Source organism: Streptomyces sp. Ru72, from assembly GCF_002920635.1.
Taxonomy (GTDB): Bacteria; Actinomycetota; Actinomycetes; order Streptomycetales; family Streptomycetaceae; genus Streptomyces.
The window spans coordinates 1-56,144 of the sequence record NZ_PQSR01000043.1; the positions used below are offsets into that span (position 1 = coordinate 1).

The following is a 56,144-nucleotide window of genomic DNA, read 5'->3' on the forward strand; positions in this document are numbered from 1 at the left end:
ACTCGGTACGCCGCCGGCAGGATGCGCACCGGCCCCGCACGCGTGAACGCACGGGGCCGGCGGGAAGACGCGGACTCAGACGGTACGAGCGTCCGCGGCCCGCGCCCCCGAGGGTTCGTCGTCCGCGGACTCGACCCGGGCAAGGTCGCGATCGCGTGTCTCCTTGGCGACACCGACGGCGATCAGGGTCAGGACGGCAGCGGCGATCACGTACAGGGCGATCGGCGTCGAACTGCCGTAGTCGGACAGCAGCGCGGTCGCGATGAGCGGGGCCGGGGCGCCGGCCGCCACCGAGGCGAACTGGGCGCCGATGGACGCGCCCGAGTAGCGCATGCGGGTCGCGAACATCTCGGAGAAGAAGGCCGCCTGGGGCGCGTACATCGCCCCGTGCAGCACGAGACCGACGGTCACGGCAATGATCAGATTCCCGAACCCGCCGGTGTCGATGAGCGAGAAGAACGGGAACATCCACAGGCCGACCCCGGCCGCGCCCAGCAGATACACGGGCCGGCGGCCGATCCGGTCCGACAGCGCGCCCCAGGCCGGGATGACCGCGAAGTGCACGGCGGAGCCGATGAGGACCGCGTTGAGGGCCGTCTGCTTGGAGACGCCGGCCGACGTGGTGGCGTAGACGAGGATGAAGGCGGTGATCACGTAGTAGCTGATGTTCTCCGCCATGCGGGCGCCCATCGCGACCAGTATGTCCCGCCAGTGGTGACGCAGCACGGACACCAGCGGCAACTTCTCCGCACCGCCGTCAGAGGCCGCCTTGCGGGCCTCGGCCTGAGCCAACGCCTGCTGGAACACGGGCGATTCATCGACGGAGAGACGAATCCACAAACCGACGATCACCAGTACACCGGACAGGAGGAACGGAATGCGCCAGCCCCAGGAGCCGAACGCGTCGTCCGAGAGCACGGCGGTCAGCAGCGACAGCACACCTGTGGCGAGCAACTGCCCGGCCGGCGCGCCGGTCTGCGGCCAGGAGGCCCAGAAGCCCCGCCGCCGCGCGTCGCCGTGTTCCGACACGAGCAGAACGGCGCCGCCCCACTCGCCGCCGAGCGCGAAGCCCTGCACCAGACGCAGCGTGGTGAGCAGGACGGGCGCCGCGGTGCCGACGGTGGCGTGCGTGGGCAGCAGCCCGATGGCGAAGGTCGCCCCGCCCATCAGCAGCAGGCTCAGCACCAGCAGCTTCTTGCGCCCGAGCCGGTCGCCGTAGTGCCCGAACACCAGGGCCCCGAGCGGCCGGGCGGCGAACCCGACCGCGTAGGTCAGGAACGACAGAAGCGTGCCGACCAGCGGGTCGGAGCCGGGGAAGAAGAGCTTGTTGAAGACGAGCGCGGCGGCGGACCCGTAGAGGAAGAAGTCGTACCACTCGATGGTGGTGCCGATGAGGCTGGCGGCGACGATGCGACGGAGGTTCGCGGGGGGTGGGGGAGCGGTGGTTCCGGAGGCCATGTGCGCCACTTCCTCGTGTGCGGTGGGGACGGGTACGTGTCGGCATACCGTAGAAACACGCAGGTCAGGCGCACATGTGGTGGGCCAACATAGTTCGGGGCGCGGCTATGCGTCGGACCACCATGCCCGCTCGTGGACGGGCGGCCGAGAGGGTTGGAGAGGGGAGGAAATTAGTGCCGTCCGGGAAGCGTAGTTGGGGGGTGATTTGGTGGTGGCGTGCTGACTCCCGTGCTGGTTTGGTGCTGACTGAAATCCCACGTCATCACCCGTCTTCGTCGCTCCCGTGCTGACTTGGTGCTGACTACGCTCCGTAGAACTCGGGCATCGGGGGGCGGATCGGGCCCAGGGCTGCGCTGCGTGAGGGCAAGCCCAGACAGACATGAGTCTCGGCCGCCGTGACGGCGGTGATCGGCACAGCGTGACACCCGTGCAAGCATTTCTGCTGTGGCCGAATCGTCCGAGAAGCATCGAGGGCATCCTGGACACAGGCATAGCCCAGGAACATTCACTACTCAAGCCCGCACTGCACGAGCGGGCCTACAGCGTGCTGCCAGGCAGTACACCAGCGGACCGCAGCGGACACGGCACGCAGATGGCCGGGCTCGCCCTGTTCGGGGACTTCACTGCGGCCCTTGAGTCGAAAGGCCCAGTAGTCCTCAGCCACGGTCTGGAGTCCGTGAAGATCCTTGACGACAGCTACGCGCCGGCAAAGTCACCGCGGACCTGCGCAGAGACGACCACTCACGCTGTAGCGACCGCCGAAATCGGCAATGATGGTGTGCCGTCCGCCCGGGTCTTCTCGACGGCCGTCACCCGACAGTCCGGGGAAGGCGAGAACGGGGTCGATGGCACAGCAACCCTGTGGTCGGCCACCCTGGATGCTCTGGCGGCGGGCACGGACGTGACCGCGCGAGACCACCGCATCGATGTGATCGGCGCACCGGATCCGGAGGCGTCGCGGCTGATCATCGTCAGCGCGGGCAACGTCCGCGGTGCCTGTTCCCCATCAGATGCGTACCGAGGAAGGCACGCTGGATCCCCTGCTGCTCTCCGACCTGTCGCCAGTGCCGGCGGTCCTCGCGGTGCCAGGGCCTGACCTCGACGCGGGCCCAGTCGAAGATGCGCCGGCCGTGCGCCCGCGTCGCAAGAACGGCGCTTCCACTTCTGCGCTGCGCTACCTCTCGGATGCGCCACTGCGCCGGCGGGTGACGGCGGCAACCAACAAGGTGGAGTCGTTCAACCGGTTCTCCCAGTGGATCGGCTTCGGCAACCGCGGCGCCATCACGCCGTCGGCCTCGACCAGGCCGCCTGACGGTGACGTGCCTTCAGCGACGCAGGATGCTGACGCCTCCCTGCCCAGGATCGGGGTGTCCTCGCATCCTGAGCCTCCGGCGCCCGCCGGCGCCGGAGGGTTGGTCATCCAGCAGCGATGACGTTCAGGTAGCCCATCATTCCGGTGTCCTCGTGTCCGGTGATGTGGCAGTGGAAGAACCATTTCCCGGTGAAGTCGGTGAAGCGGATCCGGATCACCACTTTTCCGGGCTTTCCGTTGACTGCGTGGGGGACGCTCACGACGTCCATGTAGTCGGCACGGGGCTGGGCGACGCCGTTCACGCTGAGGACCTGGAACGGCGCGACGTGGAGATGGAACGGATGATTCTGGTGAGCCTTGTTCGTGAGCGTCCATTCTTCGACCGTTCCGAGGGTGGCCGGTTCCGCGAAAGTCGGCTTCGTGTGGTCGAACAGCTTGCCGTTGATCCAGAAGTGGTTGCCGGCGTCGTCGTTCAGGACGATGCTTCGGGATCGGGCGATGGGTTCTTTGGACAGATCGGGGTGGGATCCGGGAAGCGGCCCGGCGATCTGGGGCGAGGTGGCCATGCCGGCCCGTCCTGCGGTGGCAGCCGGCCCCGCATTCCCGCTGTCCTTCTGGACGTTGACCTTCATGAGGGGGGTGTCGGGGTATTCGTCGCCGGCACCGTTGAAGGGGTCGGGCCCGGTCTTGTGGGCGAGGGTTCTGAGCCAGGTCGATCCGGTGGCTCCAGCGGTCACCAGAACGTCGAAGCGTCTGCCGGGCGGCATCAGAAGGTGTTTGGCCCGGGCCGGCGCCGCGGCGGGAATCCCGTCCTGGTTGACCACGGTGAAGGTGCCGCCGTCGAGCTGGAGGTCGTAGGCGATGGCGTAGTCTTCGTTGGCGATGCGCCACAACTGGGTTTCCCCGGCCTTCATGGTCAGCGTGGGCTGGTATTGGCCGTTGACCAGCCGGACCGTCGGCTCTGCGGGCTCGAGGACCCCGTCGGGGTAGACGATCGAGCTGGATGAGCTGATCTGGGTGTCCTTGAGCGCCAAGGTGTGAGCGGTGATCCCGCGGTAGGCCGGTGGCAGAGTTTCGCGGCTGTCCCCGACGATGATGGTTCCCGACAGCCCCGCCCCGATCTGGCTCTCAGTTCCATTGCAGCGAACGTTCGCGGGTGCGGGGCTCTTCGCGGGTGCGGGGCTCATCGTCATCCCCGGCATCGGACGGCCGTTCCCGTCGCACATCTCGTGGTCGTGGTACCAGTACGTTCCGGGTTCCTGGTTGGCGGGAATGTCGAGGTGGTAGGTCTGAATCTGCCCCGGCTTAACGGACAGGTCGATGTTGTCCGCGCTTCCCTCCGGGGACAGGTGCATCCCGTGGTAGTGCAGGTTGGTTGACGTGCCGAGATGATTGGCCAGTTTCAAGGTGACGCGCTGGCCTGGAACCACATGGAGGGTCGGCCCGACGAGACTTCCGTTGTAGGTCTCCGCGAGGACCTTCTTGCCCGAGATCATCACCTCTTGCTGAACCGCCGTCAGCTGGACGTTGAGATCCTTCGGGGTCGCCCGGTTTAGGTCGGGCGGTTCCACCAGCGCAGCGCCGGGAATCATGCCGGCCGCCTGCTCTTTGGTCGTCCGCAGCAACTCTCCCTTGGGCGGCGCGGGCGGCAGTCCGGTAAACGCCGGATCTGGCGCTCCGGTAGCCGCCGAGTGCGAGTGTGAGTGCGGCTCTGCGCTCTGGCAGCCTGCGAGGCAGACGGACAAGAGAGCGGCCCCGACAGCGACTGCTCTGAGGCGGGTGACGCGCGATCGAGGCGCGGTCGAACGTGCGGACAAAGGCTTTCCTCACTCGGCGGCGGAGCAGATGCGCTCCTCCTGAACGGGAAGAACATTGAGACCCCGAATCGGGCGCCTGGCCTTCGTGGCGTTGGCCCTTCCTGACCGTGGCCTTCCCAGGGGTTCTTTTGGGGAGTCCCCGGGGCTTGGAAGAAGGGCTGTAGGGCCCCTCATGGCGTGGTCGTCCTGGAGTCGGATTCAAGACTCGGACAGGAGACGGTGGAAAGGGATCCGACACCTGGCCGGAACCACCCCGCCGATCGGCGGGGATGAAGCGGAAGATCGGCGGATGTCCCGCCGCCCCGTCACGCATCGAAGCTGGAGTTGCACGAAGCGAAAGGAGCGACGGTCATGCAGGTCGGATTGCTGGGGTTGCGGGTGTTCTTCGGGCTGGTTCTGGCCTCGCATGGGGCGCAGAAGCTGTTCGGGTGGTTCGGGGGCGACGGGGTTGAGGGGACCGCCGCGGCGTTCGAAACGATGGGGTTTCAGCCGGGGAGGCCCTTTGCGGTGATCGCGGGGCTGACTGAAATGGGTGGCGGGCTGCTGCTGGCCGCTGGTCTGGCGTTCCCGCTGGCCACGGCCATGGTCATCGGGGTGATGATCAATGCGGTCAACGCCTCGTGGGGGTCCGGGTTCTACGAGGGGACCGAGACGCCGATGCTCTTCGCGGCCGTCGCCGTGGCGCTCGCCTTCACCGGGCCGGGGCGCTACGCACTGGACGCTGGACGTCCCTGGCAGCGCACCGGCACACGGTGGGCGCTCGGGTCGGTCGGGCTCGGTGTGGTGACAGCCTTGCCGACCCTGCTGATCAAGGGCTAGATCTTGGCCCCGGCCAGGTGGACCAGGGCGACAAGCACGATCACCGACGGCAGGTCGTCGACAGCGATCTTCGACCGAATCTCCACTGCTTCTGGCTCAGACCACCGCCACGGACTGTTTCATAGGTCCTCGCTCGTGAAACACCCGGCCGCCCGGCGGTCCACCTGCGGCGACCATGTTTCATGAGTCGTTGCAAGCGACTGGACGTCTGAAACACCCTCATAAAACAGTCTGTGCTTGGGAGCGACGACTTCAAGCGCGTGGAATCGCACGACTGCCCGATGTCCACCTGCGCCGCCCCATCGGGCTCCCCGTGCCGGACCGGCAAGAACAAGGTGGCCATCAAGTACCACACCGCCCGCTTCCGCCTCGTGCCCCAACTCGCCAAGGCCCTCAGCGTCCCGACCCCCGCCGTACGCAAGCCGGGCTCGGCGTGGACCGAACTGCCCCGGCCCGTGAGCGCCGGCGCCGAACCGGTCGGACACGTCCGCCTCGGCTAAGCCCGAGCCTCGACCACCCGTCAGTCCCTCGATGCACAACTCGACTCCCTCGCCGAAGCCGGGGTCACCCGGGTCTTCGCGGAGAAGATCTCCACCCGCGCCACCAAGCGCCCCGAGTTGGAGGCCGCTGTGAAGCTCGCCGGGGAGATCCGCTCCTCCGGCATCGCCGTCACCCTCGTCGTGCACGAGCACGAGCACAAGCGCCTCGGCCGCGGCATCGAACTCGCCATGCTCGCCGAGGAACTGAAAGCGAGCGACGTCGGCCTGGAGTTCCTCACCGGAGAGCTGAAGGGCTCGCACGACCCGTCCGGCATCGTGTTCACCGTGCTCGCGGCCATGTCCGGCATGGAGCGCGAGTACATCCGCGACCGCACCCTGGAAGGCCACGAGTCCGCCCGCAAGCGCGGCAAGACCATCGGCGGCGCCGGGGTCACCGACGACGACATGTTGTCCATGGCCCTCCACATACGCGACCAGGAGATGAGCCTGCGCGACATCGCCAAGCGCCTCGTCATCACCACCGGCGCCAAGAAAGGGGCACCACCCCTCGCCCGCCACCGTTATGCGGATGCTGCGCGAACACGACGAGCAGACGACCTAAGCTCTTAAGATCATCCCGTTGCCCCTTTGACGCGTATCTTGGTCACATCCCATGAAGGGACCCGGCGTGCTCGGCGCCACCCCGGAGCAGCCCATCGGGCCGTTCGGTCCCTGGCCCAACGCCGGCAACGAGGACGAGAACGACGAGGACCAGGGTGAGCCCGACCAGGACGGACCTCAGCTGGGCGCGTGATGCTGGGGGCATGGGCCGCATCCGCTTCTGCGCCTCCTGCGGAGTCCGATTGCCGAGGAACGCTTCGCCGCGTCGCCGGTACTGCGACGACGTGTGCCGGGCCCAGGGATACCGGGCACGCAAGACCTTCGACCGGATCATGGGGCTTGCGCTGATGCTCGCCGAGGCCGAATGGAACGACGACACGGGCGTTATCCGATTGCTGACCTGCCCGGAGTGCGGGCGGATCACCTTCGCTGGCGGCGGGCGGCGCCGGGACGCCATGTACTGCTCCGGTCGCTGCACACAACCCGCCGGTCATCGAGCCGACGACGTACCGGAAGCGCCGCTCAATCACCGGCAACAGCGGCTCGATACGCTCCCACAGCCCATCGTCAACCTCCCACGGCTTGCGCCCACCACGAGTATCGGTCGCAACCACCCCCTCCAGGTCGCATCAACACGAACTGACGCACCGTCATTCCTGAGCCCAAGGGACGTCATTCTGATTCCAGTCCTTAGACTGGGACAGGGCCACCGCGCACCTCCCGGGTTGAACTAGCCGTTCACCAAGGAGAGTTGCAGGTGGCCTGCCTGCTGGGCAGGGAGCGAATCCCCAACAGCACACGCCCGCGGGCGTACGCCCTAGCCGTGATCGGCTACACCACCAAGCGGGACGCCACCCGGGCCTGCCCGTAGACAAGGAGTGTCAAGAAATCGGGTGACCGCAGCCAGGCGGTGCCGGTCGCGATTCCGTGTCATACGAACATGGCCACCATACTGATGATCATGATTGCTGTGCCCGATTCCCGGTAAACCCGAGCCAGGGGGGCGGACGGCGTGGCCTTGGGAGCCGTCGGAACCAAGGGACGATCCGACAGCTGCCGGAACATGATCTCGGCCGCTCGGGCGGTCACCCAGACAACGACGGTCAGGATGGCCGGTCCAGCTGCCATGCCGGCGGGCATGTGCGTGGGGGAAACACCGGCGTGGCCCGCCATCAGCGCCATGAGCAGTGCCATCGCGGCCAGGTCGATCACCTCGGTGCGGACCCGCCGATCGAGGCACGCCCGAATGGCGCTCCACAGACCGGCGGCTACGACGGCCCAGACCCCTGAAGATGCCCGGTGACCTGTCATGAGCGCCATCCCGGCCAGTGCGAGCAGTTGCGGTCCCCAGCGATGCACCGGCCCGGGCAAGTGACCGATGAGGCAGAGAAGAGCCCCTGCCAGGCCAACCGTCAGCAATGTCTCACTCATGGTCGTCGTGGCCGTGGAAGCCGTGCGAGGCGGGTGGCGTTCGAGGGAACGCCGAGCGTCGGGATGTGCGGTCGAAGTAGCCGACCGGTTTCCGACCAGCGCGGGCGGGGCTGGTGACGGCCGGGTCGAAGAGGTTTCCGGATCCGGTGGGCACCGGCACGGGCGCCGGGGGCATCCAGGCACCAGTACTCGGTCACCCTGAGCTGGGACATCACGGACGACGACCTGCCCGTCCACTGTGAAAAGCGGCCGGCCGGGCAGGTCGTCTGAAACTCGCCTTCAATGCACATCGTTCCGCTCAGTGGCACGGAGGTCGAACGTCATCGGGCCCGATAGTGCCAGCCTCATGGTTCGTGGCGCAGTGCGCGGTGCCGTGGCCGGCGGGCGGGGGGACGTCCAGTGAGGGGTTCCGGTCGAAGAACCCTGCCGGCTTCAGAGAGAATCCGACGTAGTCGCACGGCATGATCGGCCAGTCCTCGGGCCGTGGCAGGTGCGAGGTGCCGAAGGTGTGCCACAGCACGACGTCGGTGTTCAGCAGATCGCGTTCCTGCTTGACCCATTCGCCGATGCCGTCGCCGGGATGCTGGTTGGGGTAGTCACCGGCCGCGTGCAGTTCGGTGGGTGAGTAGCGGGTGACCCACAGATGCGTGCGGGCGAACTCCGCTCGCCGGGCGAGATCGCTGTCCGGGGCCGCCAGCAAGGTCGGGCCGACGAAGGGTACGAGCTTGTAGGCGACCGGTTCGCCGTGGCGGTTGAGCACGCCGGGGTTGATGACCTTCCAGGTGCGTGAGGTGAGCGGGTCGCACATCCGGCGGCTGTCGCGTTCGTTGGCGATGGGGGTCTTGCGCGCCACGATGGCGTTGCCGTACGGATTGTCCGGTCCGATCGGCATGCCCACCGCGTCGACTTCCACGACGGTGTTGTCGGGGCCGTCGACTTCCAGGTCCAGCCGCATGTTGAACAGGTGCTGGTGGTTGGGGGCGTCCAGTTGAGGGGCCACCAGGGCTCCGAACTGCGGGGTGGCGCCCGGTGCGACCGCCCGGGTCTGGACGATGCCGGTGAGTTTCGCCTCGAACTGGATGGTGCCGTCGAGATAGAAGTACCAGAAGAAGCCGTATTCGTAGTTGCCGATGGTGTGGATCGCCGACACGACGAAGCGGCGTGAGCGGCGGACCTCGGCCTGGTCGGCATAGCGGAAGTTCCAGTGCTTCCAGAGGATTCCGTAGTCCTCCTCGTGCAGGCAGATCGCGTTCGTCACGGTGTGCGGAACGCCCGATTCGTCGGCCAGCACGGCGTCCATGTAGCGGATCTCGCCGAGGCAGTCGCAGCCCAGTGACAGGGATCCGACGGTCTTTCCGAGGTTGTACTCGCCGGCGTCGAAGACGTTGCGGAAGTAGAAGTCGTCGCTGGTGTCGCCGTAGGGCACGACCATCTCGCTGATGCTCGCCCGGTGCAGGACCGAGCGCCGACGGTCCCCGTCGAGGTAGGAGACATCGCTGATGACGAGTCCTTCGACGGTGTCGATATGCGCGTGCAGCCGCCACCGCTGCCACTCGATGACGTGTCCGTCCAGCGTGAACGACGGGCCGTCGGGCTGGGTGATCTCCAGCGGGCGCAGATCGGTTCGGAGCGGGCCGACGCTGTCGACGTCGTAGTTTCCGCTCTCCGGGGGGACGGGAATCGGGTCGCCCTCGATGATCGCGGCCACGGACTGCTCGTTGCAGTCGATGACGAACACGAGGTTGCCGACCGGCCGGGCGTAGCCGTTGTCCTCCGGGAACGTCCGCACATATGCGCTGGCCCGGATGATGCGCCGGCGCGCGTCGATGCCGTCGATGGGGAGCGTTCCCGTAGACCAGGGATCGATCTGCAACAGGTCCAGGTCGTGGACTCCGTGCCGCTCGAGAGCGGCCACGGCCCGGGGATCCTTCTTCACGAGGTCGTCCAGGGCCATGATCTCCTCGATCATGATGGCCGGCTGGATGCCGGGAAGATGGGTCCAGGACGTGAGGGTCCCGGTGGTGAGGTCGACACGCGCCTCGTAGGTGGCGGTGTCGGCGCGGTCGTAGACGACGAGGAACGCCGACCGGGGGAGCGGGGCGTGCGGATCGTGGTCGCGCACCGACTGCTTTTCGGGATAGTCGAGGCGCACGAGGGGGAAGCGCGGGGCCGTCAGCTGCGGCTTGCCGGCCCGAACGGCTGCGACGGCCGCCTCGATCTCCGGGGCGGACAACGGGTCGTACGGGTGGGCCGGGGTGGACTGCTGCGTCATGCTGGTCGTCTTCCAATCGACGGTTCTTCGGACTGCCGGGCCGAGCGTCAAGGCCTTGGCCGTTCGGCTATCCCTTCTCGCTGGTGAGCGGAGCGGGATCGGCGACCGGGAACTCGATGCCCGGGCGCCCTTGGCGGCGGAGGGCGAAAAAGGCCCAGATGACGCCGAGAACGAGCCAGATGCCCAGCGCCGGCGCGACGGTGTCGAGCGGACTGGTCGCCTTGTAGATCGCGCCGAACACGGCTCCGGTGGCGACGAGGATCCCGGCGGCGGCGGCGATCACCAGCTTCACGCGGTTGACCTCGTGCCACAGCCCCTTGGCGCCGGCGGCGCTGACGACCAGATACATCAGCGCCAGGCCTGTGCCCCCGAAGCCTGCCATCCAGCCGAACATCGGTGACCATTCGGGCTGCAGAACACCCGGTTGCCCGGTGGCGAGGGAGAAGATTCCGTGGTTGACCCGGACCAGGACGATGGAGATGACCGACACCACGCCGAGCAGGGCGGCCCCGCCCACGGGGGTGAGGAAGCGGGGATGCACCGTGGCGAGCGGAGCGGGCAGCCGGCCGGCGCGCGCCATGGCGAGCATGCCGCGGGTGGCTGCGACCCCGACTCCGATCGCGACGGCCAGGATGTCGAGGATGATCAGGACGGCGACGACGTCGCCGAACGTGGACGAGCCGAAGGCGCTGCCCGAGGCGAGTGTCTGCAGCGGGAAGACGCTGTTCTTCCACGCCGTTCCGTCGAGCCCGAAGCCGATGTCCTGGGCGTAGGCGGTGATGACGAAGTACACCCCCACGATGGTGAGTGACATGAGCACCGCCTTGGGGACATGCCGTTTCGGGTCGTCGGTCTCCTCGGCGAGGTTGGCGGCCGACTCGAAGCCGATGAACATGTTGATGCCGTAGAGCACGCCGTAGAGGAGGTCCAGGCCGCTGATGGAGAGCGGGTTGAACGGCTTGGCCGACAGGCTGTGCCCGCCGAGGCCTCCCCGGAAGATGATGTAGAGCGAGAAGCCCAGCACGACCGCGGAGGAGATCAGCACCAGCGCCAGCTGTGCATTGACCGAGACCTGGACGCCGATGACGACGATGACCAGCACCACGGCGAGGTAGACCAGCGCGAGCGGCCACCAGGGCACGTCGATCGAGAAGGCGGTCTGCAGGAACGACTGGGTGAGACCGCCCAGCACCAAGAAGGTCGCGGCACCGAGGATCAGCATGGCGCCGTAGTACACCCAGCCGGCCACGATGCCCACACGTGGTCCGGCGCCGTCGCAGACGTACTCGTACAGCGAGCCGCACAGGTGGATCCGCTTGGCGTACTGCGCGATGATCCAGCCGGCGCCGAATATCCCCACGCCCGCGACGATGATCGCCAGCGGCGTGGCGACGCCCGCACCGCGGCCGGTGGCCGACAGTCCGACGATCAGCGGCAGCAGCGCCGCGACCGAGAAGACCGGCCCCATGAAACCCACCGATTGAGCCAGGACGCCGGTCATGGAGAGTTTGGCGCGTCCGAGCGACTGACTGTCTGGAGAAGCCATCTGTCCGCTCCCTATGAAGGGGCCTTGGAACGCTGTACGATTTTCGTACACGCTGTTCGCTATTGGGCAGATGGTGGTGTCATGGAGTCCGCATGTCAACCATTTGGCTTGTTAACTCTGGATGCAGGGCCATGGGGCGGACGCCTGCCGGGTACGTCGAATCCGGGCATGCCGATGAGCCGCTCGGGGCGGCTGAGGTCATCGGTGATGGGTCTAGTGACCGTTGGACATGTCGAATCCGGGTGTGCCGGTGAGCCGTTGAGCAGCTTGGGCGGCCGCGCTCGTCACCAGGTCGGCGACGGCGGGGTCGGGCGCGTTGGCCCCGATCCGGACGATGCCGAGGCTGGCGGTCGGCCAGTCCGAGACGCGTATTGGGGCCGCCACGCCGATGGCGCCCTCCTGAATGGCGCCGACGCTGATGGCGTAGCCCTGTCGGCGGGCGCGCAGGACGTCTTCCGTGTCGGAAGAGCTCGGTGGCCGGCCGGCCAGGATCGCTACACCGTCCGCGCCCACGGTGAGCGGGTGCCGCGCACCCTCCCGCATCGCCAGGTGCATGGTGCTGTCGGGGGGCTCTGCGGTGAGCAGGACCAGGGCCTGGTCGCCGTCGGCGACGGTGAGGATCGCGGTGCTGTTGGTGCGTTGGCTCAGCTGTTGCAGGATCGGCAGCGCGACGCTCTGGAGCCTGGGCCGTAGCCGACTGGCCAGTTCGGCGAGGCCGAATCCCAGGACGTAGCGGGTGTCGAGGCGAGTGACGAGGTTGTGGGCCTCAAGGGTGCGCAGCAGGCGATAGACGATCGCGCGCGCGGCCCCGATGTGTCCGGCGAGCTCGGCGGCGGTGAGGCCGTCACTGTGCCTGGCCAGCAGTGCCAGCACCGTCAGCCCGCGGTCAAGCGTCTGCGATGTCTCGCCGCCCGAACTCACTCGTGCCGCCTTCCCCTTGGGCTGATCCAGATGTGCCGGCTCATGCTGTCACGTTTTTCGCATGCTCATGGCCGGGTCGAATTCGACACGATCCCGGCGATCCTGCACGGGCCCGGCGTCGCTGCCCAGTATCACGAGCATTGACTGCTCGCACCAACCCACGTACCGTCCGACTATCGTCCAGTAGAACGGTAATCGTACATGTCGAAGCGTGCAGAGGCGGAAGAGCTGGCCAGTACGGTGCCCTCGGTTCCGTATGTGGCGGGAACATGGGATACGTCCGGGAGGGCCGCGGCCTTCGAAGTGGTCGACCCGGTCACCGAACGGGTTCTGGCGTCGGTCACCGAGGCCGACGCCGAGACCGTCGACCTCGCGGTGTCCGCCGGGCACTCCGCACTGGACGACGGTGAGTGGGGCCGACTGGACGGCGCTGCGCGCGGTGTGCTGCTGGGCCGGCTGGCGGACCTGCTCGATTCGCGCACGGAGGACTTCGCGAACCTGGAGTCGCTCGAAGTCGGCAAGCCCGGTATCGAGCCTCGCGTGATCGACCTGCCGCAGGCCGTGCAGACCTTCCGGCACTACGCCGGGTGGGCGGACAAGATCGAGGGGCGCACGATCCCGACTCCGGGATACATGGGCCGCCAGACCTTGAGCTACACGGTCCGCCAGCCGATCGGCGTCGTCGCGGCCATCACGCCGTGGAACTCACCCACGATGATCGGGTCCTGGAAGGTCGCGCCCGCCCTGGCCGCCGGCTGCGCCGTCGTTCTGAAGCCGCCGGAGGACGCGCCCCTGACGTCGTTGCTGCTCGCGCAGCTCATCGACGAGGCCGGGTTCCCGCCGGGCGCGTTCAGTGTTCTTCCCGGCAGGGGCGCGACAACGGGCAACCTGCTGATCGAACACCCCGGAGTGAACAAGATCTCTTTCACCGGCAGCCCGGAAACCGGGCACATCGTCGCGCTCGCGGCGGCCAAGGGCTTTCGCCCCACGACGCTGGAGCTCGGCGGCAAGAGCCCGCAGATCGTCTTCGCCGACGCCGACCTCGACGCGGCCGCCGACGGCGTGGCCGTCGGGATCTTCGCCAATCAGGGCCAGGTCTGCGCGGCCGGCAGCCGCATCCTGGTCGCACGCTCGGTGTACGGCGAGTTCGTCGAGAGGCTCGTCGCCCGAGCGGAGGCCGCCGTGCTGGGCGATCCGTTCGATCAGGGCACCACGATGGGCGCGCTGATCAACGCCAGGCAACGCGAGCGGGTCGCCCGCTACATTCAGATCGGCCGGGACGAGGGCGCCCGACTCGTCGCCGGCGGCGGGCGACCGGACCGCAGCGGCTACTTCATCGAGCCGACCCTGTTCGCGGACGCGTCCAACGACATGACCATCGCCCGGGAAGAGATCTTCGGACCCGTCGGCACCATCATGTCCTTCGACACGGACGACGAAGCCGTAGCCCTCGCCAACGACAGCAACTTCGCTCTCGCCGCGACGCTGTGGACCTCCGATCTCAGTCGCGCGCACGCGGTGGCACGGCGCGTCCAGGCCGGCGCCGTCGCGATCAACGGCTGGTCACCCCTGGACCCCCGGCTTCCGTGGGGCGGATCGAAACTCAGCGGCCACGGTCGCGAACTCGGCCGCGCGGGGATCGAGGCCAACACCGAAGAGAAGACCGTGACGGTCGTCCTGTGAAACCCATCGCCCGGGCTGCCTCGCAGCCGCACCGCGACATCCTGAAAGGCATGCAGTCATGACCGCTCGCATACTCGTCGCCTACTACAGCGCGACCGGCTCGGTCCATCGCCTCGCCGAGGCCGTCCGGGACGGCGCCACCGCAGCGGGTGCCGAAGTCCGCCTGCGCCGCGTCGCCGAGCTCGCCCCGGAGGAGGCCATCGAGTCCAACCCCGCCTGGGCCCAGCATCGACGCGACACGCACGATGCCGTCGAAGTGGCCACGCTGGAGGACCTGGAGTGGGCGGACGGATACGCCTTCGGCACCCCCACCCGCTACGGCGCCCCGGCCGCCCAGCTCAAGCAGTTCCTCGACACGGCCGGCGGCCTGTGGCAGGACGGCAAGCTCGCCGACAAACCCGTCACGGCGTTCGTGTCCTCGGCCGAGCGCAACGGCGGCCAGGAGTCGACCATCCTGTCGCTGAACAACGTCTTCTACCACTGGGGCAGCATCATCGTCCCGCTGGGATACACCGACGACGTCGTGTTCGCGGCCGGCGGCAACCCGTACGGCACCTCATGGCCCGCGGGCTTCCCGTCCACGATGCCCGACGACGTGACCCTGGAATGCGCCCGGTTCCAAGGCACGCGCCTCGCCCGGTTCGCGGTCGCCCTCGCAGCAGCTCGCCATGTCGCCGCTTAACAGCCCGTCCGATGCCGCCCTACAGGTGGAGATCTGGTCGGATCTGCACTGCCCTTGGGCGCTGGTCGCGCTCCACCGCCTGCGGACGGCCCGTCAGGAACACGGCCTCGACGTCGTTTTCGTACCCCGGGCCTGGCCACTTGAATGGGTGAACAGCCGCGGCACTCCGCGCGAGATCGTCACCACTGAGACCGCCGCGCTCGCGAGCCACGAACCCGACCTGTTCACCGCCTATCGCGGCGAATCCTGGCCGTCGACCTTTCTCCCCGCGTTCGAACTCGTCGCCGCCGCCCGCCGTCTCCACGGCGTCGTGGCCGCGGAGGAGGTCGACTACGCGCTGCGCCTGGCGTTCTTCCGGAACAGCGTGGACGTCAGCATCGCCGCCGGGCTTTATTGGGCACTGGAGCTGGCAGCGGGCGCCACAGCACTGGATCCCGAAGCGGTCATGGAGCTGTGGAGGGAATCCAACGTGCGGTCGGACGTCGCCGCCGACTACCGCGAGAGCGGGCGGGTCGCGATCCAGGGAAGCCCTCAGATCATGTGGCCGGACGGGTCGAGCGATCACAACCCGGGGATGACCGATCACCAGTGGCACGGTGGGCTCGTCAGGATCATGAGCACCGACCGTCGTGCGCCCGAGCGGCGCCTGCTGGAGGTCTTCCGCGCCGTCGGGGACACCGACTCGCCGCGGGATGCGACCGAGGCCACGAGAACGCCGGACGCCGGCGTCTGACATTCGCTCCTTCGTTCCTTCGTTCCCTCGCTCGTCCGCCGGTCCGCACGTCCACTTGTCCTGCCCCGTCCACCCCTTTCCGGCTCCGGATCGACCGCGTACCAAGCCCGCTGCGCCTGAGCCGGCGGACTCGGCCGAATCACGAGAGGCACTGCCGTCCTATGACTGATCCGATCACCGACATGACCACGCATCGGGGCGGGGACAAGACCGGCGCACACGTACTGGTCGAGACCGCCGCCGCCGAGGGTGTCGAGGTCTGCTTCGCCAACCCCGGTACCACGGAGATGCCGTTGGTGACGGCGCTCGACGCGGTATCCGCCGTACGTCCTGTGCTCGGTCTGTTCGAGGGCGTGTGCACCGGCGCGGCCGACGGGTACGCGCGTATCACCGGAAAGCCGGCCATGACCCTGCTGCACCTGGGCCCCGGTTTCGCCAACGGCGCGGCCAACCTGCACAACGCCCGCCGGGCCCACTCCGCGATCCTCAACGTCGTCGGCGATCACGCCAGTTGGCACCTTGCCTACGACGCGCCCCTCACCAGTGACATCGTCTCCCTGGCCCGCCCGGTGTCCGGGTGGGTCGGCACGGTCGTCTCGGCGGATGACATGGATCACGCCACCGCCGAGGCCCTCGCAGCGGCCCGGACCCCTCCCGGTTGCGGCGCCACGCTGATCGTTCCGGTGGACTTCCAGCAGCAGGTCGTCACCGAAACGCCGGCCGACACCTCGCCGCGAACGGCGCCAGCGCCGGCACATGTCGAGGCCGACGTGGTGGAGAGGCTGGCCAAGCGCCTGCGCGGCGGTTCACGAGCCGTGCTCCTGCTCGGTGCGGGAGCTCTCACGGAACACGGACAGCGCGCCGCGGAGCGCATCTCCGCCGTGACCGGGGCCACGCTCTACAGCGAGACGTTCCCCGCGACCGCCGAACGCGGCGGCGGCCTGCCAGACCTGGACCGACTGCCGTACTTCCCCGAAGCGGCGATCAAGGCTCTGGCCGGTGCGGGGACGGTCATCCTGGCCGGCGCCCTGGAACCCGTCTCCTACTTCGGCTACGAGGGGATTCCCAGCCTGCTGGCCCCGCCCGGATCGGTGGAGGTGCTCGCGGCGCCGGGCGACAACGCCGTACAGGCGCTGGAGGACTTGGCGGACGCGCTCGGAGCGCCCGTGGTCACCCCGGGCCGGGCTGCCACGCCGGACGGCGCTCATCTGCCAACGGGCTCGCTGACCCCCGGGACGATCGGTCGGATCGTCTCCGCTCTGCTGCCCGAGCAGGCCATCGTCTCCGTCGAGGGCGGCACCTGCGGCTACCCCTTCTTCACGGCTTCGGTGAACGCTCTGCGCCACACCACACTGACCAACACCGGAGGGGCGATCGGCCAAGGACTGCCCGCCGCACTCGGCGCGGCGATCGCCGCACCCGAGCGTCAGGTCATCGCACTGCAGTCCGACGGCAGTGCCCAGTACACCATCCAGGCGCTGTGGACCATGGCCCGAGAGCAGGCGTCCGTCGTCACCCTGATCGCTTCGAACCGCAAGTACAACATCCTGCAGACCGAGCTGACCCGCCATGGCGCGAGCGTCGCCGGTCCCGCATCCACCGCTCTGACCAGCCTGGATGACCCGGCACTGGACTGGATGGGGCTTGCCCGGGGCTACGGCGTCCCGGCCGCACGGGCCGAGACGGGCGACGAACTGGCCCGCGCGCTGCGGCGGGCACTGGCCGACGGCGGCCCCCAGCTCATCGAGATGGTCCTGTGAGAGGAATCCCCGTGCACGACACCGCTCCGCCCCCAGCACCCGGAACCGATCCTGCCGAAGCCCATCTGGCCGAAGCCCGAGGGAAGGTACAGCGGTACCTGTCCGCTCCGCGCACGATGCTCGTCGGCGGAGCATGGGTGCCGGCCGTCTCCGGCCGGACCTTCGACACCCTCGACCCGGCGACCGGCACGGTACTCACCCAGGTCTCCGACGGTGATGCCGCCGACATCGACCGAGCCGTCGCCGCCGCGCGGCGTGCCTTCCAGGACTCTCGCTGGAGGCGCATGAGCCCGATGGACCGGGGCCTGCTGCTGCACCGGATCGCCGACCTCATCGAGGCCAACGCCGACGAACTGGCCCTGCTCGAATCCCGTGACAACGGCAAGCCCGTCTCCGTGGCCCGTGCCGTCGACGTCGGTACCAGCGTCAAGCTGTTCCGCTACTTCGCGGGCTGGCCGAGCAAGATCGAAGGCAGCACGATCCCGGTGTCCCCCCGGGGCGGAATGCGGGTGCTGAACTACACCACCCACCAGCCGGTCGGTGTGGTCGGCCTGATCGTTCCGTGGAACTTCCCCATGTCGATGGCCTGCTGGAAGCTGGCCCCCGCACTGGCCATGGGCTGCACCGTCGTTCTGAAGCCGGCCGCGGAGACTCCGCTGTCCACGCTCCGACTGGCCGAGATCCTGACCGAGTCGGGCCTGCCCGACGGTGTGGTCAACGTGGTCACCGGCGGCGCCGCCGCGGGCGCCGCCCTGGCCGCACACGACGACGTAGACAAGATCGCTTTCACCGGCTCGACGGAGACCGGCCGGGCCGTCATCCGGGCCGCGGCCGGAAACCTGAAGAAGGTCTCCCTCGAACTCGGCGGCAAGTCACCCAACATCGTGCTGCCCGACGCGGACCCGCAGAGCGTCGCCGAGGCCGCCGCCCAGGCCATCTTCTTCAACCAGGGCCAGGTGTGCACCGCCGGATCCCGGCTGTACGTCCACGACGCGATCTACGACGACGTGGTGGACGCCGTCGCCGAGCAGGCCCGCAAGATCGTGATCGGGCCGGGCAGCGATCCGGCCACCGAGATGGGCCCCCTGGTCTCCGCCCGGCACCACGACACGGTCTCCTCCTACATCGAATCCGGTCGGCAGCAAGGCGCCCGCCTTGCCACGGGAGGCCGGCGACCCGAACTGGCGTCGCCCTATGACGGAGGCTATTTCCTCGAACCGACGGTCTTCGCCGAGGCCGGCCAGGGCATGCGGATCGTGCAGGAGGAGATCTTCGGGCCGGTGCTGGCCGCGTTGCGCTGGAGCGATGTGGACGACCTCGTCACCAAGGCCAACGACACCCCCTTCGGGCTGTCGGCCGGAATCTGGACCTCCGACCTCGGACACGCCCACCGCATCGCCGACGACCTGCAGGCGGGCACCGTCTGGATCAACTGCTTCAACGTGACCGATCCGGCCTCCCCCTTCGGCGGCTTCAAGCAGTCCGGCTGGGGCCGCGAAATGGGCCGCAAGGTGCTCGATCTCTACACCGAGGTCAAGAGCGTCTGGGTCAATCTCGACTGACACCCCATCACTTCGGAGCGATCGATGGATCTTGAACTGACCGGCAGAGTCGCCATTGTCACCGGGGGGAGCCTCGGCATCGGCAAAGCCGTCACCCGCGAGCTGGCCAGGGAAGGCGCCGACGTGGTGATCACCGCGCGCCGGCTGCCCGCCCTGGAGGCGACCGCCAAGGAGATAGCAGCCGAGACCGGCCGCCGGGTGGTCCCGATCAGTTCGGACACCACCGACACCCGGTCCGTACGCGACATGGTGCGCGCGGCCGCCGACGAACTCGGCCGCGTCGACATCCTCGTCAACGGCGCGGCGGCCCCGTCCGGTCTGGTGCGCAACGGCGTCGAGGACGCGGACCCCGAGCTGCTGCTGGCCGACATCGACACGAAGGTCGTCGGCTACTTCCGCTGTGCCCAGGCCGTCACCCCGTACATGAAGGAGAACGGCTTCGGCCGGATCGTCAACATCGGCGGGCTGACGGGACGTTCCAGCCACGCGCTGTCCGGCATGCGCAACCTTGCCGTCGTCCACATGACCAAGGCCCTGTCCGACCAGCTCGGACCGTACGGCATCACCGTGAACACCGTGCATCCCGGCGTGGTGGAGACCGAACACATTCACGAGCTGTACGAGAAAGAGGCCGCCAAGCGCGGCATCACGGCGGCCGAGGTCGAGGCCGACTTCGCCGCCCGCACCCCCATCCGCCGCGTGCTCGAGGCCCAGGAGGTGGCCCAGAGCATCTGCTTCCTCGCCTCGCCGCGAGCGGCGGCGATCACCGGTGAGTCGCTGGGCATCGACGGCGGTCTCACCCGCGGCATCTTCCTCTGACCGGACAGGAGTCAGCTCATGCAAGGAACCATTCTCGTCGCCACCGCAGGCCAGGGCGTGCTGCGCAGCTCCGACGACGGCGCGACCTGGTACCGGCTCGGCCTGGGGCAGGCCCTCGAATTCGACGCCGTCGTGCGCTGCCTCGCCGTGCACCCCGAGCAGCCGAACGTGGTCTACGCCGGAGCCGATGTGGGCCTCGTCCGCAGCGACGACGCCGGTGTCACCTGGCACCGTGTCGACTCGCCCATGAACGACCAGACCATCTGGTCACTGGCGATCGACCCGAACGACGCGGACTTCGTGATCGCCGGCACCGGGGCGCCCTCGCGAGCCGCGGTCTTCCGTACGGCCGACGGAGGCGCGAACTGGGACCGGTTGCCCCCGCAGATCCCCGAGTTCTGCGCGGGAGTCAGCAAGCCACGCGTTCTCACCGCGACCGTCGACCGCTACGACCCCAAGAACCTGTGGTTCGGCATCGAGGAGGGCGGGCTCTGGCGCAGCCGCGACCGGGGCGACACCTGGGACCGCGTCGACGGCACACCCGCGAGCCTGCCCGACGGGGTCACCAACTCCGACATCCACTGTGTCCTGGTCTTGGAAGGCCCGCCGAAGACGATCGTGTGCGTCGTCGTCAACGCCCTGTTCGTGAGCCAGGACGACGGCAGGACCTGGACCCGCACGGACACCCGCAAGGAATGGGGCATCTACTACACCCGCCTGGTCAAGCAGATACCGGGAACCAACGAACTGCTGCTGGGCATCGGCGACGCCACGCCGGGGACCCTGACGAGGATCTTCCGCTCCACCGACCTCGCGCAGACCTGGCAGGAAGCCTCGCTCGACGTGCCGGCCAACTCCACCGTCTGGGCGTTCGGCGTGCACCCCGCCGACGCGCGGGTCGCGTTCGCCGGTACCAAGTACGGCCATCTGTTCCGCTCCACCGACGCCGGACGTACGTGGGTCAAGGAGTGGCGCGAGTTCAGCGAGATCACCGACGTGGCCTGGACCCCGGCCATCGCCGCAACCCCGGAGGGACACTGATGAACCGCAGCACCGACGACTCCACGCAGACCGGTATCGACCCCGACGAACGCGCGCTGGAAGAACACCAGCAGCCGACACCGATCCGTGACGAGAGCGTGCGCGACCTCAAGCCGAGGGTGGTGCGCACGCACCTGTCGCTGTTCGTCCGCGACCCCGAGGCATCCGCCCCCTGGTACGAGGACGTGCTCGGCATGGAGGTCACCGCACGGGGCCCGCAGTGGGTGTTCCTGTCCTTCGGCAAGAAGCACCACGACATCGCCCTCATCCGTGCCGAGGAAGGCGCGGCGATGAGCGGCATCGGCCTGCAGCACTACGGCCTGGAGGTCGACGGCAGCCTGGACGAATGGCGCCGGCTGTACGGAATGCTGCTGGCCAAGGGCGTGCCCGTGGTGAAGACCACGGACCACAAGGTGGGCTTCGGGCTGTACTTCACCGACCCGGACGGCAACCGCTTCGAGTTCTTCCACGAGACCGTCACCGACGACGAGGAGGGCAAGCGCATCCTCGGCCTCTACGGCGCCCCCAGCGACCCGATCGAGGTCGAACCCCTCCACAGCTGAACACCCCCGCCCCACCTCCTACCTCATGGAGAACGCCGTGCCCCAGCCGAACTTCGCCGGTTACCACATCCGTAAGTGGTTCACTCAGGTCGAGGAGACCCTCGCCAACGAGACCGGAGTCCACGCCGACGGCGAACCGGTGCGCAAGATCGTCATCGCCGCCGCCGTCCACAACCCCTATGCCGGCCGGTTCAGCGAGAACCTGGACGACATCGTCGGCGACTCCCCCAAGCTGGGCGAGGAGTTCGGCCGCCGTATCACCGAGGCCGCGGGCGGCCTGGCCGTCGAGAGTTACGGGAAGGCGTGCCTGGTCGGCGTCAACGGCGAGTACGAACACGGCAACGCCTTTCTGACCGCGGTCTTCGCCGACCCGGTTCGCGAGTCCGTCGGCGGCGGGAAGTCGTGGGTGCCCTCGACCGGCAAGCGCGGCGCGCCCGGGACCGTGATCGACGTGCCGCTGGCCCACAAGGACGCCCTCTACGTCCGCTCCCACTACGACACCGTCACGGTCGGCTTCACCGACACACCCGGTCCGGACGAGGTCGTCGTCATCTTCGCCGTCGCCACCCGCGGGCGGCTGCACGCACGACTCGGGGGCATCAAGGCCGACGAGATCCAGGGCCAGGACGGGCTGCACTGAGATGGACAGCGGCACCCACGGCAGGGGCGAGGCGACGGGCAACGGCCCGTCGGCCGCCGGCGCCGGCGCAACCGGCAAGGACCGCTTCATCACGCTGAACGGCCTGCGTGCCCACTACGTCGAGTGGGGCGAGCCCGGCCGGCCCGTCATCGTCATGCTGCACGGCCTGCGCAGCTACGCCCGCACCTTCGCCCCGCTGGCCGCCCACCTCGCCGGCAGCCACCGCATCCTCGCCGTGGACGCCCGCGGCCGGGGGGACAGCGACTGGGACCCGCAGGGCGAGTACTACACCTCCGCGTACGTCAGCGATCTGGAGCAGTTCGCCGACCGACTGGGCCTGGAGCGCTTCATCCTGCTGGGCCACTCGATGGGCGGTACCACTTCCTACGTCTACGCGGCCCGCCACCCCGATCGGGTCACCGCGCTGATCGTCGAGGACATCGGCCCCGGTTCGTCGATCTCCGGGGAGGGAGCCGAGCGCATCAAGCGCGAAATGGACGCCATCCCTGCGGAGTTCCCCCACTTCGAAGCCGCTCGTACCTACTGGCGCACGCTCCGTCCCGGCATCTCCGAGGCGGCTCTGGAATCCCGGCTCAACAACACGCTGCGACCGGGCACCTGCGGTCGATGGCTGTGGAAGTTCGACATGCCGGGCATCGCGAAGGCCCGCCTGAATTCCGATCCTGCCCGCCAGGTGGACCTGTGGCCCCACGTGGACGGGCTGCGCTGCCCGACCCTGGTCATCCGCGGCGGTGCGTCCGACTTCCTGCCCGCGGCCACCGCCGAGGCCATGACCGCGCGCAACCCCCGGGTGCGGGCGGTGGAGATTCCCGGCGCGGGCCACTACGTCCACGACGACGCCCCGGATCTGTTCCACCACCAGATCGCACAGTTCCTGACCGATCCGGAGGTCAACCCATGAGCGAACCTGCCGAGATCCGTACCGAGGTGGCCGTCGTCGGTGCCGGACCCTGCGGCGCCACAGTCGCCAACTACCTTGGCCTGTACGGAGTACAGGCCCTGCTCATCGACCGCAGCACCGAGATCATCGACTACCCCCGCGCCGTCGGCATGGACGACGAATGCCTACGCAGCTTCCAGGGCATCGGGCTCGCGGAGGAGATGCTCGCCGACGCGGTCCGCAACGTCCCGCTCAAGATGTTCGGAGCGGACGGCCGGTGCTTCGCCGACATCCGGCCCACCACCAACGAATATGGCTGGCCCCGCCGGAACATCTTCATGCAGCAGCTGGCCGAGGCCACGCTGCGCGCGGGCCTGGAACGCTACCCGCAGATCAGGCCGATGCTGGGCCACGAACTCGTCCGGCTGGAGCAGGACGGCACCGAGGTGCGCCTCGATGTGAGAGGTCCCGCCGGTGAGAAGGTGCTGGTGCGTGCCCAGTACGTGGTCGCCGCGGACGGCGGCCGCAGCACGATCCGCACCCACCTGGGGATCCCCCTGGTCGGGGACACCCATCCACGCAAGTGGGTGGTGATCGAGTGCGACAACGATCCGCTCGACGCCCCCTACACCGGCCTGCACTGTGATCCGAAACGGCCGTACGTCTGCGTGGACCTGCCCTACGACTACCGGCGCTGGGAGTTCATGCTCTTCCCCGGCGAGGACGCCGAGGCGATGCTCCAGCCCGAGAAGGTACATGAGCTGCTCGCCGGCCATGTGCCCGACCCGACGGCGCTCAACATCGTCCGGGCCCGCGTCTACACCCACCACTCGCGCGTCGCCGCCCGCTTCCTCGAAGGCCGGATCTGCCTGGTGGGCGACGCGGCCCATCTGATGCCCCCGTGGGCCGGTCAGGGCATGAACACCGGAATCCGGGACGCCACCAACGTCGCCTGGAAGCTCGCCGCCGTGGTGACGGGCCGGGCGCACCCGCGGATCCTGTCCACGTACGACACCGAGCGACGCGAGCACGCCAAGGCGATGGTCGGACTGTCGGACACCCTTGGCCGCGTGCTCTCGTCGACCAGCACCTGGGCGGCACGCACCCGCGACGTTCTGCTCCGCGGTCTCACGGTGGCGCCACAGGTGCGCGACTGGCTTCTGGAGATGCGATTCAAACCGATGCCCCGCTACACGGAGGGCGTCGTGCTGCACAGCCGGCGGCCCGTGGCCAAGGACTCGGCTGTCGGCCGGATGATCGTCCAGCCGAACGTGGAGACGGCGGACGGGCGGTCGGTACCGCTCGACGACATGCTCGGTGAGTGGTTCACCCTCGTCGGGTACGGAACCGACCCCCTGGTGCACCTGGACCCCGAGTCCCGTGCCTTCTGGGACAGGATCGGCACTCGCTACGTCACCATCGTCGAGTCCCGTTCAGGGCGTTCGCGCGCCGAGCGCCTCCGCTCAGGCACTGATTCGGTCGTCGTGGAGGACCTCGACGGCGCCTTGCGGAAATGGTTCGCCGCTCAGTCCGGCACCGTGGCCGTGATCCGTCCCGACCGCTATGTGGCGGCCATGGCCGACACCGCGGAACTCGCGGGCATGAGCGGCGACTTCGAGCGGCTGCTGTCCCCCCGGCGGCAGCCGGACGCGCACGACGAGAAGCCGCCCCGGCCGGCGGCCGTCCTGGCCGACGGGGGTGCGTCGTGATCATCGAGGAACGCAACTATCTGGTCAGACCCGGGGCGGCTGCGAAGTACGCCCAGCTGTGGGACGAGTACGGCCGCGAACCCCAGGTGCGTATCCTCGGGAACCTGCTCGGCTTCTACGTCACCGAGGTGGGGGAGCTGAACACGCTGGTCTACCTGTGGGGCTACGAAGGGCTGGACGACCGACTCAAGAAGCGTGCCGAGCTCGCCAACGATCCCGACTTCGCGGCATTCCGCGCCCAGGTGAGAGACCTGCTGGTGCGTCAGTCCAACAGGATCCTCACGCCCGCCCTGCCGTCCTGAACACCTGCGCCGCAAAGCGGAAGCGGCGACCGAACAGCACTCGTGCCCAGGAGAACCATGTCCACCGACGCCCAGACCCCGAACAACGCGCAGCAATACATCGACGCGATGGCCCGAGAACGCGGGTACGTTCTCGACTACCACAAGGTCATGGCCCAGCACGACTTCGAGGTGCTGCAGGCGACCAACGCCCTGGTGCGGGCCGCCTATCTCGCTCCTCGCGCCCTGGACCCTCGAACCAAGGAACTGCTCTTCATCCTGAGCCTGACCGTGATGAGAGCAGGCAAAGGACACATCCAGAGCCACATCCGGGTAGCCCTGGACCTCGGTGTCACCTCGCAGGAAATCCTCGAAGCAATCGAGATCGCCCTCCCGGAGGCCGGAATCGTCGCCTTCCAGGCCGGCTTGGACGCATGGCGCGAGGTCGTCGACGCCCGCGGCGTCGAACCCACCGTGCAGGTGCACCAGGGCGGCTCAGGAACGGGCTGACAGAGCCCCGGCCGGGCGTTCCTCGACGTTCCTCTGCCCGAGGCCACAGGCTTGAGTCGGTAGCGACGGCGAGCAGGGAGAGGTGGATGAGCCAGGCCGAGAAGGGGTCCATGGCGGGCCCGAAGTCGGCGGCGCCGCGTCGCGGCGACCGGTAGTTGCGGCGGCCGTTCTCCGTCGCCGTCCCTGCGTCTGCGCCTGCGCCTGCCGAGAATGTCATCCATGCAGCTCAGGGGCTTGTTCGGTGCTGCAGCAGGATGAGTACTCGTAGTGCTTCGTCTCGCCTACCTGGCTATCACCAACGCGTTCGCCGCGCTGCGGCTGCTGCCGATGAGCGACCGCGATAAGGACGCGGAGATCCTCGCCCTGCGCCACCAGATCGTGGTCCTCGAGCGGCAGCTCGGGGAGGACCGGGTGAAGTTCGCCTCGGAGGACCGAGCCTTCCTCGCCGCTCTGCTGGTGCCGCTGCCGCGCCAGGTTCTGCGTCAGTTCCGGTTGCTGGTCCAGCCCGACACCGTGCTGCGATGGCACCGCGACCTGATCAAGCAGCGGCACGCCGGCACCTGAACGCGAACCGCCAGCGGCTGAGCCATACGGCGTGTCGGCGCGCGGCGCTTCGCACCGACCAGCGGGCATCGCCTGCCGGACTGATGCGGAGTGGCCGTTGCGATGGCAGATCCGGCAACAGCGCCCGGAACGGACGCGAGTAGGACGAGAGCGCGGGGATGTTCACCGACCTCTGTCCCGATGCGGCGGTGCCGAAGAACGCGGGGTGTGGTGAGCCCGCTGACCCGCGGCGTCCCGGCGATCAGGTCGGCGACCACAGTCGTTCGTGTACGGCCGAGACCGACCCCCGCCGATCGGAGGGGGGCAGTTGGCCGACCGGGGGGACACCTTCCGAAGCCCGGCGGATGGTCGACCGCCCCCCCCGCCTCGGCAAGGTTGTCCCGGTGACCGAGATCGAAAGCACCAACAAGACGCCTCCCCGGCCTTTACCCTCACCCGAGTCCGCCACGGCGACGGAACGCCCCGCGCCGATGGCGCGGCTGGTCGGGGTGGACCTCGCGCGTGCCCTGGCCGTGTTCGGGATGTTCGCCGTGCACGTCGGCCCCACACCCACGCCCGGAGGCGGCGTCGGCGACTGGTTCCTGGAACTGGCGAGCGGCCGGGCGTCGGCCCTGTTCGCCACCCTCGCCGGGTTTTCGTTGATGCTGATCGCAGGCCGCTTCGAACCGAAGACCGGACCGGCCGGCCGGCAGGCGAGGGCGCGGATCGTGATCCGGGCCGTGATCCTGCTGGTGCTGGGCAGCGCGTTGGCGATGACCAACTTCGGCGGCGCCGGGATCCTCAACTTCTACGCGGTGTACTTCCTGCTGGCCCTGCCCCTGCTGAGGCTGCGGGCCAAGACGCTCGCGATCATCGCGGTCACGCTCGCGGTCGTCACACCGCAGGTGGCGTACGTGACCCGGGCGCTGCTCACCGAGTCGGTCGTGCACAGCATCGACTCCTGGGACCCGATCGCGCGACTGTGCGGCGTGGGCGTGCTCGATCTCCTGCTCCTCGGCCTCTACCCGGCGATCACCTGGATGACGTTCGTGGTCACCGGCATGACGTTGGGCCGGCTGGATCTGAGCTCCGGCGCGGTCCGGCGGCGGCTGGCCGTCGTCGGTCCCGCGATGATCGCGTTCGGATACGGCGTCTCGTGGCTGGCGCTCCGGCTGACCGGCGGCGCTCAGAAGATCATGGCCGGGATGCCCGCCATGCAGGACCCAGGTGCCATGAAGGATCCCGGCATGGCATCGGGCTCCTTCGACTCGCCGGTCGGTGGCGGTCTGGGCGGCCCTGACGCATGGGGGCTGCTGGCGGCCGAGCCGCACAGCGGTTCCACATTCGACCTCATCGGCAGCCTGGGGATCGCGATCACCGTGCTCCTGTGCCTGACGGTGGCCCTGGACCGACTGCCGGGGCTGCGCCGACTGGCGAAGCCGGTCATCGCCGTGGGCACCATGTCCCTGACCCTCTACGTGGGCCACATCCTGGTGATCCTCGCCCTGCCCGGCGAAGCGGCCACCCCGCCGCAGTCCGCCTCCGCCGCGCTGCTGCTCTGCTTCGTCGTCGGGGCCACCGTGTTCGCGGCGGTCCTGGCCCGCTTCTTCCGCCGCGGACCGCTGGAATATCTCCTCAACGCCGCCACCAAGCCCGCCAAGTACATCCGATGAGGTCAGCGATCACACCGAGAAGATCGCCACCGGAAGACCTCCTTCCCCGGCGCCCCGCAGCTCGGCAAGCTGATCGCCACGCACCAACTCCGCTACATGCTGCTCACCCACCTGCGGCCCACCACCCCTGCAACCACCTGGGTGAAGTCCCACTGCGAGCGCGTCCGCTCCGGGGCCTACGGCTGGCGCACCAGGGGCAACTTCGGCCTCTACGACTGCCGCGCGCAGGACTGAGCAGAGCGCCGAGGGCCACGACGGCCCCCGCCGATCGGCGGGGGTGGAGCAGCCGACTGCGGGATGGGTCAGGCAGAGGAAATGCACAAAGATCCTGTTCGCTGCTCCACGTGACATCGGCAGAACCCGGAATGGATTGCTTCTTGACCACCACTCGATCCCGATCCCGATGCCCCGTGTCCACGCGGCGCCCCGCTCGGCGTCGGGCGGACATGGCGAGGAGATGCTGAGCCGGAGCCGGAGCCGGAGCCGGAGCCGGAGCCGGAGCCCGGCGTGAGTGCCCGCGCTGTCTTGCCTGGTCTCGTCCGTTGTACCGTCTGCCTGTGCTGACGCCGGTCGACGCCCCTGTGGAGGCCCCGGCGGGGCGGCCGCCGGTCTGTTCCGAGTTCTGAAGCGGATTCAAATGATCTTTGTCCTGATTGTGATCACCACGGTGGTTGCCGGGTGGTCGCTGGTGGCCGGCCGGCTGGAGCAGCGGCATGTGCGGGCTCCTCTGGTGCTGGTGTTCGCGGGAGTCGTCACGGGTGTGTTCACGCACAGCCATATCGCCGCCACGTTGAACTCCGAGGTCGCTCAGCATGTGGCCGAGGTCATCCTGGCCGTCCTGCTGTTCGTCGACGCCACCGAGCTGCCGGGCGGGCGACTGTTCGGCAACGACCCGGGCTCCGCGGCGCGGGCACTGCTGGTGGCCCTGCCGCTGAGCCTGATCACGATGGTGCTGCTGGGAATGTGGCTGCTGCCCGGGCTGCCGGTCGCGCTGCTGCTGCTCGTCGCGTGCATCGTCGTCCCGACCGACTTCGCCCCGGCCGAGACGCTGGTCCGCGACCGGCGTATCCCGGCGAGGGTGCGCAGCGTGCTCAACGTGGAGGGCGGTTACAACGACGGCATCGTGTCGCCCCTCTTCCTGTTCGCACTGATCCTCGTCGGCACCCATTCCGTCACCCGCACGCCCATGCAGGCTCTCGGCACGGCGGTGCCGTTCGCGCTGAAGGCCCTCGTGGTCGGCTTCGTGGTGGGGGCGCTGGTGGCGTGGCTGATCAACATGGCCGACCGCGCGGAGTGGATGACAGAGCAGTCCCGGCGGGTCGTCGTGCTGGTCACCCCGCTGCTCGCCTACACCGTGACCACGGCGATGGACGGCAATGGCTTCGTGGCCTCGTTCGTGTGCGGGATCGCCTTCCGCTACGTCAGGCAGGCGCCGGTCCGCCGGCGGGGTGCCTCGGCTCCCCACGCCTCGGACTTCCAGCTCATCGAGGACACCAACTCGATGGCGACGATGTGCATGTGGTTCTTCTTCGGCAACGCCGTGGTGCTCGCCCTGGGCGAGGGCGTCCACTGGCCCACCGTCGTGCTCTGCGTCGCCGCGCTCACCGTCGTGCGCGTCCTTCCGATCATGCTGGCCTTCCTCGGCTCGAAGTTCAGCTGGCGGGAACGGCTCATGGTCGGCGCGCTCGGACCGCGCGGTACCACCTCCATCGTGTTCGGCCTGCTCGCGTTCAACGCTCTGCCGGACGGGCGGTACGCCGACACCGCCCTGTACGCCATGACCCTGACGGTGCTCGGCAGCGTTCTGCTGCACGGCGGCGGCTCGGTGGTCATCGCCCGGTCCCTGACCGGCCCGTCCCCGTCGGCTGCCGGCGGCCCCGGTTCCCCGGAGGCCGACGAGCCGGACGCACGGGTCGTCGACACGCGCGGTTGATGTGCCTGCCGGCCGCGGCGGGTACCACTCCAGGCCGATGTCCTCCAGCCACTCGGCGGGGGCGGACCCGACAGTCGTCGGATGGGCGCAGAGCGGCCGGGCGGACAGGCTGGAGGCATGACACAGCATGTTCGCAACAAGGAGCCCGAGACCGTCCCCGGGGCGTCGGCCGACCTCGATGTGCGGGACCGTGACGTCACGCTCCGCAGAGGCGGGGTGCTGGAACTTCTCGGCCTGACGCTGGTGGCGGCCGCCGGTGTCCTGTTCGTCCTGCGTCCTGAGTTCTACGAGGCAGGGGTGCACGTTTTCGCCACGCGGGCGGCCTCACTGGTCCACTGAGTCGGCGATCGGAGATCTCCTTCGCCGTGAGGCCTCCGCGGCCATCCGCACCATGGCGGGCTCCCCTGCATGCCGTTGGTGCCGGCGGCCTCTGCCTGGCCGTCGTACACGCCCTGAACTCCGCGATGCCGTCGTGCACACACTCGCGCACTCGCGACGAGGGCCGCCGAAGCGGCCCGTTGAGCCGACGCCCCCAAGGCCCCCGTGCGGGCCGGTGCCCGCAGCCGCTGACGCGGTGCGCGGCCGAGGACCTAGGAGAGGAATCCTGTGAACACCGCATCCGCCCCCAAGGCGACGGGTGCCGAGTCCCTGCGCGCCCGCGAGACCCTCAAGGCGCTGTACGGGTACATCCGTCCGCACCGGTGGGCCGTCGCGCTCGGTCTGTTGTGTGCACTGGCCGGGGCCGCCGGGGGTCTGCTGCAGCCCCTGGCCACGAAGACGCTGGTCGACCGGCTCTCGTCCGGTGGAACGATCGGAAACATCCTGCTGGCACTGACCGTGCTGGTACTGCTGAGCACGGCGGCCGAGGCGTTCGGAGCCTATGTGCTGGAACGCACGGCGGAGTCGGTGGTGCTCGCCGCCCGCCGCAGCCTCATCGGACGGATGCTGCGGCTGCGCCTCGCGGAGGTGGACCGGATGCAGCCGGGCGATCTGATGTCCCGGGTGACCTCCGACACCACGCTGCTGCGGGCGGTCAGCACCCAGGCGGTGGTCTCCGCGGCGACGGGGGCGTTGACGCTGGTCGCGGCGGTCGTGGTGATGGCGTTCCTCGATGCCGTCCTGCTGGGCGTCACGCTCGGCGTGGTCGCGGTCGTCGGTGTGGGTGCCGCGCTGGTGATGCCGAAGATCGGGCAGGCCACCGAGCGCTCCCAGGCGGCGGTCGGGGAGATGTCCACGGGCCTGGAGCGGGCCTTCGGCGCGTTCCGTACGGTGAAGGCGTCCGGCGCCGAGGAGCGGGAGACCGCTCGCGTCGAGGCGGCGGCGCGCAGAGCGTGGCGCCATGGCGTGCGCAGCGCGAAGTGGGAAGCCGTGATGGGGACGGCGGACAACCTCGCCGTGGAGCTGGCGTTCCTCGCGGTACTCGCCGTCGGCGGGGCTCGCGTGGCGTCCGGGCAGATGCCCGTATCCACGCTCATCGCCTTCCTGCTGTACCTCTTCTACCTGATGGAGCCGGTGTACAAGCTGGTCGACGCCGCGTCCCACTACCAGGAGGGCGCGGCCGCGATCGCCCGGATCGCGCAGGTGGACGGCCTGGCGACGGAGAAGCAAGACCGGCACCGGCCAGTGCGGCCCGCGGAGACCGAGGCGGTGCCGCCGCGTCCGGCGTCGGTTCGCTTCGAGGAGGTGTCCTTCCGGTACGGGCCCGGGCTGCCGGACATCCACCAGCGGGTGGACTTCGAGGTGCCGGGTGGCGGGATGACGGCCTTCGTCGGTCCCTCGGGCGCGGGCAAGTCGACGGTCTTCGCGCTCGTCGAGCGGTTCTACGAGGCGACCGGCGGCCGCGTCCTGGTCGACGGCAAGGACGTGACGAAGTGGCCGCTGTCCGAGCTGCGGTCCGTCATCGGGTACGTCGAGCAGGACGCGCCGGTACTGGCCGGCACGCTGCGGGAGAACCTGGTCTTCGCCGCCCCCGGCGCGACCGACGACGACATACGCGCGGTCCTCGCCCGAACCAGGCTCGACGCCCTCGCCGAGCGGCTCCCGCACGGCCTGGACACCCCGGTCGGGCACCGCGGCACGAAACTGTCCGGCGGCGAGCGCCAGCGCATCGCGATCGCCCGCGTGCTGCTGCGCAGGCCCCGGCTGCTGCTCCTGGACGAGGCGACCTCGCAGCTCGACGCCATCAACGAGCTGGCACTGCGGGACGCCATCGCCGACACCGCACGCGAGACCACCGTGCTGGTGGTGGCCCATCGCCTGTCGACCGTCACGGACGCCGACCGCATCGTCGTCATGGACGCGGGCACGGTCCGCGCGGTCGGCACCCACGAGGAGCTGGTGGACCGAGACGAGCTGTACGCGCAGCTTGCGGCGACGCAGCTGCTGGCTCCGGTGGGGCGCTCGGCGGGGTGAAACGGGTCTGCGCGCTGGCTGGTCCCGTCGGTCGTCGGCTGCCTCTACCGGACGTCGGGGGCAGGGCGGTCGGTGGCCAGGAGGAGCTGGTGGAACGGGACGAGCTGTACGCGCAGCTCGCGGCGACGCAGCCGCGGGCCCGGGCGGGAGCTCGGCGGGGTGAGACGGGTCTGCGCGCTGGCCGGTCCCGTCGCCTGTCGGCTGCCCCCACCGGACGGCGGGGGCAGCCGGGCCAGGTGGCGGGGTGGCGCCGGACATCCGCCGGATACCGGCGCACCACACGACTCGTGAGGCTGAGGCCAGGCAGTTCGCTCACCCCCGTCGGTCACCTCACCCTGGAGTCCCCATGCCCGTGCTCATGGCCATGGGTCAGCAGGTCCCGCTGAGCAGGCCGGACGGCCGCCCGATCAACCTGATGCGCGTGGGTATCGGCTGGCAGCCCGCTCCGCGCCCCGGACTGCTCGGCGCGCTCGGGCTCCACCATCGTGACCGCCTCGGCACCTTCGCAGTGCTCTACAGCCAGGGCCAGTTCCTCGACGTTCTCTTCGCCGACAACCCCCGCAACCCGGACCAGCCCGTCGAGTACATCACTGGTCTGACGGCGGAGGACGTCCCAGGCGAAGGGGACAGCGAGTCGTTCTTCGCCCGCCTGTCCCTGCTGCCTCCCCACGCGGACCGCATCGTCTTCGCCGTCAGCTCCTTCGACGGCAGCACCTTCGCGACGGTGCATCGGGCGCACTGCCGGCTCGTCGACGAGAGCCTGGGGCACGAACTGGCCCGGTACGCCTTTCCCGCCACGGGCTCCCACACGGCGCTGATCATGGCGGAGGTGACCCGCTCAGCGGGCGCCTGGACCATGACGGCCCTGGGTGAACCGGCGACCTGCACCACCTTCGCCGACCTCCTCCAGGCCATCGGACGCCATGGCTGAGCACGCGCGCGGCGCGTCATGATCAACCTGAGGACCGAGCGGCGAACCCCCAGGCTTGAGCACCGAGGAGACTGCCCGGGCACCCATCGGTCGGCCGGGACCACAGCCGAAGCCCGCAAGGGCGATCCCTTGCGGGCAGTCGGGCAGTCGGGCAGTCGGGCAGTCGGGCGGTCGGCAGCCGGGCGGACCGTCCGGGCCGGGACGGGGCGGGAAGCCCAGCCACCCCGGCCGGACCTCACCGGATGTACTTGGCGGGCTTGGTGGCGGTGTTGAGCAGGTACTCCAGGGGGCCGCGGCGGAAGAAGCGGGACCAGATCGTGGCGAACACGATCGCCCCGAGGACGTACATGAGCAGCGGCAGCCAGGACTGCTGGGTGCCGGTCCCGGCGGGCGTGGACAGCGCGGACTGGGCGAGGAAGTGGCCGACGTAGGCCGTCAGGGACATGGTGCCCACGGCGATGACCGGTTTCGCCAGGCGGCGCAGTCGCGGCAGCCGGTCCATCAGCACCGTCGCGCCCACGATCACGAGGATCGCGACGCCCACGCTGCCGATGATGTCGAACGTGGTGCCGCTGTGCGGCCCGGCGGCCAACAGATCCGAGTACGACAGCTGGGGCTCCATGGCCCCGCTGCCCATGGACGCCGCCCCGGAGCCACTGGACGGCGACATGTCCTCCGCCGTACTCCGCAACGCGTTCTTGCCCGCCAGCAGCAAGGACAAGCCGTAAGCCCCCACGACGAGGCCGGCACCGATCGCCGCCAGGCGCCGCTGGACGGCGCCCGCCGACAGGTCCATGCGGCCCAGCGCCATGCCGGCGATCACGAACGGCGTCCACGTGAGCGCCGGATAGAAACCGGTGAGCAGCAGATCGAGCACTCCCACCTCGCTGAGGTGGCTGAGCGGGTCGTAGGCGTTGATGCCCTGCTGGACGGAGTCGCTCAGCCGCATGGTCAGGACGAACGACAGCTGCGGCGTGACGAGCGCGAGCCCCGCCACGATCATCGCGAGAGTCCCCGCGCTCAGTCGCACCAGGGGCAGGGCGAGAAGGAAGTAGACGCCGTAGAAGCCCAGGATGATCACGCCGCCGTATTCCACCGCCATGGCGGTGCCCAGCGCCAGCAGGATCACGGCCCGGATCGCGATCCGGGCCTTCGCCTGCCGGCCGGCCAGTCCGGTCTTCGGCTCGAAGCGGCCCGCGATCAACATCAGCGAGAACCCGGCGAGGGTGGCGAACAGGACCGACGAGTGCCCGTCCGCCATGTACCGGATCCAGCTGGCGACCCCGTGTGTGGCCGACAGCGGGGGGCCGATGTGCACGACGTACATGCCGAACACCGCCAGCGCGCGGGCCAGGTCCACCCCCACGAGGCGTCCCATCGAGGGACCGCCGGGGGCCTGCCCGGCGGACTCGGACGGGGTTCGGGGCCGTGGCGGCGAGTTCTCCTGCGGAGCCGGCGTTTCCTGCGGCGGCGGTATCTGTGTCATACGGAGAATCTCGCGTGTACGTCAGGGAGCGGACCATCCGACAGGTCTCGGCGACACCCCCGCCGACCGGCCGGGACCGCCCCGCCGACCGGCGGAACAGCGCCGCGCCGTGCGGTCGGCGAGTCCGGACGGCCAACTGCCCTATTTGATGACGGCGTTGGCCACCACGACGGCCAGCCCGAGCAGCGCGTCCACCGTGCCGATCACCAACGCGGAGCCCCACGTGCGGCCCGCGGCGCGGGCCGCGAGCAGGCCCCGGGCGACCAGCAGCACCACATGCACGGCGACGGCCACGTATGCGATGCCCGCCGAGGGCCGACCACCCCCGGCCGGGCCGATCCCACCGGACGGGAACCACGGACGCCGTCAGCCGAGCGTCGCCCACCCGCCCGCCGACGGACCGGAGCGCTCCCCCCGACCGGCTGGAACCGGCCTGCTGGGTGGCGGGTGTCCACAGCGGCGGCACCGTCGCGGGCCTTGCCCGACGTACTGTGGACGGCAGGCGATCACCGTACGAGAACGTGGATGCCCCGATACCGGGTGTACGGAACGCCGTGAAGCTGGACAGAACAGACGAGTGTGAGGCGGAACGCCGGTGATCCGGGTAGTGGTGGTGGACGACGAGGCGCTGGTGCGGTCCGGGTTCGAGCTGATCCTGAACGCCTCCGACGGCATCCAGGTCGTGGCGACCGCGCAAGGAGCGCAGGCCGCCGACGTGATCCGGCGCGAGCACCCGGACGTCGTACTCCTCGACATCCGCATGCCGGACGTGGACGGCCTGACCGTCCTGAGGGAGATCCAGACGCTGGCCGAGCCGCCGACCGTGGCCATGCTGACCACCTTCGACACCGACGAGTACATCCTGACCGCGCTGCGCTCGGGAGCCGCGGGCTTCCTCCTCAAGGACACCGAGCCCGAACAACTCGCCCACCTCGTACGCACCCTGGCCGCGGGCGGGGTGGTGATGTCCCCGAAAGCCTCACGGGCTCTGCTGCGCAGCCATCCGGGGGCGGGAGCGCCCCAGGACGCGGACGTGGCGCGCGTGAATCTGCTCAGCGATCGCGAACGTGACGTCCTCGTCCTGATCGCGGAAGGACTGTCCAACGCCGACATCGGCACCCGCATCCATCTGAGCGCGGGCACCGTCAAGGACCACGTCAGCTCGATCCTGACCAAGCTCCGGGTCTCAAGCCGCGTCCAGGCGGCGCTCCTCGCGGAGCGCGCCGGACTGCTCAGCGACGACCGCGCCGACCCGGCACGGAGCAACGGATGATGAGCACGGGTCAGGCACTGTGGCGGCGGGTGCCGCCCTGGGCCGTCGACACGGGCCTCGTCGTGCTCGCCGCACTCGACGCCTGGATCAACCTCTACGGCGAGGCGACACCGTTCATGTGGGCCTGCGCCGCCGTCGGCTGCGCCGGACTGTTCCTGCGCAGGCGCCTTCCCCTGACCGTCTTCCTGCTGACACTGCCCATGACCCTGTTCATGGACGTGGCAGTCGCGCCGATCGCCTCCCTGTACACACTGGCCACGAGCACCCGCAACCGCCCGCTGCTGGCCGGCTGCGCCCTGCTGAACGCGGCGGCGAGCACCCTAGCCTGGCCCCTGCCCGACTCGTTCTCCCGCGACCAGACCTGGACGCTCATCCAGTTCGTCTACACGCTGGCCACGGCCTTCGCCCCGATCCTGTTCGGCCAGCTCGTCCAGGCCGGACACGACGTGGCCCGCCAGCTCGTCGAGGTCGAAGAGGCGCGCGAACACGAACGCGCCCTGTACGCCCAGACCGTCCTCGCCCGCGAACGCGCCCAACTGGCCCGCGAGATGCACGACGTCGTCTCCCACCAGGTCAGCCTCATCGCCGTACAGGCCGGAGCCCTGCAGGTCGCCGCCAAGGACCCCGACGCCCGCGACGCCGCCCGCACCATCCGCACCCTGAGCGTCAACACCCTCGACGAACTCCGCCACATGGTCACCCTGCTGCGCGCCTCCGGCGGCAGGGAAACCGAACTCACCCCCCAGCCCACCCTCGCCGACCTCCAGCAGCTGATCGCCAACAGCGGCATCGAGACCACCCTGACCGGCGGGCTCCCGCCCGGCATCAGCACGACCGCCCAACGCACCGTCTACCGCACGGTGCAGGAAGCCCTCACGAACGTGCGCAAGCATGCCCCCGGCGCCCGCGCCGAGGTGCACCTGTGGCACGACACGCAGCACTTCGGCGTCACCGTCACCAACACCGCCCCCACCCGCCCGTCCGTCGCCCTGCCCAGCGCCCGGCACGGCCTGATCGGCCTGAGAGAACGCGCCGAACTCCTCGACGGCACCCTCACCGCCAAACCCACCCCCGAGGGCGGATACGAGACCGAACTACGGGCCCCCACCCGGCACGCCTGAGCACAACCCGCCCTATGCTCTGGCTGCCTCGTCGGCTGAACATGCTGAACTGGGGCGGGGACCGGCCAGTCGCCGCTCGGGTACGGCCTCGTCCCACCCCGCGACCGAAGCCCTCTACGACGTCTGCCGATTGGGAGCCGCGAGCATGTCCTGGCAGGCAGTTGGCCCAGGAATGATTGCGGGCGAAGACGTGGAGTCCCAGATGCGGCGTGGTCTCCGCGTCAAGCGCCACGCCACGTCGATCGCTTTAGCCCTGGTCGGATGAGTTGTCGTACCACTCGATGGTGGTGCCGATGAGGCTGGCGGCGACGATCCTGGGGAGCTTGGCGGGCGTGGGTGGAGCGGATGCTGCGGAGGCCATGTGCGCCACTTCCTCGTGTGCGGTGGGGACGGGTACGTGCTGGCACACGGGAGGAAGATGCAGGTCAGAGGCGTATGTGGCGGGACACCATAGTTACGCACGTCGAGGTGCGTGCGCCCACCATGGGTCCGCCGCGAACCCCTGCATGATCGCTGCGGCGAGGCCCTGCGGCGGCCTGTCCTGCGGCGCTGCCCAGTGCCGGAAATCCGGGCCGATGGTCGGGCCGGTAGGGCCGGTCGGCCCCTCTTCGCCGCCACGTTTCATCGGGCCGCTCTCCGGTCAGGGCGGGACCGCCGGCCCCTCACCTGCAGCCGTTGCCGGGATCAGCATGGAGCGTAACCCCCTCCACCGGGCGAAGGACGGGCTGACTCATGTACCCGAACGATGGTTTCCGCGAACTCGGTCGTCAGGAGTGCCTGCGCCTGCTGGGGACCGCACCCGTCGGCCGCGTCGTCCACACATGCCAGGCCCTGCCCGCGGTCGTGCCGGTCAACTTCGGCCTCGACAGCGACGGAGCGGTGCTGCTACGGACCGCGGCGGCCTCGGAACTGGCCCGTGCGGTCGACGGCGCGGTCGTCGCCTTCGAAGCGGACGCGGTCGACGTGGAAACCCACTCCGGCTGGAGCGTCGTCGTCACCGGCCGGGCCGCCGTCGTGACCGACACGGCCGAGGTCGAACGTCTGGAGCGGATCGGCCCGCGCTCCTGGGTTCCCTCACCCGAGGAGGTCTTCGTGCGCATCGAGCCCGAACTGGTCACCGGACGTGAACTCGTCGGCGGCCGCACGATGTACGGTTTGCGCCTCTCTGTCTGAGCACTGGTCGCCACCGTCGGCGACCGGCCCGACGACCCCACGACGAGGGGCCGGACGGCGAGGTCGGCGGCTGCCCACCGCCGAGGGGAAAGCTGCGACCGTGATCAGCCGGCGTCGGCTTCGTCGGCGGCGGTGAGGCGGACGCCGGTGATCAGGTCGGGGCGGATGCGTACCGCGTAGTCCACGGTCTTGTCCACCCAGGGAGTGAGCAGTGCCCGGTAGCGGGCCAGTTCCTCGGAGTCGGTCACCAGGTGGGCGTAGCCCGTGACCACGACGCTCCAGCCGAGGTGCGTGTCGGGATCGATGGCGTCGGCTTCGTATGCCACGACGACCCCCTGGCCGCCGGCCTGCGCGGCGCGCGCGGTCAGTGCCGCGCCCTCGTGGGTGCGGATGACGATGTCGCCGTCGTCCAGGATGTGATTGACCGGGCGGACGGTCGGCAGCGCGTGGCGGGTGAAGACGATCCTTCCGAAGGACACACTGCCCAGCAGCCGCAGTGCTTCGTCGCCGTCCAGCTCGATGCTCCTGCGCGACCCGGCAGCAGGGGCATGGGGGGTATCGAGGGTCATGGGAGGCTTCCGTGCGGTTGCGTCGCTCACTGCTGTGTCCGGCGCCCAAGGCTGTTGCGCGGCCTGTCGCCGTCGTGACGGCCGGTGCGCCGGTACGGCATGTGCGTCGTCCCTTCGAGGTGTCACCTTCGAGATGTCGCCGGCTGTCCGTGGCGTCCGGTCGGGAGCCACGGACAGGTTCGATCAAGTCATTGGAACGGCACGGGAGCTTTTCGCACCAGGGCCCTTCGGCCCTTGTCCGCGTCCGGCCGACCCTGCTTGTCCTGACTCACCGGCACCGGCACCGGCACCGGCACCGGCACCGGCACCGGCACCGGCACCGGCACCGGCACCGGCACCGGCACCGGCACCGGCAGCGGCACCGGTTCGGGCAGGCCGGCGGGGACCGTGCCGCGCCGGAGGACCGTAGGTTTCCGATCCCGGTCGCTGTCGGCAAGCCGGCCGCGGCGCAGGGCACCGCCAGCCGCCGCGCCACGGGGACACCTGACTGCGCGGGGCCACAGGACCTCCCACAGGACCTTCACCCTGTTGGCCGAACTCGGTTGTGGCTCTGCGACATCCGTCCGCTTCCGCGAGCCGTCGGGGGCGTGGACCCTGACCGCAGGGGTCCGACGGGCCACTTCGTACCCGGCGGCAGCGGCTGCTCCGGCCGCGTCGAGATCATGGTGGGAAACAGGGCCGACCGGCCCTGGCCCTTCGGCGCGCATACGAGAAAGGATCTCGGTACGGAGGACCGATTCCGTCCACGAGCGGACATCGGTGCGAAGCGAGGGATCAGGGAGCAGTTTGATGGCGGACGGCGAGCGGCCCGGCCCCGGCAATCCGATCCGGGTCTTCCTGCTGGACGACCACGAGGTGGTACGGCGTGGTGTACGCGACCTGCTGAACGACGAGCCGGACATCGAGGTGATCGGCGAGGCCGGCACGGTGGAGCAGGCGCTGGTGCGCGTCCCAGCGCTGCGCCCGCAGGTGGCGGTGCTCGACGTCCGTCTGCCCGACGGCGACGGCGTGACCGTGTGCCGGGAGCTGCGATCGCGCATGCCCGAACTGGCCTGCCTCATGCTGACCTCCTTCGACGACGAGGAAGCCCTGCTCGACTCGATCATGGCCGGCGCTTCCGGCTACGTCCTGAAGCAGATCCAGGGCTCGGACCTGGTGTCCGCCGTGCGCACCGTGGCCGGCGGCCAGTCCCTGCTCGACCCCAGTGCCGCCACCAAGCTGATGGCCCGGCTGCGCGGTGGCCGGCAGGAGGAACAGCAGCCCGACGGACTGCAGGGCCTGACCACCCGGGAGCGGGAGATCCTGGCCCTGATCGGCGAAGGGCTGACCAACCGCCAGATCGGCCGGCGGCTCTACCTCGCCGAGAAGACGGTGAAGAACCACATCTCCCGTCTGCTGGCCAAGCTCGGCGTGGAGCGCCGCATCCAGGCCGCCGTCATCGCCACTCAGGTCCAGGACCGGAAGCGGCAGGAAGGGCACTGAGTGGTTTTCAGCCGCTCTCGGCGGGGGCGGGACCGCCACTGAGGGCGGCTTCGCTGCTTCCCTCGCGTCCGAGGCCGGACTGCTTGACTCCGCCGAACGGTGAGGCCGCGTCTGAAAACAGGGCGCGGATGGGGCGGGGGAGCTCCCCCGCAAGTCTTCCAACGCCGGTGACTCGGCGATCGACGATCAGGGCCTCCTCCTCGTCTGCTGCTGCTTCACGGTCCGCCGGGACCGCCTCATGTCTGCCGGAGCATCCTCAGCGCGTCTCCGGGCGCACGATGACGACCGGGCACTTCGCATGCTGAGCGACGTGCTGGCTGACGGACCCCAGCAGGGCTCGGGCGAACCCGCCCCGCCCCCTGCTGCCCACCACCAACGCCTCGGCTCCCTCGGCGGCCGTCAGAAGCACGTCGACGGTGTTGCCGCGGACCACAAGCGCCCCGGCGGAGGCGGCTTCCTCGCGTCCCAGCACATCGTTCAGCTCCTGGTTCAGGCGTTGCCGGGCGACGGCCTCGTCGAAGTCGGCGTCCACGGCCAGAGCCGACCAGCCGTACGCGCCGGGCAGATCCCACGCGGCCACGGCCTCGACGGTGCCGCCGATCAGGCCCGCGTACCGCACGGCCCAGCGCAGCGCCGCATGCGAGGACGGTGAACCGTCGACGCCGACCACGACACGAGGCCCGGAAGTCTCCGCGCCCATACGCCTCACCTCTCCTGTGACCGTGTCGGCCACGCCGAATGCGGTCCTTCACCGACTGCAGTCCCTCACCTCCACGCTGCGCGACTGCGTGGCGGCGCGCCAGGGAAGGGCGGCCGAGTGGGCCGTATGCGCGGAGCAGTGTGCAGGTCTCGCCCGGAGCCGACTGGTGACGGTACGGTCGGGGCGGTCGGGCGGAGCGACACGGACCGGTGCTCCGTCGGAGTCGGGGCCGGGTATCCGCAGCTGCCCGCTGCCAGGCGCACATCGAGGAGGAGGCCCAGGGTGTCGGCCATGGCGCCGAGGTGGATGCCCTCGCCGATGGTGCCGCTTTGTAGTTCGGCGATGTTCTGCGAACGGTGTCCACGGCCGAGGATCTGCCGGTGGAGCTCACGACCTCTGGGGAATGACGGCGACGGGGCAGTCCGCGTGGTGCAGTGCGGCGTGGGCGACCCGGCCGAGCTGCAGACCGTGGTGGCCGGGGTTCCGCTGCGCGCCGACGACCAGAAGGTCCGCGTCCGCCGCGGTGTCGAGCAGTACCTTGTGCGCCGGTCCCTGCACCGTGCGGCGGTGCACCTGGACACGGGGATGCTCCCGTTCGGCCTCACGCAGCGCCTCGGTGAGGGCGATGGCGGCCCTTTCCTCGTGCGCGGTGCCGGCGTCGTCAGCGACGAGGGGGCTGTCCCGGTGTTCATGGGCCGGACGCCGCCAGGCGCGTACGGCGTGAAGGGCGCAGCCGCGTGCTCGGGCCTCACGGAAGGCGAAGCCGACGGCGGCCTCGGCCTCGGGGGAGTCCCCGACGCCGACCACGACACGTCCGAGTCGGCCGTCCCGGTTCCGCTCGGGACCACGGACCACGACGACCGGACTCACGGCGCGCGCCGCCACCGCCAGGCTCACCGAGCCCAGCAGCATCCCGGCGATCTCACCCCGGCCCCGGCAACCGACCACCACGGCGAACGCCTCCTCACCCGCCTGCACCAGTGCGTGCGCGGCCTCGTCGGGCAGCACCTCGGCGGATACCTTGACCTCCGGGTTGCGGCGCTCGGCACGCTCCGCGCAGGACGCGGCGATGTGCTCCGCCATGACCTCCTCGGAGGGACGCTCGGCGCTGAAGGTCGGCCGGCTGCCCTCGTAGCGCTCCCACAGGGAGGCATACAGCAGCCGCAGCGGCAGTCCGTGGCGCGCCGCCTCGTCCACGGCCCAGTCCACCGCCCGAAGACTGGACTGCGAACCGTCGGCGCCGACAACCAGGGGCAGCTCCATCGTCACCACAGCCTTCCCGTCGCAGCTCGCCGTGAGGACCCCTGTCACCACCGTCGCACCGCCGGGCGGGGCCCGCGACAGGCGCAATGGCCCTGCGACGGGGACCTTCGGCCGGGTTCCGGCCGGTAGGTCCCCTGGGACGCTGGAGGTAGAGGGCCGAGGCCGCACGTACCGACGTGCTCCCGCGAAGCGCTGTGCGCTCTGCCGCGCCCGGCCAGGTCATGGCACGAGGAGGTCTTCATGGCCGGGACACCGCACATCGTGAGCGATGTGATGACCATGGCGGTGGTGGCCGTCGGACGTGATGCGCCGTTCAGGGAGATCGTCAGGACCATGGAGCAGTGGAAGGTCAGCGCCCTGCCCGTCCTGGAGGGCGACGGCCGCGTCATCGGGGTGGTGTCCGAAGCCGACGTGCTGGCCAGGGAGGATTTCCGCGCCGGTGTCCCGAGCCTGTCCGAGCCGCGAGGGCGTTTGTCCGCGACGGCCGAGGCCGGAGGCCCGACCGCCGGGGACCTCATGAGCACGCCGGCGATCACCGTGCATCCCGACGTCACCTTGGCGCAGGCGGCCCGGATCATGGCCGTGAAGCACATCAAGCGGCTCCCCGTTGTGGACGACCAAGGCATGCTGCGGGGGATCGTCAGCCGCGCCGACGTGCTGAAGGTCTTCCTGCGGTCGGATGAGGACCTCGAGGAAGAGGTCCGCCGCATCGTCGTCGCCCCGCTCTTCCCGGCCCCCGCCCATACCGTCCACGTGGACGTGAGGGACGGAGTCGTCACCCTCCGCGGTCGGGTCGCCGACTCCCCGCTCATCTCCCTCGCCGCACGTCTGGCTCGGGCAGTGGAGGGTGTCGTCGACGTGGAATGCGACCTCACCGAGGCCCACAGCGGCGGCGTCGGGCCGTCCGACCGGCCCACACCTGCCGTTTGACCGGGACCACAGCGGTGTGTGACGCAGCGCCCCGAGCCCTCGGAAGGCGTCAGCTCGAACTCCACGTCGACCACACCCTCGACGGCCTCGGACCAGACGCGCGGCCACGGGCACCAAGGACGTGTCCCGGGCATGTCCGCTGAGCCTGACGATGCCGCCCCGCACCTCCACCCGCACGCCCGACACCGGCGCCGGGAAGTCACGACCTCGCGCCGGACTTCCTCCGCCGTCTCCTGGAACACCTTCAGCAGGTCCGCGCGGCTGACGATGCCGTCCAGCATGCCCGCTTCGTCGACCAGCATGGCGGAGCCGGCCCGGGAGATCGCCGCGGTGCCGGGCCCACACCCAGGTGGAGGAGCACGGCCTGTTCCCGGCGCTGACCGCCGACTTCCCGGAGAAGAGCGCCGTGCTGGAGGACGAGCACCGCCGCATCGAGTCGGTGCCGGCTGAGGCGAACGGCCCGTTCCTGACCGACCCGGAACGGCCGGACCGGCTGATCGCGGCGCTCGATCTGCTGCGCGACCACATTCTCAAGGAGCAGGACGGCGTCTTCCTCGCCGCACTGGCGTACCTGAGCACCGAGCAGTGGGAGGCCGTCGAGGCAGTACGCGCCCGGGTGGGCACCCGCATCCCGGAGCCGTCGACCTGACGCCGCGTCGGCCAAACGGCACCGTGTGACGGAAGCGTCCCGGGCTGCGCGGAGCTTCGAGGCTGTTCGGCCGTCCGTCGCGGCACCCGGGAAGCGCTCGCGGGCCTGCGCAGGCTCCTTCCGGCGCGGCCGACCCGCCGTGCTCGCCAACTCCTGGCTGGAGGGCACCTGCGCAGACGGACCCCCGACATCACGCGGGACGCAGGCGTGAGAGGTGAGGGGACCGGACGCCCGTCAACGGTCACGGCACGCCGAACCGCGGACGGGCAGTGTCAGGCGTTGGAGAGGAGCGGGACGACCCACTCGACGACGGTGCCGCTCGGTTGGTTCGCGGACAGCGTCAATGTGCCGTCCATTTCCTCCGCGCGCCTGCGGAGGTTGGCCAGGCCGCTGCGGCGGGTGACGGACGGGTCGATTCCGCGGCCGTTGTCGGCGACACGCAGCTTGAGGGCGGCGTCGGTGACGTCGACGCCGACGTCGACGATGGTGGCGTGTGCATGCCGAACCGTGTTGGACAGGGCCTCGCCGAGCACGGCCAGCAGTTGCTCGGCCTGCTCCGGGGGCACGGCCGTGTCGAGCAGCCCGGTCATGCGCAGCGCGGGTGCGAAGCCGAGCGTCTCGGTGGCCCGTTCGGTGGCCGCCACCAGCTGGGCACGCAGCCCGCTGCCGCGACGGGCCTGATCGTCCTCGCGGAGGGCGTAGATGGTGGAGCGGATGATCTTGATCGTGTCGTCCAGATCGTCCACGACCCGCTGGATCCGTTCGCTCACCTGTGGTCGGTCGGAGACCCGGCCCAGAGTGGACTGCAGCGTGAGCGCGCCGGCGAACAGCCGCTGGATGACCAGGTCGTGCAGGTCCCGGGCGATCCTGTCGCGGTCGTTGAGGACGACCATGCGTTCCGTGTTCTGCCGGTGCTCGGCGACGTCGAGGGCCAGCGCGGCCTGGTTGCCGAACCCGGTGACCATGTCGATCACGGCGTCGGTGAAGAGGGCGCCGCCCGGTCGGTTCGCGACCTGCAGTACTCCGCGGACGTGCTCCCGGGTGCCGAGGGGCACGAAGAAGGCCGGCCCGAGCTCCACGACCGAGGCACTGCCGCCCTGGGAGCTCGGATCGGCGCTCAGGGCCCCGCTGGTGATCGTCTCCCCGGACGTGAAGACCTTCGCGGCCAGCGTCGTGGCGGGCAGCACCAGTCCGCGGACCTCCTCGGCCTGCGAGCCCGAGGAGGCTTCGATGACCAGCTCGCCGCGGTCGCCGACGGGCACCGCCAAAGTGACCAGGTCCGCGCCGGCCATCTCCCGCACGGCGCCGGCGAAGGACCGAAGCGCCGCGCCGGGCTCGGCGCCGGACAGGAGGCTACGGGTCAGCTCGTTGCTGGCTGCCAGCCATCGCTGCCGGCGATGCGCCTCGTCGTACAGCCGGGCGTTGTCGATGGCCACACCGGCTGCCGCGGCCAGGGTCCGCAGTACCGCCTCGTCGTCGCTGTCGAACTCCGCGCCGCTCTGCTTGTTGGTCAGGTACAGGTTCCCGAAGACCTGGTCGCGCACCCGGACGGGCGCGCCGAGGAAGCTCTTCATCGGCGGGTGCCCGGACGGGAAGCCGACGGACGCCGGATGCTCCGCCAGGTTCCCCAGGCGCAGCGGCTCCGGGTACCGGATGAGCAGCCCGAGGATGCCCTCGCCGCGCGGGTAGTACCCGATGCGGGCGATGGCCTCCTCGTCCATGCCGACCGTGACGAACTGCTTGATCGTGCCTTCCTCACCCAGCACGCCGAGCGCCCCGTACTGGGCGTCGACCAGGGTGACCGCCGACTCCACGATGCGGCGCAGCACCACCTCCAGGTCGAGGTCGGAGCCGACCGCCAACACCGCGTCGAGCAGCGTGTGGACGCGGTCGCGGGCCCCCCGGACCTGCGCCACCTGCTGCTGCAGGTCGTCCAGCAGCGCATCCAGCCGCAGCTGCGGAGGCATCCCGGTTGCCTCCCCCTCACGCGAATCCTTCGCGCGCTCGTCCACCGCAGCTCCCCTCACCATGTCGTCGGCCCAGCCTCAAGAATGCCCGACGAGCCGACCCCACTCGACGACACCTCGGTGGCGGCGAGGACGCGGCTCACGAGTGGCGGGCTCATGTGATCGTCGCATGGTTGGGCCCGGTGACGTCGGGCGTTACGCGGATCGGAGCTGCGGCTCGGGGTTCCTGGGCCGGTGTCGTGTGATGAGCCGCGCACACGGGTGGGCAGGGCTGCCGGCGGACGGTGTTGTGCATTCCAGGACAGGGGCTGGTCATCGCCCTCCACGGGGAGAGCTCCACCCAGGGCTCGGTGGCCCTGGAGCAGGGCCGTCCGGCCCGTCGCCCTTGTGTCCGGAGGAGAGCGACGATGGATGTCGAGAGATCTGCCGCCACGGGCTCGTGCCCGGGATGACCTGGGAAGGTGAGGCAGAGAATGATGTTCTGGTACGGCCATGGCATGAACGGCTGGGGCTGGCTCGTGATGTCGGTCGGCACGCTGCTGTTCTGGGTGCTGCTCATCACCCTCGGTGTCCTGCTCCTCCGGGCTCTGGCCCGCCCCGTCCCGCCCGGCGGATGGCACAGCACCTGGCAGAAGCCGCCTCCGGACAACGGCCCCGAGCAGATCCTCGCCGAACGGTACGCGCGCGGCGAGATCGACGAGGAGGAATACCACCGCCGTCTGGCCACGCTCCGTGGATCACCCGCAGACGCAGGCAGACACCCGGCCTCGTAGCCGCCGCCCCCCCGTCCCCCTCCGAGGGCGGCCGGGCGGCTTCCCCGGGTTCGGGTCCAGGCCGTCCGACCAGCGACAGGCCGCAGAACGCGGCCCGAGGGCACCGACCTGGCCACCCTTCTTGACGGGCGTTTCTCGTCCAGGAATGCGGGATGCCCCAGCCAGAGGTCTGGCTGGGGCATCCCGTGTCGGGCCTGTCCGTCACCGGGCTCGCAGGGAGCAGAAGGCACCGCGATGAGTGGTCATCAGGCACCTTGGTCCTGCGCCGTGCCCGGCAACGCGTCGCACAGCGGCGGAGGATCCGGTGTGGCTCACGGCGTCTGTGTCTTCCAGATGCCGCGGCCGTGGGTGGCCACGTACACCTGGCTGCCGTCAGGGCTGGGCGAGAGGTAGACCGCCGGCGAGGTGGGCAGGTTCGTGCCCAGGCGCGCCCAGTGGCCCGTCGAGGTGCTGGTGAACACGCCCAGGTCGGTGGCGACCACGAGGGTGCCGTTCTTGGTGATGAGCGCCGCGTTGGCCGGGGCGTCCGGGAAGGAGTCCGTGGCCGCGGGGTCGCCGCTGAGGTCCGTCCAGGTCGTGCCGCCGTCGGTGGTCTTCCAGACGTGGCCGTAGCCGGCGCCGGGGCCCTCGTTCCAGTGCCGCGAGAAGCCGTTGATGACCGCGTAGACCGTCTTGCCGGAGGCGTCGGACGGGTCGATGGCTAGAGAGGAGATGTAGCGGTTCGGGAAGGCGGCGGGCAGGTTCACCTGGTGCCAGGTGCCGCCGTAGTCGGTGGCGATGCCCCGCCCGAAGGTGCCGTCGACCTTCGAGCAGGGGCCGCACCAGGCCGCCCACGTCACGTGGCCCCGGCTGGCGACCGCCGAGGCGGAGTGGCCGGCGCCCAGGTCGTACAGCTTGGTCCAGTCGGCGCCGGAGGTGCTGTTCCAGGTCTTGGTGTTGCCCCAGACGTACTGGCCGCCCGCGACCCACAGGCCGTTCGGGTCGGTCTCGTCCGCGCTGAAGGGGGCGATGAAGCGGGCGCCGGGGTCGCCGGGTGCGATGTCGGTGATGACGTCCTCGGAGCCGTCGTCGCTCGCGGTGTAGCCGCAGTTGTTCGTGATCTGCAGGGCGAGGTCGACGTACTCGCCGACCGTCTGGCAGCCGTTGGCGGGGTTGACCAGCTGGTCGCCGCCGTCACCGCCGAACGGGGAGACCATCTCGCCGTCCGGGTCGAGCTGCTGTCCCTGGTAGGTGGCGCCCTTGGGCGCGAGCAGAGAAACGCCGTTGTCCTGCAGGCCGCCCCAGACGGCGTCGCCGCTGCCGTCGGTCATCCTGCCCGCGCGCACCGAGTAGTACTGGAGGTCGCGCAGGGTGCCGGACTCGTTGAGGTTGCGCCAGCCGGCGGTCGTCTGCGTGGTCGGACGGGCGTAGGCACCGCCGTCGTTGCCGACGAACACCTCCGGCGTGCTGCCCTTCCACTGCGAGAAGGCGAGGGCGTGCTGGTCGGAGTGCATCACGTCGCCGTCGCAGGTGTTCGCGGCCGGGTCGTACGAGAAGCACGGCATACCGAAGTTCCAGTACCGGCCGATCGCCTTCCAGGTCGCCCCGCCGTCCCGGGACTCGAACATCTCCTCGAGGCCCAGGTAGACGTGGTTCGGGTCGCTGGGGTCGACCGCGATGACCTGGTCGTACCAGGCCTGGGAGCCGGGCTGGTAGCCGGAGCCGATCTCGTTGACCTTCATCGCGGAGCCGGACGCCGAGAGCGACGAGGAGGTCGCGATCTGCTTGAACGAGCCGTTCGCGTTGCCGCTCTGGCTGACGTACACACCGGCGAGGACGGAGTACACCCCGGAACCGGAGGTCTTGTTGAGGAGTTTGGGGGACTCCATCGACACGTACAGCCTGCTGCCGTCGGCCGCGTACGCGAAGGCGGCGTTGCCGATCTCGGCGGGGTTGATCGCGCCGGTCGGGTTGGCGCGCTTCCAGGTGGTGCCGGCGTCGTCGGAGTAGTAGAAGCCGTTGTAGTCGGCGCCGCTGCGCCAGGCGACGTTGGCCAGCAGCCTCCTGCCGTCGCTGCCGGGCTGTACGGCGATGTCGTTGGCGATGTCCGCGTAGTGGCTGTCCACCCCGCAGCTCACACCGCTGATGCCGACGCCCGCGCACGGGGCGAGGACCTTCGTCCAGGCGGAGGACTGGCCGGCTGACAGTGGGCGCCGGAAGACGCCGTGCGAGGAGGCCGCGAAGACGTATCCGGCGGCCTTGTCGAAGGTGACGGTGTGGATGGAGGCGGAGTCCAGTTCCGTGCCGCCCACCTTGTCGCTCTCGCTGAAGGTGCCGGTGGCCGGGTCCGCGAGCCGGTAGACGCCGCTGCCCAGGTAGTTGTCGGAGGCGGTGGTCGCCTCGCCGGTGGCCAGCCACAGCGAGCCGTCGGGTGCGACCGCGAGGGCGCCCACGGACAGGGCGGGCAGCCGGTCGGCGATCGGCGTCCAGGTTCTCCCGTCGTCGGTGGAGCGGAACACGCCGCCGCCCGCTGCGCCCGCGTAGACCACGCCCTGGTGCGTCGGATCGGTGGCCAGGGCGGCGATCCGGCCTGCCGAGTGCCCCGCGCCGCCCCCGGAGTTGGAGGCTGACCGGTCACGGTAGTGCAGTGCGTCCTCGTTGTAAGGCGAGGTCGTGACCTCGGACCAACTGCCGGACCTGACGGGCATGTTCTTGATGTGCGCCCAGGCGTCGGCGTAGGCGCCCGGCGCGATCTCGCCGCTGGGCGAGAGCCTCGGCTCGTTGAAGGCGTCGAGGGACTCCATCAGCTCATGGGACTCCTCGCCCGCCACCTCATGGCGGCTGGAGTCCGTGTCGCTCGCCCCGAACGCGGCGACGGGTCCCGTCCCCGCTATCAGAAGTGCGGTGGCCACGGCGGCGAGTACCCTTCTGCCACCGCTCTCCGCCTCGCGGCGCGGTCTGCGCCGTGCGGAATACACACCCATGGACTGTCTCCGGCTTCTTCGGCGTAAGTCGCGGCCGCCCCTACGGCCGCACGTGATCTCCTACTGCCGAGCGCCGGAACCGTACTCCCGTGCCATCCCTCAACCACAGGGGTTTACGCCGACTTTATAGTCCAACAAACGTAACGATCGCCAAAAACGGCCTCGTTCGCCATCCGGCTCCCAGAGGGACGGCGCCCCTCATGACTTGCAGCGCATCCGGACGGCTTTCCGTTACCGCGGTCCAGAGCGTTCGCTCCCGAGCGCCTGCCTTCGGTCGCGAGCCTCGCGGCCGGATCGGTGCTCCCGACCGACGGCATCACGTGGAGTGCGTGGCTGCCGGGACACGCCGTAGCATTCGCACGGAGGTTTTACCGTCCCGTGGTTGCCGCTCCGACGGGTCCGTCGGAGTTCTTGGTCACCATGCCGTCGGAGAGCTGGTTATGCAGGTCACGGGGGTTGCAGTGGTCCCCCGACGCTGAGCGGGGAATGTTCATGCACCTCGAGTTCAGGCACCTCCGTATCCTGCTCACGGTCGCCGAGGCCGGCAGCATCCGCAAGGCCGCCGCACGGCTGCAGCTCTCTCAGCCGGCGACGAGCGCCCAGCTGAAGAGGATCGAACACGAGCTGGGCGGCCCGCTCTTCATCCGCAGCGCCGACGGGGTGAAGCCGGACGAGAACGGCCAGTACGTCCTGCGCTGCGCCCGTGACCTCGTCGGCGGCTTCGACCGGCTGCGCGAATACGCGCGAGTGGCGGCGGAAGCGGACAGACAGGCCGCCGCGCCGCTGAGAGCGGGCGGAACCGCCGGCCCTCTGGTGTCCCTGCTGGTCTCAGCCCTCTTCGAACTCGTCCCGGAACGCCGGCTCACCCTTGATGCCCGCCGTTCCGTGCACACCCTGGTGAAATCGCTGAGCCTGTCCAAATGCGACATCGCGGTGTTCGGCGAGTTCCCCGGTTTTCCCCTTCCGGTCGGCGAGTCGGTGGCGGTCCGCACACTGCTCCGCGAGCCGGTCTTCGTCCTGCTCGCCGAAGACCACCCGCTGGCGCGCCAGGAGATGGTCGGCCTCCATGAGCTGGCGGACGAGGACTGGGTCATGCCGGAGGCCGACGAGAGCGGCGTGCACGCGTACCTTCATCTCACCTGCCGGTCGGCGGGATTCACTCCGCGCATCGCCCATGTGACGCCGGACCTGTCCGTGGCGCAGATCCTTGTCGCCGGCCGGCGTGCCGTCTGCGGCGTATGGCCGACTGCCGAAGTCTCCGCCCCGGGCACGGTGCTGCGGCCGCTCGTAGACGTCCCGTTCCACCGGCGGCTGCTCCTGGCCTGGAACGAGGAATCGGTTCCGCCCGAGCTCGCCGACGCGGTGTGCGGGCGTCTGCTGGCCGCCTATCTGTCGCTGGTGCGACAGCGGCCGCGGTATCTGGCCTGGTGGGAGGCCGGGGGAGAGGAGTTCGCCCTCCGTGAGGGCAGGTGACGGGCCGGGCCGCGGTTCCCCCTGCCCTATAGCTCCGCTGCTATATCCCAGATGAAGTCACGTCAGGGACATGTCACCTGTTGAACACTTCGCGTCAACGTCCAAGGACGTCGTCACCCCACGACGAGCGAAGGAATCACCCCGTCATGTCCCGTCCTCTTCTCGCCCTTTCCGCGATGGTCGCCGCCGGCGTGATCACCACTGGTGCGATGGCCATGCCTGCGCACTCGCAGCCCCAGACAGCGCAGCACAAAACCTCCACCCGCGACACGGCGATATCCCGGGCCAAGGCGAACGTGACCCGGCACGCCGACACCTTCGGCTTCGGCGCGGGCCAGACGCTCCATGCGAAGGACGTCGTGATCGACGCCGACGGCACCCAGCACGTCCGCTTCGAGCGGACCTACCGCGGCCTGACGGTCGTCGGAGGCGACTTCGTCGTCCACCAGAAGGGCGACGGCTCGTTCATGGGCTCCACCCGCGCCAAGGCCCGCAAGGTGGCGCTCAAGTCCCTCACTCCCGCTGTCGACGCCAGAGGCACGGCGGCCGGCGCCCTGAAGCGCTCGCACGGGTTGGTGCGGCAGGCCGAGTCCACGCCCGAGCTGATCGTGTGGGCCGCCGACGGCACGCCGCGTCTGGCCTGGCGCACCACCGTCCAGGGCCTGGGCGACAAGGGCCAGCCGCACGGCGAGGTCTTCGTGACCGACGCCACCACCGGAGCGGCGATCGAGAACTACGACGCGGAGCGCGAGGCGACCGGAACCGGCCACTCCGAGTACACCGGCGATGTCGGCATCGACACCACGCAGCAGGCCGACGGCACCTTCGCCCTGATCGACCCGGTGCGCGGTCACATCACCAAGGACGCGCACAACCTGTCGTCCTCGTCCCTGAAGAGCTCCTCCGGCACCCTGTTCACCGACGCCGACAACATCTGGGGGGACGGCAGGAAGTTCTCCATCGACCGCGCCACCGCCGCCGTCGACGCGCACGCCAACACCGCCGAGACGTTCGACTACTACAAGACGGCCTTCGGCCGCAACGGCATCAAGAACGACGGCCGCGGCGCCACCGTGTTCGTCCACGTCGGCACCAACTGGGACAACGCCCAGTGGTCGGACTCCTGCTTCTGCATGATGACCGGCGACGGCAACGGCACCACCGATCCGGAGCAGGTCGACCTCGACACCATGGGCCACGAGATGACCCACGGCGTCACCTCGGCCACCGCGAACCTGCGTTACAGCGGTGAGTCCGGCGGCCTGAACGAGGCCACCAGCGACATCCTCGGCACCATGGTCGAGTGGTACGCCGACAACCCGTTCGACACTCCCGACTACCTCTTCAGCGATCAGTCCACCCCGCCGTGGCTGCGCCGCTTCGACAAGCCGTCCCTGGACGGACGCTCCGCCGACTGCTGGTCGAAGTCGGTCGGCCGCCTCGACGTGCACTACTCCTCGGGCGTCGGCAACCACTGGTTCTACCTCGCGAGCGAGGGCAGCGGCGCCAAGACCGTCAACGGAGTCTCCTACAACAGCCCCACCTGCAACGGCTCCACCGTCACCGGCATCGGCAACCAGAAGGCCTCGGCCATCTGGTACCGGGCGCTGACCGTCTACATGACCTCCACCACGGACTACAAGGGCGCCCGCACGGCGACTCTGAACGCGGCGAAGGACCTGTACGGCGCCACCGGCCCCGAGTACGCCACCGTCGCCGCGGCCTGGAGCGCCGTCAACGTCCTCTGACGCACCGACGTACCGCCCCGGAAGGGAACCTCAAGGAAGTCGGAGCGCGAGAGCCGGGGGCCCCGGCGCCGGTGCGCCGGGGCCCGCACCCGCGCCGTGGCTCAGCGGGTCGCCGGGCTCACGCGGTGTGGATCTCCAAGGAGGCACGCACTGCGGACTCCACGGCTCCCTCGATCCAGGCCGGTTTGACGGACGTATGGTCCCCGGCGAAGTGCAACGGTCCTTCGGGTTCGGGGATGGCGGTCAGCAACTCCGTGTGCTGGCCGGGCAGGAGCACGGACGCCTCCCCGTAGGCGTAGGGGTCGCGCAGCCAGCTCTGCGTGCGGCCCGCGCCCGTGTAGAAGACCTCGATGCGCTGCCCGTAGACCTGCTGGAGGCCGCACAGGGCGTGTGGATACCGCGCCTCGTCGTCGAGGGAGTCCCAGCGCAGCGCGTCGTCCGCCCAGCTGTAGGAGGCCAGGACCACACCCCCCGCGCTGCCCGGGACCGGATGCGAGGGATGGAACATGAACCGGTTGGCGTTGTCCGACACCGAGCCGCCACCCACGACGTCGACCGCCTCCGGCTGGTCCCGCGCGATCGCACGGTTGGCGGCGTAATGGGTCCGCTGTCCCGCTGTGACGTGCCCGGCGGGCACGGAGGGATGGGCGCCGAGGAGTCTGCCGTCCGCGGCGGCGCGGCCGGTGCGGTAGGCGTCGTACAGGCCGGGGTCGACGGCGTCGAGCTCGCGCTTCCAGTCGGCCTCGTCGAACTCCCACCAGCGGCGGCTGAACTCCAGCAGCACCTTGGTGGCGCTGTCGTAGTGCAGTTCGCAGACCGCACGGCGCTTGCGGTACGACACGGGCGGGTCGATCTGTACGTGGCGCAGTCCGGAGAACGGCACCGTGACCACGGCGACGTCCGCGGTGAACTGCTCGCGTACGACGGGACCGTCACGGCCCTCGGACACGGTGTCCACCCACACGTGCGGGCCCTTGCTCCGCACGTGCTCGGTGTCCGGCGACGGGCGATCGGGGTGGTGGTACTCGATCCGCGTCACACGGCGGTCGAACCGCACGTCCTTGCGCACCCGTTCCAGGAGGGCGTCCGGTAGTACGGCCGTGCCGCCCTCCAGCTCGTAGAAGGGCGTGTCGGGGCTGATGAGGGAGGAGCCGATGAAGCTGTGGATGAAGGACAGAGGGAGGCGTGAGGTGAGATTCTCCAGGGTGCCGATCAGGTCGATGGTCCGCTCGTCGAGGCCGGCGTGCTCGGTGAGGAAGCGGAACATCGACCAGTCACCGAACCGCTGCACCACACGGGCCCAGCCCCGCAGCCGCTCCGGAAGCGGCTTGTCGACCCGCTTGCCGTCGCGGTCGACCTGACTGAACTCGTCGCGCACCGGGTCCAGCGCGGAGCGCAGGATGGTGGCGGCGGGGATGTCCCAGTGGGCCCGGGGGACGCCGAAGGACCGGTTGATGCGCCGGGGCGCGCGGGCGTAGTCGGCGCGCCGCATGCGGATTCCGTTGACGTGGATCCAGGTGCGGCCCGCGGGACGTCCCTCGTGGTCGACGTCCACGTAGTGGAAGCGCCGCTTCTTCAGGCCGAACTGGTCGATCAGTTCCATCACCAGGGGATGGCTGCCGGGGATGCGCATCGCACCCGCTTCGGCGTACTGGCGGGGATCGGCGAAGGGTTGCTCGGCGTGTTCGTGGCCGCCGGCCCGGAACGTCTTGATGCGTCCGCCCGCACGGTTGCCGTTGGCCTCCAGGACAGTCACCCGGTGCCCTGCCCTCTTCAGCAGCCAGGCGGTCACCAGCCCGGCCGGACCGGCGCCGATGACCAGGACGTCCTTCGGGCGTGTCCGTCGCTGAGCCGGAAGTCCTTCCCGGAGGACGCGCTGGTAACGCGGGACGAGAGGGCGGTCGTCGGAGTCCAGTACGAGCAGTGCACGTGCGACGGCGAGGCACCGGCCGAAGTCGGAGCCACGGTCGTCGCTCGGGGCGGCCGGTGCGGGCAGAGCCGCGGCGACACCGCCGGGCAGGGCGGTCGCCACCGTGGCGGTGCCGGCCGCCGCCGCGAAACTCCTGCGGGAGAACCCGCCGTTCGGGCGCGCCACCAAGTGATCTTCAGTCATGGCGGCCTTTGTAGTGGCGTCCGTCGCCGGGCACCCGCCCTTCGCTCCGGCGTTGACTCGAAGGAGCGAAGACGGCGACAAACCCTGACGTCACAGCAGGTCCGCTGACGGGGGTGGCTCCGGAAACCCGAAGGGATGAATGCCGCGCGAACGTTCTCGGCCGCCCCGACGGATCCCCCACACTGCCACAGACGTGCCCACTCCGTGCGCGCAGGCCGCGCGGAGTACGGGGCGACGGAGGGGGGAAGGGTGGCGCAGCGGCGGACTCGGTTCGGTGACAGAGCCCGTTACTGGTTCGACACGACACTGGCCCGTGGCGCCTCCGCTCTCGTCGGCTGGATGGCCCTGCTGTGTCTGGCCGTCGTCGTCCCGGCAAGTGCGGTACTGGTGTGGACCGACCCCGACGCGCCCGGGTCCCTGACGGGCCGCCTGGCGCAGGTGTGGCACCTCACCGGGGACACCCTGAGGCTGGGAGGCGCGACGGGTGCGCCGCTGCGGGTGGCGATGTCGGTGCTGCTCGCACTGGTCGCTCTGCTGTACGTCTCGACGCTCGTGGGCCTGATCACGACGGCGCTCACGGAGCGGCTCACCGCGTTGCGGCGAGGCCGTTCCACCGTGCTGGAAAAAGGGCACGCCGTGGTCCTCGGGTGGTCGGAGCAGGTCTTCACGGTGGTGAGCGAGCTGGTGGCCGCGGGCGCCAACCAGCGGCGCGCGGTGGTGGCCGTGTTGGCCGACCGGGACAAGAGCGCCATGGAGGAGGCCCTGGGCACGAAGGTGGGTCCCGTCGGCCGTACGCGGCTGATCTGCCGCAGCGGCCCCACCACCGACCCGGCCGTGCTCACCCTTGCCAGCCCGGCCACGGCCGGTGTCGTGCTCGTTCTGCCCCAGGACGAGCCCGACGCCGACGCCGAGGTGGTCAAGACGCTGCTGGCGCTCAGGGCGGCCCTGGCCGGGGAGAAGACCCGTCCGCCCGTCGTCGCCGCCGTCCGGGACGACCGGTATCGCCTGGCCGCCTGTCTCGCCGCGGGACCGGGCGGCGTCGTCCTGGAGAGCGACACCGTCACCGCCCGACTGATCGTCCAGGCCGCCCGCCGCCCCGGGCTCTCCCTCGTCCACCAGGAACTCCTCGACTTCGCCGGCGACGAGTTCTACCTGATCAAGGAGCCGAGCCTGGCCGGCCGCCCGTTCGGGGACGCTCTGCTGTCCTACTCGACGTCCACTGTCGTCGGCATCATGCGAGGAGGAACCCCCCTGCTCAACCCGCCACCGCAGACGTCCGTGGCTCCGGACGACCTGCTCATCGTCATCTCCCGTGACGACGACACGGCCTTCCTGGACGACTGCGCAGCGTTGGTCGAGAAGGCGGCGATGGCGTCCGGCCCTGCCATGCCCGCGCTGCCGGAGCGGGT

49 protein-coding genes and 4 pseudogenes are annotated in these 56,144 nt (G+C 69.8%); 36 read left to right on the plus strand and 17 right to left on the minus strand.

The annotated features are described in order from the left end of the window. Window positions 1-75: 75 nt before the first annotated feature. Window positions 76-1,458, minus strand: a complete 1,383-nt coding sequence (locus tag C3488_RS20475) for an MFS transporter (protein ID WP_103841450.1) — start codon at window positions 1,456-1,458, stop codon at window positions 76-78. 379 nt (window positions 1,459-1,837) lie between these two features. Here C3488_RS20475 and C3488_RS42620 point away from each other — a divergent pair, with 379 nt between their 5' ends. Continuing rightward, window positions 1,838-2,554, plus strand: coding sequence for a S8 family serine peptidase (locus tag C3488_RS42620; RefSeq protein WP_107528744.1), 717 nt, complete (start codon window positions 1,838-1,840; stop codon window positions 2,552-2,554). On the opposite strand, the pseudogene C3488_RS42625 reads toward C3488_RS42620, so the two are convergent. After that, window positions 2,520-2,637 (minus strand): annotated as a pseudogene (locus tag C3488_RS42625) (IS701 family transposase); the annotation flags it as partial. The gene C3488_RS42620 and the pseudogene C3488_RS42625 overlap by 35 nt on opposite strands. A gap of 26 nt (window positions 2,638-2,663) precedes the next feature. Between C3488_RS42625 and C3488_RS39955 the strand changes: the two are divergent. Beyond that, complete coding sequence (locus C3488_RS39955) at window positions 2,664-2,891, plus strand: transposase (protein WP_258053537.1); 228 nt, start codon at window positions 2,664-2,666, stop codon at window positions 2,889-2,891. On the opposite strand, the gene C3488_RS20480 is transcribed toward C3488_RS39955, so the two are convergent. Beyond that, window positions 2,875-4,395, minus strand: coding sequence for a multicopper oxidase family protein (locus C3488_RS20480; protein WP_258053538.1), 1,521 nt, complete (start codon window positions 4,393-4,395; stop codon window positions 2,875-2,877). The two genes, C3488_RS39955 and C3488_RS20480, sit on opposite strands and share 17 nt — an antisense overlap. A 543-nt stretch (window positions 4,396-4,938) precedes the next feature. Here C3488_RS20480 and C3488_RS20485 point away from each other — a divergent pair. The 4 genes and pseudogenes from C3488_RS20485 (at window position 4,939) to C3488_RS40630 (ending at window position 6,699) form a co-directional block, all read left to right on the plus strand. Continuing rightward, on the plus strand, window positions 4,939-5,406 hold the full coding sequence (locus C3488_RS20485) for a DoxX family protein (RefSeq protein WP_103841452.1): 468 nt from the start codon (window positions 4,939-4,941) through the stop codon (window positions 5,404-5,406). 233 nt (window positions 5,407-5,639) lie between these two features. Continuing rightward, the gene (locus C3488_RS41675) at window positions 5,640-5,906 is read left to right on the plus strand and encodes a hypothetical protein (protein WP_258053539.1); all 267 of its coding nucleotides are present in this window, start codon (window positions 5,640-5,642) and stop codon (window positions 5,904-5,906) included. Window positions 5,907-5,966: 60 nt separating this feature from the next. Then, window positions 5,967-6,515 (plus strand): annotated as a pseudogene (locus tag C3488_RS20490) (recombinase family protein); the annotation flags it as partial. Window positions 6,516-6,558: 43 nt separating this feature from the next. Next, entirely contained in the window at window positions 6,559-6,699 is a 141-nt protein-coding gene (locus C3488_RS40630; RefSeq protein ID WP_181139112.1) for a hypothetical protein, read from the plus strand. 737 nt (window positions 6,700-7,436) lie between these two features. On the opposite strand, the gene C3488_RS20500 is transcribed toward C3488_RS40630, so the two are convergent. From C3488_RS20500 to C3488_RS20515, 4 genes are all read right to left on the minus strand, one after another. Next, the gene (locus tag C3488_RS20500; protein WP_103841454.1) at window positions 7,437-7,937 is read right to left on the minus strand and encodes a hypothetical protein; all 501 of its coding nucleotides are present in this window, start codon (window positions 7,935-7,937) and stop codon (window positions 7,437-7,439) included. Window positions 7,938-8,235: 298 nt separating this feature from the next. Next, window positions 8,236-10,209, minus strand: coding sequence for a primary-amine oxidase (locus C3488_RS20505; protein WP_103841457.1), 1,974 nt, complete (start codon window positions 10,207-10,209; stop codon window positions 8,236-8,238). 67 nt (window positions 10,210-10,276) lie between these two features. Further along, entirely contained in the window at window positions 10,277-11,755 is a 1,479-nt protein-coding gene (locus C3488_RS20510; RefSeq protein ID WP_103841459.1) for an APC family permease, read from the minus strand. A 213-nt stretch (window positions 11,756-11,968) separates the two neighbouring features. Then, window positions 11,969-12,676: an IclR family transcriptional regulator gene (locus C3488_RS20515; RefSeq protein WP_181139102.1), complete on the minus strand. Its 708-nt coding sequence runs from the start codon at window positions 12,674-12,676 to the stop codon at window positions 11,969-11,971. A gap of 201 nt (window positions 12,677-12,877) precedes the next feature. Between C3488_RS20515 and C3488_RS20520 the strand changes: the two genes are divergently transcribed. The 20 genes from C3488_RS20520 (at window position 12,878) to C3488_RS20615 (ending at window position 33,052) form a co-directional block, all read left to right on the plus strand. After that, window positions 12,878-14,359: an aldehyde dehydrogenase family protein gene (locus C3488_RS20520; RefSeq protein WP_103841463.1), complete on the plus strand. Its 1,482-nt coding sequence runs from the start codon at window positions 12,878-12,880 to the stop codon at window positions 14,357-14,359. A gap of 58 nt (window positions 14,360-14,417) precedes the next feature. Beyond that, window positions 14,418-15,041, plus strand: coding sequence for an NAD(P)H:quinone oxidoreductase (wrbA, locus tag C3488_RS20525; protein WP_103841465.1), 624 nt, complete (start codon window positions 14,418-14,420; stop codon window positions 15,039-15,041). After that, the gene (locus C3488_RS20530) at window positions 15,028-15,774 is read left to right on the plus strand and encodes a DsbA family protein (protein WP_103841467.1); all 747 of its coding nucleotides are present in this window, start codon (window positions 15,028-15,030) and stop codon (window positions 15,772-15,774) included. Before wrbA ends, C3488_RS20530 begins: the two co-directional genes overlap by 14 nt. A gap of 182 nt (window positions 15,775-15,956) precedes the next feature. Then, entirely contained in the window at window positions 15,957-17,534 is a 1,578-nt protein-coding gene (locus tag C3488_RS20535) for an acetolactate synthase large subunit (protein WP_103841526.1), read from the plus strand. A gap of 11 nt (window positions 17,535-17,545) precedes the next feature. After that, window positions 17,546-19,096 carry an aldehyde dehydrogenase family protein gene (locus C3488_RS20540; RefSeq protein WP_308460683.1) on the plus strand — a complete coding sequence of 517 codons (1,551 nt, stop codon included), beginning with the start codon at window positions 17,546-17,548 and terminating at the stop codon, window positions 19,094-19,096. Between the two features lie 24 nt (window positions 19,097-19,120). Next, window positions 19,121-19,915 (plus strand): SDR family NAD(P)-dependent oxidoreductase, encoded by a 795-nt coding sequence (locus C3488_RS20545; RefSeq protein WP_103841471.1) that lies wholly within the window; start codon window positions 19,121-19,123, stop codon window positions 19,913-19,915. An 18-nt stretch (window positions 19,916-19,933) separates the two neighbouring features. Continuing rightward, entirely contained in the window at window positions 19,934-20,956 is a 1,023-nt protein-coding gene (locus C3488_RS20550) for a glycosyl hydrolase (protein WP_103841473.1), read from the plus strand. Beyond that, window positions 20,956-21,519 carry a VOC family protein gene (locus C3488_RS20555; RefSeq protein ID WP_103841475.1) on the plus strand — a complete coding sequence of 188 codons (564 nt, stop codon included), beginning with the start codon at window positions 20,956-20,958 and terminating at the stop codon, window positions 21,517-21,519. Before C3488_RS20550 ends, C3488_RS20555 begins: the two co-directional genes overlap by 1 nt. A 37-nt stretch (window positions 21,520-21,556) precedes the next feature. Further along, window positions 21,557-22,159, plus strand: coding sequence for an amino acid synthesis family protein (locus C3488_RS20560; RefSeq protein WP_258053540.1), 603 nt, complete (start codon window positions 21,557-21,559; stop codon window positions 22,157-22,159). A 1-nt stretch (window position 22,160) separates the two neighbouring features. Further along, window positions 22,161-23,081 carry an alpha/beta fold hydrolase gene (locus tag C3488_RS20565; protein WP_103841479.1) on the plus strand — a complete coding sequence of 307 codons (921 nt, stop codon included), beginning with the start codon at window positions 22,161-22,163 and terminating at the stop codon, window positions 23,079-23,081. Next, entirely contained in the window at window positions 23,078-24,769 is a 1,692-nt protein-coding gene (locus C3488_RS20570) for a bifunctional 3-(3-hydroxy-phenyl)propionate/3-hydroxycinnamic acid hydroxylase (protein WP_103841481.1), read from the plus strand. Before C3488_RS20565 ends, C3488_RS20570 begins: the two co-directional genes overlap by 4 nt. Then, the gene (locus C3488_RS20575; protein WP_103841483.1) at window positions 24,766-25,071 is read left to right on the plus strand and encodes an NIPSNAP family protein; all 306 of its coding nucleotides are present in this window, start codon (window positions 24,766-24,768) and stop codon (window positions 25,069-25,071) included. Before C3488_RS20570 ends, C3488_RS20575 begins: the two co-directional genes overlap by 4 nt. A 57-nt stretch (window positions 25,072-25,128) precedes the next feature. After that, window positions 25,129-25,560: a carboxymuconolactone decarboxylase family protein gene (locus C3488_RS20580; RefSeq protein WP_103841485.1), complete on the plus strand. Its 432-nt coding sequence runs from the start codon at window positions 25,129-25,131 to the stop codon at window positions 25,558-25,560. Between the two features lie 267 nt (window positions 25,561-25,827). Then, window positions 25,828-26,124: a hypothetical protein gene (locus C3488_RS20585; RefSeq protein ID WP_103841487.1), complete on the plus strand. Its 297-nt coding sequence runs from the start codon at window positions 25,828-25,830 to the stop codon at window positions 26,122-26,124. A 383-nt stretch (window positions 26,125-26,507) separates the two neighbouring features. After that, complete coding sequence (locus C3488_RS20590; RefSeq protein ID WP_181139103.1) at window positions 26,508-27,776, plus strand: DUF418 domain-containing protein; 1,269 nt, start codon at window positions 26,508-26,510, stop codon at window positions 27,774-27,776. A 96-nt stretch (window positions 27,777-27,872) separates the two neighbouring features. Continuing rightward, window positions 27,873-28,010 carry a hypothetical protein gene (locus C3488_RS20595; protein ID WP_258053541.1) on the plus strand — a complete coding sequence of 46 codons (138 nt, stop codon included), beginning with the start codon at window positions 27,873-27,875 and terminating at the stop codon, window positions 28,008-28,010. A 403-nt stretch (window positions 28,011-28,413) separates the two neighbouring features. Then, window positions 28,414-29,709, plus strand: coding sequence for a sodium:proton antiporter (locus tag C3488_RS20600; protein WP_103841492.1), 1,296 nt, complete (start codon window positions 28,414-28,416; stop codon window positions 29,707-29,709). Between the two features lie 117 nt (window positions 29,710-29,826). Continuing rightward, a complete protein-coding gene (locus tag C3488_RS20605) occupies window positions 29,827-30,048 on the plus strand; it encodes a hypothetical protein (protein ID WP_103841494.1) in 222 nt (73 codons plus the stop codon). Window positions 30,049-30,315: 267 nt separating this feature from the next. Beyond that, window positions 30,316-32,121: an ABC transporter ATP-binding protein gene (locus tag C3488_RS20610; RefSeq protein ID WP_103841496.1), complete on the plus strand. Its 1,806-nt coding sequence runs from the start codon at window positions 30,316-30,318 to the stop codon at window positions 32,119-32,121. Window positions 32,122-32,467: 346 nt separating this feature from the next. Beyond that, on the plus strand, window positions 32,468-33,052 hold the full coding sequence (locus C3488_RS20615; RefSeq protein ID WP_103841498.1) for a TerD family protein: 585 nt from the start codon (window positions 32,468-32,470) through the stop codon (window positions 33,050-33,052). A gap of 235 nt (window positions 33,053-33,287) precedes the next feature. Here C3488_RS20615 and C3488_RS20620 read toward each other — a convergent pair whose 3' ends face one another. Together C3488_RS20620 and C3488_RS20625 are read right to left on the minus strand one after the other, a co-directional pair. Then, the gene (locus C3488_RS20620) at window positions 33,288-34,430 is read right to left on the minus strand and encodes a DUF418 domain-containing protein (protein WP_103841500.1); all 1,143 of its coding nucleotides are present in this window, start codon (window positions 34,428-34,430) and stop codon (window positions 33,288-33,290) included. A gap of 249 nt (window positions 34,431-34,679) precedes the next feature. Then, window positions 34,680-34,832: a hypothetical protein gene (locus tag C3488_RS20625; RefSeq protein ID WP_181139105.1), complete on the minus strand. Its 153-nt coding sequence runs from the start codon at window positions 34,830-34,832 to the stop codon at window positions 34,680-34,682. Window positions 34,833-35,145: 313 nt separating this feature from the next. Between C3488_RS20625 and C3488_RS20630 the strand changes: the two genes are divergently transcribed. The 3 genes from C3488_RS20630 (at window position 35,146) to C3488_RS20640 (ending at window position 38,105) form a co-directional block, all read left to right on the plus strand. Continuing rightward, window positions 35,146-35,811, plus strand: coding sequence for a response regulator transcription factor (locus C3488_RS20630; RefSeq protein WP_181139110.1), 666 nt, complete (start codon window positions 35,146-35,148; stop codon window positions 35,809-35,811). Next, window positions 35,811-36,932: a histidine kinase gene (locus C3488_RS20635; RefSeq protein WP_103841528.1), complete on the plus strand. Its 1,122-nt coding sequence runs from the start codon at window positions 35,811-35,813 to the stop codon at window positions 36,930-36,932. Before C3488_RS20630 ends, C3488_RS20635 begins: the two co-directional genes overlap by 1 nt. Window positions 36,933-37,664: 732 nt before the next feature. Further along, the gene (locus C3488_RS20640; RefSeq protein WP_103841504.1) at window positions 37,665-38,105 is read left to right on the plus strand and encodes a pyridoxamine 5'-phosphate oxidase family protein; all 441 of its coding nucleotides are present in this window, start codon (window positions 37,665-37,667) and stop codon (window positions 38,103-38,105) included. Window positions 38,106-38,209: 104 nt separating this feature from the next. Here C3488_RS20640 and C3488_RS20645 read toward each other — a convergent pair whose 3' ends face one another. Both C3488_RS20645 and C3488_RS40635 read right to left on the minus strand, forming a co-directional pair. Beyond that, window positions 38,210-38,674 (minus strand): pyridoxamine 5'-phosphate oxidase family protein, encoded by a 465-nt coding sequence (locus C3488_RS20645; protein ID WP_181139106.1) that lies wholly within the window; start codon window positions 38,672-38,674, stop codon window positions 38,210-38,212. Window positions 38,675-38,862: 188 nt separating this feature from the next. Continuing rightward, on the minus strand, window positions 38,863-39,198 hold the full coding sequence (locus tag C3488_RS40635) for a hypothetical protein (protein ID WP_181139107.1): 336 nt from the start codon (window positions 39,196-39,198) through the stop codon (window positions 38,863-38,865). 265 nt (window positions 39,199-39,463) lie between these two features. Between C3488_RS40635 and C3488_RS20655 the strand changes: the two genes are divergently transcribed. Beyond that, window positions 39,464-40,156, plus strand: a complete 693-nt coding sequence (locus C3488_RS20655) for a response regulator transcription factor (RefSeq protein WP_103841508.1) — start codon at window positions 39,464-39,466, stop codon at window positions 40,154-40,156. A 256-nt stretch (window positions 40,157-40,412) separates the two neighbouring features. On the opposite strand, the gene C3488_RS20660 is transcribed toward C3488_RS20655, so the two are convergent. Then, the gene (locus C3488_RS20660; RefSeq protein WP_103841510.1) at window positions 40,413-40,856 is read right to left on the minus strand and encodes a universal stress protein; all 444 of its coding nucleotides are present in this window, start codon (window positions 40,854-40,856) and stop codon (window positions 40,413-40,415) included. Between the two features lie 387 nt (window positions 40,857-41,243). Further along, window positions 41,244-42,119: a universal stress protein gene (locus C3488_RS20665; protein ID WP_103841530.1), complete on the minus strand. Its 876-nt coding sequence runs from the start codon at window positions 42,117-42,119 to the stop codon at window positions 41,244-41,246. 240 nt (window positions 42,120-42,359) lie between these two features. Here C3488_RS20665 and C3488_RS20670 point away from each other — a divergent pair, with 240 nt between their 5' ends. Then, window positions 42,360-43,049 (plus strand): CBS domain-containing protein, encoded by a 690-nt coding sequence (locus C3488_RS20670; protein WP_103841512.1) that lies wholly within the window; start codon window positions 42,360-42,362, stop codon window positions 43,047-43,049. Between the two features lie 32 nt (window positions 43,050-43,081). Here the strand turns inward: C3488_RS20670 and C3488_RS41680 are convergent. Further along, window positions 43,082-43,348 (minus strand): annotated as a pseudogene (locus C3488_RS41680) (BON domain-containing protein); the annotation flags it as partial. Between the two features lie 50 nt (window positions 43,349-43,398). Between C3488_RS41680 and C3488_RS20680 the strand changes: the two are divergent. Continuing rightward, window positions 43,399-43,698, plus strand: coding sequence for a hemerythrin domain-containing protein (locus C3488_RS20680; protein WP_258053542.1), 300 nt, complete (start codon window positions 43,399-43,401; stop codon window positions 43,696-43,698). A 272-nt stretch (window positions 43,699-43,970) separates the two neighbouring features. On the opposite strand, the gene C3488_RS20685 is transcribed toward C3488_RS20680, so the two are convergent. After that, the gene (locus C3488_RS20685; RefSeq protein ID WP_258053543.1) at window positions 43,971-45,665 is read right to left on the minus strand and encodes a GAF domain-containing sensor histidine kinase; all 1,695 of its coding nucleotides are present in this window, start codon (window positions 45,663-45,665) and stop codon (window positions 43,971-43,973) included. 461 nt (window positions 45,666-46,126) lie between these two features. Between C3488_RS20685 and C3488_RS20690 the strand changes: the two genes are divergently transcribed. Further along, a complete protein-coding gene (locus tag C3488_RS20690) occupies window positions 46,127-46,438 on the plus strand; it encodes an SHOCT domain-containing protein (protein WP_374955442.1) in 312 nt (103 codons plus the stop codon). A gap of 311 nt (window positions 46,439-46,749) precedes the next feature. On the opposite strand, the gene C3488_RS20695 is transcribed toward C3488_RS20690, so the two are convergent. Continuing rightward, window positions 46,750-49,329 carry a glycosyl hydrolase gene (locus tag C3488_RS20695; protein ID WP_103841516.1) on the minus strand — a complete coding sequence of 860 codons (2,580 nt, stop codon included), beginning with the start codon at window positions 49,327-49,329 and terminating at the stop codon, window positions 46,750-46,752. Between the two features lie 564 nt (window positions 49,330-49,893). Here C3488_RS20695 and C3488_RS20700 point away from each other — a divergent pair. Both C3488_RS20700 and C3488_RS20705 read left to right on the plus strand, forming a co-directional pair. Further along, window positions 49,894-50,874, plus strand: coding sequence for a LysR family transcriptional regulator (locus tag C3488_RS20700; RefSeq protein ID WP_181139109.1), 981 nt, complete (start codon window positions 49,894-49,896; stop codon window positions 50,872-50,874). Window positions 50,875-51,020: 146 nt separating this feature from the next. Continuing rightward, a complete protein-coding gene (locus tag C3488_RS20705) occupies window positions 51,021-52,622 on the plus strand; it encodes a M4 family metallopeptidase (RefSeq protein WP_103841520.1) in 1,602 nt (533 codons plus the stop codon). A 118-nt stretch (window positions 52,623-52,740) separates the two neighbouring features. Here the strand turns inward: C3488_RS20705 and C3488_RS20710 are convergent, their stop codons facing one another. Further along, window positions 52,741-54,735, minus strand: a complete 1,995-nt coding sequence (locus C3488_RS20710; protein ID WP_103841522.1) for an FAD-dependent oxidoreductase — start codon at window positions 54,733-54,735, stop codon at window positions 52,741-52,743. A 249-nt stretch (window positions 54,736-54,984) separates the two neighbouring features. Here C3488_RS20710 and C3488_RS20715 point away from each other — a divergent pair. Then, a pseudogene (locus C3488_RS20715) lies at window positions 54,985-56,144 on the plus strand (NAD-binding lipoprotein); the annotation flags it as partial.

Coding starts and splice junctions, on each gene's coding strand:
- C3488_RS20475 (WP_103841450.1), bottom strand. CDS start 1,458: ATGGCCTCCGGAACCACCGCTCCCCCACCCCCCGCGAACCTCCGTCGC.
- C3488_RS20570 (WP_103841481.1), top strand. CDS start 23,078: ATGAGCGAACCTGCCGAGATCCGTACCGAGGTGGCCGTCGTCGGTGCC.
- C3488_RS20485 (WP_103841452.1), top strand. CDS start 4,939: ATGCAGGTCGGATTGCTGGGGTTGCGGGTGTTCTTCGGGCTGGTTCTG.
- C3488_RS20500 (WP_103841454.1), bottom strand. CDS start 7,937: ATGAGTGAGACATTGCTGACGGTTGGCCTGGCAGGGGCTCTTCTCTGC.
- C3488_RS20550 (WP_103841473.1), top strand. CDS start 19,934: ATGCAAGGAACCATTCTCGTCGCCACCGCAGGCCAGGGCGTGCTGCGC.
- C3488_RS20600 (WP_103841492.1), top strand. CDS start 28,414: ATGATCTTTGTCCTGATTGTGATCACCACGGTGGTTGCCGGGTGGTCG.
- C3488_RS20640 (WP_103841504.1), top strand. CDS start 37,665: ATGTACCCGAACGATGGTTTCCGCGAACTCGGTCGTCAGGAGTGCCTG.
- C3488_RS42620 (WP_107528744.1), top strand. CDS start 1,838: ATGAGTCTCGGCCGCCGTGACGGCGGTGATCGGCACAGCGTGACACCC.
- C3488_RS20655 (WP_103841508.1), top strand. CDS start 39,464: ATGGCGGACGGCGAGCGGCCCGGCCCCGGCAATCCGATCCGGGTCTTC.
- C3488_RS20595 (WP_258053541.1), top strand. CDS start 27,873: ATGCTGCTCACCCACCTGCGGCCCACCACCCCTGCAACCACCTGGGTG.
- C3488_RS20635 (WP_103841528.1), top strand. CDS start 35,811: ATGAGCACGGGTCAGGCACTGTGGCGGCGGGTGCCGCCCTGGGCCGTC.
- C3488_RS20530 (WP_103841467.1), top strand. CDS start 15,028: ATGTCGCCGCTTAACAGCCCGTCCGATGCCGCCCTACAGGTGGAGATC.
- C3488_RS20685 (WP_258053543.1), bottom strand. CDS start 45,665: ATGCCTCCGCAGCTGCGGCTGGATGCGCTGCTGGACGACCTGCAGCAG.
- C3488_RS20510 (WP_103841459.1), bottom strand. CDS start 11,755: ATGGCTTCTCCAGACAGTCAGTCGCTCGGACGCGCCAAACTCTCCATG.
- wrbA (WP_103841465.1), top strand. CDS start 14,418: ATGACCGCTCGCATACTCGTCGCCTACTACAGCGCGACCGGCTCGGTC.
- C3488_RS20505 (WP_103841457.1), bottom strand. CDS start 10,209: ATGACGCAGCAGTCCACCCCGGCCCACCCGTACGACCCGTTGTCCGCC.
- C3488_RS20545 (WP_103841471.1), top strand. CDS start 19,121: ATGGATCTTGAACTGACCGGCAGAGTCGCCATTGTCACCGGGGGGAGC.
- C3488_RS20605 (WP_103841494.1), top strand. CDS start 29,827: ATGACACAGCATGTTCGCAACAAGGAGCCCGAGACCGTCCCCGGGGCG.
- C3488_RS20520 (WP_103841463.1), top strand. CDS start 12,878: ATGTCGAAGCGTGCAGAGGCGGAAGAGCTGGCCAGTACGGTGCCCTCG.
- C3488_RS20670 (WP_103841512.1), top strand. CDS start 42,360: ATGGCCGGGACACCGCACATCGTGAGCGATGTGATGACCATGGCGGTG.
- C3488_RS20710 (WP_103841522.1), bottom strand. CDS start 54,735: ATGACTGAAGATCACTTGGTGGCGCGCCCGAACGGCGGGTTCTCCCGC.
- C3488_RS20660 (WP_103841510.1), bottom strand. CDS start 40,856: ATGGGCGCGGAGACTTCCGGGCCTCGTGTCGTGGTCGGCGTCGACGGT.
- C3488_RS20705 (WP_103841520.1), top strand. CDS start 51,021: ATGTCCCGTCCTCTTCTCGCCCTTTCCGCGATGGTCGCCGCCGGCGTG.
- C3488_RS20580 (WP_103841485.1), top strand. CDS start 25,129: ATGTCCACCGACGCCCAGACCCCGAACAACGCGCAGCAATACATCGAC.
- C3488_RS20535 (WP_103841526.1), top strand. CDS start 15,957: ATGACCACGCATCGGGGCGGGGACAAGACCGGCGCACACGTACTGGTC.
- C3488_RS20555 (WP_103841475.1), top strand. CDS start 20,956: ATGAACCGCAGCACCGACGACTCCACGCAGACCGGTATCGACCCCGAC.
- C3488_RS20565 (WP_103841479.1), top strand. CDS start 22,161: ATGGACAGCGGCACCCACGGCAGGGGCGAGGCGACGGGCAACGGCCCG.
- C3488_RS40630 (WP_181139112.1), top strand. CDS start 6,559: ATGAAGGGACCCGGCGTGCTCGGCGCCACCCCGGAGCAGCCCATCGGG.
- C3488_RS20700 (WP_181139109.1), top strand. CDS start 49,894: ATGCACCTCGAGTTCAGGCACCTCCGTATCCTGCTCACGGTCGCCGAG.
- C3488_RS20645 (WP_181139106.1), bottom strand. CDS start 38,674: ATGACCCTCGATACCCCCCATGCCCCTGCTGCCGGGTCGCGCAGGAGC.
- C3488_RS20615 (WP_103841498.1), top strand. CDS start 32,468: ATGCCCGTGCTCATGGCCATGGGTCAGCAGGTCCCGCTGAGCAGGCCG.
- C3488_RS20665 (WP_103841530.1), bottom strand. CDS start 42,119: ATGGAGCTGCCCCTGGTTGTCGGCGCCGACGGTTCGCAGTCCAGTCTT.
- C3488_RS20620 (WP_103841500.1), bottom strand. CDS start 34,430: ATGGGACGCCTCGTGGGGGTGGACCTGGCCCGCGCGCTGGCGGTGTTC.